This is a genomic window from Flavobacterium resistens (assembly GCF_900182645.1).
Classification (GTDB): Bacteria; Bacteroidota; Bacteroidia; order Flavobacteriales; family Flavobacteriaceae; genus Flavobacterium; species Flavobacterium resistens.
In genome coordinates this window covers 57672-115342 of the sequence record NZ_FXTA01000002.1, presented here as the reverse complement: position 1 = coordinate 115342, position 57671 = coordinate 57672, and the positions used below count along the sequence as shown (strand labels likewise).

Annotated in this window: 56 protein-coding genes (2 of these 56 cut by a window edge); 15 read left to right on the top strand and 41 right to left on the bottom strand. The window is 32.7% G+C overall.

Annotation, left to right across the window (positions count from 1 at the left end; translation table 11 throughout):
• From FN795_RS06605 to dusB, 4 genes are all read left to right on the top strand, one after another.
• Positions 1-1338 carry the 3' portion of a phytoene desaturase family protein gene (locus FN795_RS06605; protein WP_142449920.1) on the top strand. It extends 177 nt beyond the left edge of the window, so 1338 of the gene's 1515 nt are visible here — the last part of the coding sequence; its start codon lies beyond the left edge, outside the window; its stop codon occupies positions 1336-1338.
• A 7-nt stretch (positions 1339-1345) separates the two neighbouring features.
• Positions 1346-3013 carry a C45 family autoproteolytic acyltransferase/hydolase gene (locus FN795_RS06600; RefSeq protein WP_142449919.1) on the top strand — a complete coding sequence of 556 codons (1668 nt, stop codon included), beginning with the start codon at positions 1346-1348 and terminating at the stop codon, positions 3011-3013.
• On the top strand, positions 3010-4299 hold the full coding sequence (locus FN795_RS06595) for a phenylacetate--CoA ligase family protein (RefSeq protein ID WP_142449918.1): 1290 nt from the start codon (positions 3010-3012) through the stop codon (positions 4297-4299). The genes FN795_RS06600 and FN795_RS06595 overlap by 4 nt, the downstream gene beginning before the upstream one ends.
• Before the next feature lie 148 nt (positions 4300-4447).
• A complete protein-coding gene (gene dusB / locus FN795_RS06590) occupies positions 4448-5440 on the top strand; it encodes a tRNA dihydrouridine synthase DusB (RefSeq protein ID WP_035646589.1) in 993 nt (330 codons plus the stop codon).
• 54 nt (positions 5441-5494) lie between these two features.
• On the opposite strand, the gene FN795_RS06585 is transcribed toward dusB, so the two are convergent.
• The 23 genes from FN795_RS06585 to FN795_RS06475 form a co-directional block, all read right to left on the bottom strand.
• Positions 5495-6094 carry an N-acetylmuramoyl-L-alanine amidase family protein gene (locus FN795_RS06585; protein WP_142449917.1) on the bottom strand — a complete coding sequence of 200 codons (600 nt, stop codon included), beginning with the start codon at positions 6092-6094 and terminating at the stop codon, positions 5495-5497.
• Between the two features lie 61 nt (positions 6095-6155).
• Positions 6156-7583, bottom strand: coding sequence for an MATE family efflux transporter (locus tag FN795_RS06580; protein ID WP_142449916.1), 1428 nt, complete (start codon positions 7581-7583; stop codon positions 6156-6158).
• Positions 7584-7750: 167 nt separating this feature from the next.
• Positions 7751-8950, bottom strand: a complete 1200-nt coding sequence (locus tag FN795_RS06575; protein WP_142449915.1) for an ABC transporter permease — start codon at positions 8948-8950, stop codon at positions 7751-7753.
• 1 nt (position 8951) lies between these two features.
• Complete coding sequence (rbfA, locus tag FN795_RS06570) at positions 8952-9344, bottom strand: 30S ribosome-binding factor RbfA (protein ID WP_035646598.1); 393 nt, start codon at positions 9342-9344, stop codon at positions 8952-8954.
• 145 nt (positions 9345-9489) lie between these two features.
• On the bottom strand, positions 9490-10743 hold the full coding sequence (locus FN795_RS06565) for a murein hydrolase activator EnvC family protein (RefSeq protein ID WP_142449914.1): 1254 nt from the start codon (positions 10741-10743) through the stop codon (positions 9490-9492).
• A gap of 23 nt (positions 10744-10766) precedes the next feature.
• Entirely contained in the window at positions 10767-11549 is a 783-nt protein-coding gene (locus FN795_RS06560; protein WP_142449913.1) for a DUF4292 domain-containing protein, read from the bottom strand.
• Between the two features lie 6 nt (positions 11550-11555).
• The gene (locus FN795_RS06555; RefSeq protein WP_142449912.1) at positions 11556-12905 is read right to left on the bottom strand and encodes a tetratricopeptide repeat protein; all 1350 of its coding nucleotides are present in this window, start codon (positions 12903-12905) and stop codon (positions 11556-11558) included.
• A 52-nt stretch (positions 12906-12957) separates the two neighbouring features.
• A complete protein-coding gene (locus FN795_RS06550) occupies positions 12958-13974 on the bottom strand; it encodes a sugar phosphate nucleotidyltransferase (RefSeq protein WP_142449911.1) in 1017 nt (338 codons plus the stop codon).
• Between the two features lie 94 nt (positions 13975-14068).
• On the bottom strand, positions 14069-14503 hold the full coding sequence (dut, locus tag FN795_RS06545) for a dUTP diphosphatase (protein WP_035646609.1): 435 nt from the start codon (positions 14501-14503) through the stop codon (positions 14069-14071).
• A 25-nt stretch (positions 14504-14528) separates the two neighbouring features.
• Positions 14529-15989, bottom strand: a complete 1461-nt coding sequence (locus FN795_RS06540; protein WP_035646884.1) for a lipopolysaccharide biosynthesis protein — start codon at positions 15987-15989, stop codon at positions 14529-14531.
• A gap of 93 nt (positions 15990-16082) precedes the next feature.
• Positions 16083-16529: a GNAT family N-acetyltransferase gene (locus FN795_RS06535; RefSeq protein ID WP_142449910.1), complete on the bottom strand. Its 447-nt coding sequence runs from the start codon at positions 16527-16529 to the stop codon at positions 16083-16085.
• A 537-nt stretch (positions 16530-17066) separates the two neighbouring features.
• The gene (gene atpG / locus FN795_RS06530; protein ID WP_142449909.1) at positions 17067-17927 is read right to left on the bottom strand and encodes an ATP synthase F1 subunit gamma; all 861 of its coding nucleotides are present in this window, start codon (positions 17925-17927) and stop codon (positions 17067-17069) included.
• 83 nt (positions 17928-18010) lie between these two features.
• Complete coding sequence (atpA, locus tag FN795_RS06525; protein WP_142449908.1) at positions 18011-19588, bottom strand: F0F1 ATP synthase subunit alpha; 1578 nt, start codon at positions 19586-19588, stop codon at positions 18011-18013.
• Between the two features lie 38 nt (positions 19589-19626).
• On the bottom strand, positions 19627-20160 hold the full coding sequence (gene atpH, locus FN795_RS06520) for an ATP synthase F1 subunit delta (protein WP_142449907.1): 534 nt from the start codon (positions 20158-20160) through the stop codon (positions 19627-19629).
• 4 nt (positions 20161-20164) lie between these two features.
• Positions 20165-20665 carry a F0F1 ATP synthase subunit B gene (locus FN795_RS06515; RefSeq protein WP_026727280.1) on the bottom strand — a complete coding sequence of 167 codons (501 nt, stop codon included), beginning with the start codon at positions 20663-20665 and terminating at the stop codon, positions 20165-20167.
• A gap of 88 nt (positions 20666-20753) precedes the next feature.
• Complete coding sequence (atpE, locus tag FN795_RS06510; RefSeq protein ID WP_026727281.1) at positions 20754-20954, bottom strand: ATP synthase F0 subunit C; 201 nt, start codon at positions 20952-20954, stop codon at positions 20754-20756.
• A gap of 33 nt (positions 20955-20987) precedes the next feature.
• Entirely contained in the window at positions 20988-22166 is a 1179-nt protein-coding gene (gene atpB / locus FN795_RS06505; protein WP_035646620.1) for a F0F1 ATP synthase subunit A, read from the bottom strand.
• A 118-nt stretch (positions 22167-22284) separates the two neighbouring features.
• Positions 22285-22677 carry a hypothetical protein gene (locus tag FN795_RS06500; protein ID WP_142449906.1) on the bottom strand — a complete coding sequence of 131 codons (393 nt, stop codon included), beginning with the start codon at positions 22675-22677 and terminating at the stop codon, positions 22285-22287.
• A gap of 63 nt (positions 22678-22740) precedes the next feature.
• Positions 22741-22962, bottom strand: a complete 222-nt coding sequence (locus FN795_RS06495; RefSeq protein WP_035646626.1) for an AtpZ/AtpI family protein — start codon at positions 22960-22962, stop codon at positions 22741-22743.
• Positions 22943-23338 carry a bactofilin family protein gene (locus tag FN795_RS06490; RefSeq protein WP_142449905.1) on the bottom strand — a complete coding sequence of 132 codons (396 nt, stop codon included), beginning with the start codon at positions 23336-23338 and terminating at the stop codon, positions 22943-22945. The genes FN795_RS06495 and FN795_RS06490 overlap by 20 nt, the downstream gene beginning before the upstream one ends.
• A 5-nt stretch (positions 23339-23343) precedes the next feature.
• Entirely contained in the window at positions 23344-25953 is a 2610-nt protein-coding gene (porW, locus tag FN795_RS06485; RefSeq protein WP_142449904.1) for a type IX secretion system periplasmic lipoprotein PorW/SprE, read from the bottom strand.
• Between the two features lie 87 nt (positions 25954-26040).
• Complete coding sequence (locus FN795_RS06480; RefSeq protein ID WP_142449903.1) at positions 26041-26736, bottom strand: ABC transporter ATP-binding protein; 696 nt, start codon at positions 26734-26736, stop codon at positions 26041-26043.
• Between the two features lie 81 nt (positions 26737-26817).
• Positions 26818-28278, bottom strand: coding sequence for a DUF5687 family protein (locus FN795_RS06475; RefSeq protein WP_142449902.1), 1461 nt, complete (start codon positions 28276-28278; stop codon positions 26818-26820).
• A 126-nt stretch (positions 28279-28404) separates the two neighbouring features.
• Here FN795_RS06475 and FN795_RS06470 point away from each other — a divergent pair, with 126 nt between their 5' ends.
• Complete coding sequence (locus tag FN795_RS06470) at positions 28405-29457, top strand: 2Fe-2S iron-sulfur cluster-binding protein (RefSeq protein WP_142449901.1); 1053 nt, start codon at positions 28405-28407, stop codon at positions 29455-29457.
• A gap of 291 nt (positions 29458-29748) precedes the next feature.
• Positions 29749-30144, top strand: a complete 396-nt coding sequence (locus tag FN795_RS06465) for a hypothetical protein (protein WP_035646642.1) — start codon at positions 29749-29751, stop codon at positions 30142-30144.
• Positions 30145-30232: 88 nt separating this feature from the next.
• Here FN795_RS06465 and FN795_RS06460 read toward each other — a convergent pair whose 3' ends face one another.
• Both FN795_RS06460 and FN795_RS06455 read right to left on the bottom strand, forming a co-directional pair.
• Positions 30233-31234 carry a glycosyltransferase family 9 protein gene (locus FN795_RS06460; protein ID WP_142449900.1) on the bottom strand — a complete coding sequence of 334 codons (1002 nt, stop codon included), beginning with the start codon at positions 31232-31234 and terminating at the stop codon, positions 30233-30235.
• 40 nt (positions 31235-31274) lie between these two features.
• A complete protein-coding gene (locus FN795_RS06455) occupies positions 31275-31880 on the bottom strand; it encodes a DUF4254 domain-containing protein (protein ID WP_142449899.1) in 606 nt (201 codons plus the stop codon).
• A gap of 111 nt (positions 31881-31991) precedes the next feature.
• Here FN795_RS06455 and upp point away from each other — a divergent pair, with 111 nt between their 5' ends.
• Positions 31992-32645 carry a uracil phosphoribosyltransferase gene (gene upp / locus FN795_RS06450; RefSeq protein ID WP_035646646.1) on the top strand — a complete coding sequence of 218 codons (654 nt, stop codon included), beginning with the start codon at positions 31992-31994 and terminating at the stop codon, positions 32643-32645.
• Here the strand turns inward: upp and FN795_RS06445 are convergent.
• The gene (locus FN795_RS06445) at positions 32640-33569 is read right to left on the bottom strand and encodes a DUF6427 family protein (protein ID WP_142449898.1); all 930 of its coding nucleotides are present in this window, start codon (positions 33567-33569) and stop codon (positions 32640-32642) included. The two genes, upp and FN795_RS06445, sit on opposite strands and share 6 nt — an antisense overlap.
• A gap of 142 nt (positions 33570-33711) precedes the next feature.
• Between FN795_RS06445 and FN795_RS06440 the strand changes: the two genes are divergently transcribed.
• Positions 33712-33942 carry a DUF6341 family protein gene (locus FN795_RS06440; protein ID WP_031453858.1) on the top strand — a complete coding sequence of 77 codons (231 nt, stop codon included), beginning with the start codon at positions 33712-33714 and terminating at the stop codon, positions 33940-33942.
• A gap of 43 nt (positions 33943-33985) precedes the next feature.
• On the opposite strand, the gene purD is transcribed toward FN795_RS06440, so the two are convergent.
• Positions 33986-35260 (bottom strand): phosphoribosylamine--glycine ligase, encoded by a 1275-nt coding sequence (purD, locus tag FN795_RS06435; protein ID WP_142449897.1) that lies wholly within the window; start codon positions 35258-35260, stop codon positions 33986-33988.
• A 135-nt stretch (positions 35261-35395) separates the two neighbouring features.
• Between purD and FN795_RS06430 the strand changes: the two genes are divergently transcribed.
• Positions 35396-36706 (top strand): phenylacetate--CoA ligase family protein, encoded by a 1311-nt coding sequence (locus FN795_RS06430; RefSeq protein ID WP_142449896.1) that lies wholly within the window; start codon positions 35396-35398, stop codon positions 36704-36706.
• 43 nt (positions 36707-36749) lie between these two features.
• Positions 36750-37034, top strand: a complete 285-nt coding sequence (locus tag FN795_RS06425; RefSeq protein ID WP_142449895.1) for an ORF6N domain-containing protein — start codon at positions 36750-36752, stop codon at positions 37032-37034.
• Here FN795_RS06425 and FN795_RS06420 read toward each other — a convergent pair.
• Both FN795_RS06420 and FN795_RS06415 read right to left on the bottom strand, forming a co-directional pair.
• Positions 37031-37798, bottom strand: coding sequence for a glycosyltransferase family 2 protein (locus tag FN795_RS06420; protein WP_142449894.1), 768 nt, complete (start codon positions 37796-37798; stop codon positions 37031-37033). The genes FN795_RS06425 and FN795_RS06420 overlap by 4 nt on opposite strands.
• 71 nt (positions 37799-37869) lie before the next feature.
• Positions 37870-38853, bottom strand: a complete 984-nt coding sequence (locus FN795_RS06415) for a UDP-glucuronic acid decarboxylase family protein (RefSeq protein ID WP_142449893.1) — start codon at positions 38851-38853, stop codon at positions 37870-37872.
• A gap of 184 nt (positions 38854-39037) precedes the next feature.
• Between FN795_RS06415 and FN795_RS06410 the strand changes: the two genes are divergently transcribed.
• Positions 39038-40114 carry a glycosyltransferase gene (locus FN795_RS06410; RefSeq protein ID WP_142449892.1) on the top strand — a complete coding sequence of 359 codons (1077 nt, stop codon included), beginning with the start codon at positions 39038-39040 and terminating at the stop codon, positions 40112-40114.
• Here FN795_RS06410 and FN795_RS06405 read toward each other — a convergent pair.
• The 9 genes from FN795_RS06405 to FN795_RS06365 form a co-directional block, all read right to left on the bottom strand.
• Complete coding sequence (locus FN795_RS06405; RefSeq protein ID WP_244289948.1) at positions 40083-41321, bottom strand: O-antigen ligase family protein; 1239 nt, start codon at positions 41319-41321, stop codon at positions 40083-40085. The genes FN795_RS06410 and FN795_RS06405 overlap by 32 nt on opposite strands.
• A gap of 37 nt (positions 41322-41358) precedes the next feature.
• Positions 41359-42423 carry a hypothetical protein gene (locus FN795_RS06400; RefSeq protein WP_142449890.1) on the bottom strand — a complete coding sequence of 355 codons (1065 nt, stop codon included), beginning with the start codon at positions 42421-42423 and terminating at the stop codon, positions 41359-41361.
• 5 nt (positions 42424-42428) lie between these two features.
• Positions 42429-43448 carry a glycosyltransferase family 2 protein gene (locus FN795_RS06395; RefSeq protein WP_142449889.1) on the bottom strand — a complete coding sequence of 340 codons (1020 nt, stop codon included), beginning with the start codon at positions 43446-43448 and terminating at the stop codon, positions 42429-42431.
• Positions 43449-43460: 12 nt separating this feature from the next.
• Positions 43461-44765: an oligosaccharide flippase family protein gene (locus FN795_RS06390; protein ID WP_244289947.1), complete on the bottom strand. Its 1305-nt coding sequence runs from the start codon at positions 44763-44765 to the stop codon at positions 43461-43463.
• 4 nt (positions 44766-44769) lie between these two features.
• Positions 44770-45744: a hypothetical protein gene (locus FN795_RS06385; RefSeq protein WP_142449887.1), complete on the bottom strand. Its 975-nt coding sequence runs from the start codon at positions 45742-45744 to the stop codon at positions 44770-44772.
• A 7-nt stretch (positions 45745-45751) separates the two neighbouring features.
• Positions 45752-47431, bottom strand: a complete 1680-nt coding sequence (locus tag FN795_RS06380; RefSeq protein WP_142449886.1) for a DUF6909 family protein — start codon at positions 47429-47431, stop codon at positions 45752-45754.
• Between the two features lie 89 nt (positions 47432-47520).
• Positions 47521-48129 (bottom strand): transposase, encoded by a 609-nt coding sequence (locus tag FN795_RS06375; protein WP_142449885.1) that lies wholly within the window; start codon positions 48127-48129, stop codon positions 47521-47523.
• A 68-nt stretch (positions 48130-48197) separates the two neighbouring features.
• Positions 48198-49682 carry a GH3 auxin-responsive promoter family protein gene (locus FN795_RS06370; protein WP_142449884.1) on the bottom strand — a complete coding sequence of 495 codons (1485 nt, stop codon included), beginning with the start codon at positions 49680-49682 and terminating at the stop codon, positions 48198-48200.
• Between the two features lie 11 nt (positions 49683-49693).
• Entirely contained in the window at positions 49694-50194 is a 501-nt protein-coding gene (locus FN795_RS06365; RefSeq protein ID WP_142449883.1) for a peptidase, read from the bottom strand.
• Positions 50195-50404: 210 nt separating this feature from the next.
• Between FN795_RS06365 and FN795_RS06360 the strand changes: the two genes are divergently transcribed.
• On the top strand, positions 50405-50584 hold the full coding sequence (locus tag FN795_RS06360; protein WP_115887783.1) for a Sec-independent protein translocase subunit TatA/TatB: 180 nt from the start codon (positions 50405-50407) through the stop codon (positions 50582-50584).
• Between the two features lie 76 nt (positions 50585-50660).
• Here the strand turns inward: FN795_RS06360 and FN795_RS06355 are convergent, their stop codons facing one another.
• Positions 50661-52784, bottom strand: coding sequence for a Tex family protein (locus tag FN795_RS06355; protein ID WP_142449882.1), 2124 nt, complete (start codon positions 52782-52784; stop codon positions 50661-50663).
• 116 nt (positions 52785-52900) lie between these two features.
• Between FN795_RS06355 and FN795_RS06350 the strand changes: the two genes are divergently transcribed.
• Complete coding sequence (locus FN795_RS06350) at positions 52901-53170, top strand: DUF1294 domain-containing protein (protein ID WP_142449881.1); 270 nt, start codon at positions 52901-52903, stop codon at positions 53168-53170.
• 156 nt (positions 53171-53326) lie between these two features.
• On the opposite strand, the gene rpiB is transcribed toward FN795_RS06350, so the two are convergent.
• A complete protein-coding gene (gene rpiB / locus FN795_RS06345) occupies positions 53327-53758 on the bottom strand; it encodes a ribose 5-phosphate isomerase B (RefSeq protein ID WP_008465784.1) in 432 nt (143 codons plus the stop codon).
• An 816-nt stretch (positions 53759-54574) separates the two neighbouring features.
• Positions 54575-54808 (bottom strand): putative signal transducing protein, encoded by a 234-nt coding sequence (locus tag FN795_RS06340; protein ID WP_026727317.1) that lies wholly within the window; start codon positions 54806-54808, stop codon positions 54575-54577.
• 109 nt (positions 54809-54917) lie between these two features.
• On the opposite strand from FN795_RS06340, the gene rnr reads away from it, so the two are divergent.
• Both rnr and FN795_RS06330 read left to right on the top strand, forming a co-directional pair.
• Complete coding sequence (gene rnr, locus FN795_RS06335) at positions 54918-57098, top strand: ribonuclease R (RefSeq protein WP_142449880.1); 2181 nt, start codon at positions 54918-54920, stop codon at positions 57096-57098.
• A gap of 23 nt (positions 57099-57121) precedes the next feature.
• Positions 57122-57671, top strand: the 5' portion of a protein-coding gene (locus FN795_RS06330) for a head GIN domain-containing protein (RefSeq protein ID WP_035646681.1). The gene runs 119 nt beyond the window's last position; 550 of the gene's 669 nt are visible here — the first part of the coding sequence; its start codon is at positions 57122-57124; the stop codon falls past the right edge of the window.

The following is a 57671-nucleotide window of genomic DNA, read 5'->3' as shown; positions in this document are numbered from 1 at the left end:
ATCGGAGGTTTAGGCGAAGGCCAGAATCTGCATCAGTATTTTAAATATCTGGGAATTATCGATAAATTAAATCTGAAGCAATTAGATCAAAATGCTTTCGATATTATCTCTTTTGAAGATGATAAAACCGAATATCCGCATGCGCAGGGATATGAAAATTTTGTTGCGCAACTGACAAAATATTTCCCGGAAGAAAAAACAAACATTGAGAATTACTGCCAAAATTTACAAACTATTTGCGACTCTTTTCCACTCTATAATTTAGAATGGGAAGGAAAATACGATCCAGAAATTTTAACGCTCAACGCGAAAGAAACCATCGATTCGTTTACTGAAAATGAAAAGCTGAAAGCCGTTTTGGCTGGTTCTAATTTTCTATATGCGGGTATTCCGGACAAATCGCCTTTTTACGTTCATGCCTTAATTGTGAATTCATATATTCAGAGTTCGTGGCGCTGTATCAACGGTGGAAGCCAGATTACAAAACAGCTTTTAAAACAATTAAAAAAATACGGCGGCGAATTTTACAAACACAAAGAAGTTATACGTTTTGATGTAGAAAACCATAAAGTGAATTCAGTTGAAATGAAAGACGGAACTCAAGTTTCCGGAACTTATTTTATTTCGAATATTGAACCCAAAACGACTTTGAAAATGGCTGGTGAAGAAAACTTCAGAAAACCATTCTTCAACCGAATTCAAAGTCTTGAAGGTGTACTTTCGGCTTTTAGTTTGTATCTGGTTTTTAAACCGGAAACTTTCAAATATATCAACCATAATTATTATCATTTTAAAAACAGCAACGAAGTCTGGACGGCGCACGAATACGACGAAAATTCCTGGCCAAAAACTTATATGGCTTCGATGAATGCTTCTAAAGAAGATGAAATCTGGGCAGACGGAATGACTTTTATAACCTACATGAATTTTGACGATGTTTTGCCTTGGGCGAAAACATTCAATACCACTGTAGAAAAAAATGACCGCGGTGAAAGTTATGAAGAATTCAAAGCCAGAAAAGCGGCTAAATTTTTAGATGAAATCGAAATAAAATTTCCCGGAATCAGAGATTGTATTAAATCAATTCATACTTCAAGTCCGCTTTCGTATCGCGATTATATTGGTGGTGATAATGGAAATATGTACGGTTATGTAAAGGATTCAAACAATCCTTTGAAAACATTAATTCCGTCAAAAACTAAAATAGATAATTTATATCTTACTGGTCAAAGCATCAATATGCATGGTGTTTTGGGCGTGACAATTGGCGCTGTTGTTACTTGTTCCGAAATCTTGGGAAAAGAATATTTAATTACCAAAATTAATCAGGCAGAATAAGGAAGTTATGAAAAACCGAATTATATATCTTTTCTACATTGGTTTTTTAGGAATTCTGGTTTCTTGCGGTACGGCAAAATCAAAAAATCATCAGCCTGATATTTCAAAATTTAATGCTACAAAACCAGTTGTTACGAAACTTTCTGACAGCATTTTTATAGCTGGAAATAATTCGCTTTTAAAAAACAAACAAGGAATTTGGGAATTATATGTTGAAGGTGATCCGTTAGAAATTGGTTTAAACACCGGTGCTTTGTCTGATTCACTTTTGCAAAAACAACAGCAAATATTTTTCTCTAAAATAAAAGATTTAGTTCCATCGAAATTCGAACAGAAGATGTTGCGCCATTTCTTAAAATGGTACAATCGGAAATTATATGCCAATGTTCCCGAAGAATATCAAACGGAAATTTTTGGCGTTTCACAATATACTTCGCATGAATTTGACAACATTGCGCCACAATATCAGCGTGGTTTATACTTGCATGCTGCGCACGATATTGGTCACGCTTTGCAGGATTTGGCTTTGGTTGGCTGTTCGTCATTTGCCGCTTGGGGCGAAAAATCGGAAGATGGAAATTTAATTCTTGGGCGCAATTTTGATTTTTATGTTAGTGATGCTTTCGCGGAAAATAAAATCATTGCATTTATAAAACCCGAACAAGGACATAATTTCATGATGGTTTCCTGGCCCGGAATGATTGGCGCTGTTTCTGGCATGAATCAGCAAGGTTTGACGGTTACGATAAATGCCGCAAAATCAGAAATTCCGTTAACTGCAAAAACGCCAATTTCAATTTTGACTCGCGAAATTTTACAGCATGCACAGAATATTGATGAAGCAATTGCCATTGCAAAAAAACGATCGGTATTTATTTCGGAATCAATTATGGTGGGAAGTGCACAGGACAATAAAGCGGTTTTAATTGAAGTTTCTCCAAAAAAATTGGACGTTTATGAAGTTCCAAACAGCAATCAGTTAATTTGTTCAAATCATTTTCAAAGTGACGCTTTTAAAAATGAAAAACGAAATTTGGGGCAAATTGCAGACAGTCATTCTGAATATCGTTTTGAAAGGATGCAGGAACTTCTTTCTGAAAACAAAAAAATAAATCCGGAAATTGCTTCTGAAATTCTCAGAAACAAAAATGGTTTGAATGATATTCCGCTTGGTTTTGGCAACGAAAAAGCGCTGAATCAATTATTGGCGCATCACGGAATTATTTTTAAACCGAAAGAAAAATTGGTTTGGGTTTCGGCAAATCCGTTTCAATTGGGTGAATTTGTTTGTTATAATCTGGATTCGATTTTTAACGGAAAAAAAACAAATACTACGATTTCATTTGAGCAGGAAAAGCTGAATATTGCCAAAGATCCTTTTATAAAAACTGAAGCTTTCCAGAACTTTAAAAAGTTCAAATCCGAAAATCATCAAATGGATTTGGATCTAAAAAATAAAGAAACAATTTCGCCCGAATTTATTCAACAATATCAATCGTTAAACCCTGATTATTGGGTTGTATATTACAAAGTAGGGTTGTACTTTTATCAAAAAAAACAATTCCGCGCCGCTCAGATTAATTTTGAAAAAGCACTCACGAAAGAAATCACTACCGCTCCTGAAAAAGCAAAAATTGAAAAATATTTAAAAAAACTCAAAAGAAAATTACAATGATTCCAGCAATAGAAAAAGATTCTTTAGAAGAAATTAAAGTTTTTCAGGAACAAAAATTAGTCGAACTTTTAGCTTACATCAGCGAGAATTCTCCTTTTTACAAAAGACTTTTTGCCGGACAAAATATTGATATTTCGAAAGTAAAAACGCTGGAAGATTTGCAGCATTTACCTGTTACTACAAAAGAAGATTTACAACAATATAATGATGATTTTTTGTGTGTTCCGCAACATAAAATTATTGATTATGCTTCGACCTCAGGAACTTTGGGCGATCCGGTAACTTTTGGTTTAACCGATTCTGATTTGGATCGATTGGCTTATAACGAAGCGATTTCTTTCGCCTGCGCCGGAATTGCAGAAGGCGATGTGGTACAGTTAATGACCACAATTGACAGAAAATTTATGGCCGGACTGGCTTATTTTCTTGGTTTAAGAAAATTGAAAGTTGGCGTGATTCGAGTTGGTGCGGGAATTCCGGAAATGCAATGGGATTCGATTTTAAAATACAATCCGAGTTACTTAATTACGGTTCCTTCTTTTCTTTTGAAATTAATTGAATACGCCGAAATTCACGGAATCGATTATAATAATTCAAGCATAAAAGGTGCCATCTGTATTGGAGAATCTTTGAGAGAACAAGATTTTTCAATGAACATTCTATCCAAAAAAATCACGGACAAATGGAATATTAAGTTGTTCTCGACTTATGCTTCTACCGAAATGAGCACCGCTTTTACAGAATGTGAACATGGAAAAGGCGGACATCATCATCCGGAATTGATTATTGTTGAAGTTCTCGACGAAAATAATATTCCGGTGAAAAATGGCGAAACCGGCGAACTTACTTTTACTACTTTAGGAATTGAAGCTATGCCATTATTGCGTTTTAAAACTGGAGATATTGTCCAGCTTCATGACGAACCTTGCGCATGCGGGCGAAATACTTTACGTGTTGGTCCGGTTGTTGGCCGTAAAAAACAAATGATAAAATACAAAGGCACAACACTTTATCCGCCAGCGATGAATGATGTTTTGAGCAGTTTTGATAATATCGAAAATCATTTAATCGAAATCTCAACCAACGATTTAGGCACTGATGAAATCCTGATTAAAATTGCCGTAAAAAACCAAACTCCAGAATTTCTACAAGAAATAAAAGATCATTTTAGAGCCAAATTAAGAGTTACTCCAAAAATAGAATTCGCTTCAAAAGAAGTTTTGAATCCTTTGGTTTTTAATCCAATGAGCCGAAAACCAATTCGGTTTTTCGATTATAGGTCTTAATATAGGGACAAAGTAACAAAGGGACAAAGGTTCAAAGTCTGTTAATCAGCACTATAAAAAAACTTTGTCCCTTTCTTACTTTGAGCCTTTGTCCCTTGAATTGTGCCAATTCGATTAAAATGTTGTAATTTTGCAAAAAATTATGAAGATGGTCAAGATTGGCAACATAGAATTACCCGAATTTCCTTTACTACTTGCTCCGATGGAAGATGTTAGTGATCCGCCGTTTCGCAGATTATGCAAAACGCACGGTGCTGACATGATGTATTCTGAATTTATTTCATCGGAAGGATTGATTCGTGATGCTATAAAAAGTCGAATGAAGCTGGATATTTTTGATTACGAACGTCCTGTCGGAATTCAGATTTTTGGTGGTGATGAAGAAGCGATGGAAATGTCATCTAAAATTGTTTCGACTGTAAAACCAGATTTAGTGGATATCAACTTTGGATGTCCGGTAAAAAAAGTTGTATGCAGAGGCGCTGGTGCAGGAGTTTTAAAAGATGTTGATTTGATGGTTCGTTTGACCAAAGCGGTTATCAAAGGAACTGATTTACCTGTTACCGTGAAAACACGTTTAGGTTGGGATGACAATTCTATTAATATTGATGAAGTCGCTGAAAGACTTCAGGATATTGGAGTTCAGGCTTTGACAATTCACGCCAGGACTCGTGCCCAAATGTATAAGGGCCATTCAGATTGGTCGCATATTGCACGTGTGAAAAATAACCCGAGAATTACGATGCCTATTTTTGGAAACGGAGATATTGACAGTCCAGAAAAAGCATTAAAATATAAAAACGAATACGGAATTGACGGTATTATGATTGGTCGCGCCGCGATTGGTTATCCGTGGATTTTTAATGAAATCAAGCATTATTTCAAAACTGGTGAACACTTACCTGCTCCAACGGTTATTGATCGTGTTGAAGCTGCCAGAAATCATTTGCAATGGTCGATGGATTGGAAAGGTGAACGTTTAGGAATTGTAGAAATGCGTCGTCATTATACCAATTATTTCAAAGGAATTCATTCGTTCAAAGAATTCAAACAAAAATTAGTCACAACTGATGCGCCTGAAGATTTATTCGCCATTATGAAAGAAATTGAACAGGTTTATGCAGGATATGAATTTGTTTAAAAAGTAAAAGAAAGGCCTTCAAAATTGAAAGCCTTTTCTTTTATAAAAATGTTTTTATTTAATCGCGTCTAATATTTTAGCAGCAATTTCGTCTTGCCCTTTTTCACTAGTAATGTAATTTCTATCATTTACATTTGATAAATATCCAACTTCTAAAGTCAATGCAGGACAATTAGAATTCTTCAAAATATAAAAAGGCGCTTCTTTTACTTCACTTTTCGAAAAATAATTACCTGCAACTTTATCAACTAGAACTTCAGCATTTGTTTTGGACTGATTGTAAAATGTTTTGTTTGAGGAAATATAAGCTTCCACTCCATTCTTATTAATGTTTGGAGAAGAATTAATGTGCAATGAAATTACTAAGTTCGGATTTAGATTATTGATGATAGAAACTCTTTCGCTTAGTTCCATAAAATGATCCCCTTCACGAAGCAAAACAATTTCTAAATTCTCATTTTTATTCTGAGCTTTAATCTTTTTAGCAATTGTTTCTACGATTGTTTTTTCCTGCAAACCATTCAAAGATGCGCCAAAGTCATCTCCACCATGACCAGCATCAATTAAAACCAATTTTTTATCTAATGGTTTAAAAGCCATAAATCCAAATATGGCCCAACAAAAAACTGCTAAAAATTTAATCTTAGTTTTCATAAAATCTAGTATTTTGGTTAAATAGATTCAACGAAAAATATTAAGAAATATTGTGCAAATTCTAAACTTGAACTCGTTTCCACTTTCCTCTTTTATAGAAAAAGATTCCGGCTAAAGTAATTGCGGTTTCAGCAACAGGAATGGCAATAAAAACTCCTGTTGGTCCCATGTTAAAATGTTTCGCCAATACAAATGCTAGTGGAATCTGAAATAACCAAAATCCAAAAAAATTAATTCCGGTTGGTGTCCAGGTATCTCCTGCTCCGTTAAAAGTATTAATTAAAACCATTCCAATTCCGTAGAAAATAAATCCGATGCTCATGATCTGCAAAGCTTCAATCGCAACGGTTTTTACCTGATTATCATTCGTGAAAAACGAAATAATATATTGTCCAAAAACCAAAGTGATTATCATAATTGTCGCCATGAAAATCACATTATATCTTGCGGTTGTATAAACTGATTTTTCTGCACGTTCGATTTGTTTTGCACCTAAATTCTGTCCAACTAAAGTTGCCGCAGCATTACTTAATCCCCAAGCCGGAAGTATGAAAAACATCATAATTCTTAGCGCCGTTTGATAACCTGCAGAACCGTGATCACCACCAGTTGTTGCAACTAATTGCGCTAGAAAAATCCAACTGCAGGAAGCGATTACAAATTGTAAAATTCCTGGTGCCGCGATTTTTACTAAAGCTTTTATTTGTGTGAAATCAGGAGCAAAATATGGAATCTTGATTTTTAAAATTCCGTTTCCGAAAAACAAATGATAAACCTGATATAAAACGCCAATGCTTCTTCCAAAAGTCGTCGCCAAAGCAGCACCAACTAATCCAAAAGCAGGAATTGGTCCAAAACCGTTAATTAAAATTGGACATAAAATGATATTGCAGATATTGGCAATCCAAAGACTTTTCATTGCAATTGCGGCGTTTCCAGCTCCACGGAAAATTCCGTTTATCAGGAACAAAAGCATAATGCATAAACTCGAACCAATCATGATTTGTGTAAATCGGAAACCGTGTTCGGCTGATTCTATTGAAGAACCCATTAAAATCAAAATATCTTTTGCATAAATAATTCCCAAAACACTCATTAAAGCGTTTACGGCAATTGCAACAATAATAGCTTGCATTCCGGCTTTGGCAGCTGCAACTGGATCTTTTTCTCCAATTCGTCTTGCTACAACTGCGGTTGCTGCCATACTCATTCCTATTGCTAGCGAATAAATAATCGTTAAAACTGATTCGGTTAAACCAACTGTTTGAATCGCAAAACTGCTATGTTTCAAATGCCCGACGAAATATAAGTTGACCAAAGCAAAAACTGATTCCATCATCATTTCCAAAACCATTGGAATGGCTAATAGAATTACAGCTTTTTTTATACTTCCTGAAGTATAATCAAATGATTCGTCGCCTTTTAGAGCTTGTTTTAAAGTGGTAAAAATTTTAGAAAATAGACTTTTCTGTATTGTAGTTTCTGTCATGATAAGTTAGGATAAATGAAAAAATTGGTTCAGATGTACTAATCTGAACTCGAAAAAACGTAAGTATCCTAATTATTTAAAAAAATAAATCAGGATTAGGCAGAAACTATCATATGCGGTAATTTTTTGAGACGATAAATATAGGAAATATTTTTTAGCCCGAAATATTAATCTAAAAGCTTTTTACTTACACGGCTGCAAGCAATTAAAGAAGCCAGAAAACCTAAAGAAATAATGGTTCCTAAAACAATCAGGATGTTTTCAATTGTAAAAACAACCGGAAATGCCAAAGTTGGCGTAATCATAATCAACTCATATTTCTGTTGAAATAACACTAAAATGACACCTAATATAAGTCCTATTATTCCACCAAAAACACTCAGTAAAGTTCCCTGAAGAAGGAATATTTTGCGCAGATGGCTAATTTCTGTTCCTAGATTAAAAAGGGTTTTAAGATTTCCTTTTTTCTCTAAAATCATCATAATCAAAGCACCAATCAAGTTAAAAAGTGCTACAATAATAACCAACGTAAAAATCAGATATACTGCTATGTTCTCGGTATTTAGCATTCTATACAAAGATTCATTTAGCTGCGCTCGATTTCTAAGCGTGACTTTATTTTTGAAAATACTTTCCAGCTGTGATCTGATGGCGCTTTCATTTGCGTTTTCTTGCAGATTAAACTCAAGTCCCGAAATTTGATTGGTTTTGTATTCCAGTAATTCCTGTACTAAACCTAAATCGGCAAAAACATATTTTGAATCTAAATCTTCGCTGATGGAGTAAATCCCAACCGGAAGAACATCTGTTTTTGTAAATGCATCGTCCGGATTTTCAATTGCGCCTTTTCCTGGTTTTGGCGCAAAAATCTGCAACGGATTTTCGAAATCCAAAACTCCCAACGAAAAGTCACGCGAAATACCGTAACCTATTACAACCTGATACGTATCTGGTTTTAACCATTGTCCGGTGAAAAGCTTTTTTTTGATATCGTTGACCACTGGATAATTACGGTCAACTCCTTTTAAATAAGTAACTTTCTGTTTGTCTTTAAACAAAAACAAAACACGCTCTTCAATAATTTTGGTGTATGAAACTACTCCATCAATTTTCTTGATTTGACTTTCCTGATCTGGTGTAATCAAAAATGATTTTCCATAAGTACTTGTCATTTTTAAATCGGGATCAATTTCGTTTGTAAACGATAAACTAAAAACTTTTAATCCGCTAAAAACAGATAAAACCACAAACAAAGCCATCGTGCCGGCAACAATTCCTAAGCTCGCAATACGATTAATGATATTGATAGCGTTATTTTTGCTTCGGCTAAAAATGTAACGTTTGGCTATGTAAAGGGGGAAATTCAATTTATGATTTTCTTCTTTTTTCTAAAAGATCACGGTTTTCAATTGGGTTTTCTTTTCCTGCTAAAGCATTGTCGATTTTTTCGATATAATCTAATGAGTCATCGATAAAAAACACCAAGTTTGGTACACGGCGCAATTGCAAACGCACACGCTGTGATAAATCGTGTTTAATTAAAGTTGTATTTGATTTAATTCCTTCTAAAGTTTCTTTGGCTTTTTCCTGAGGAAAAATGCTTAAATATACCGTTGCCACAGATAAATCTGTCGTAACACTAACTTTGGATACCGAAATTACTAAATTGGTAATTCCGTTTTTTCGCACTTCACCTTGCAAAATATCAACCAAATCTTTCTGGATGACACCGCCTATTTTTTTCTGTCTATTTGTTTCCATACTGCAAAAATACTATTTTTAAATTCAATCGGTTAACTTCAGCTCAAGATATAGATTGATTTTTCAAATGAAACCTTATTTTATTCTTTCTTGTGTATCTAAAACTTAAACTTAATAAAAAAGGGAGCTCAATAGCTCCCTTTTTTTATCTGTTTTGCAACCATCCTTCCGGATTCATATTTGTTGTATTTTGAAGTATCAAAAACTTAATGGTTGTTTTTCCTGTATCTCCACTGGTTCTTACTTTTCCAATACTTTGCTTAGTATTTACTTTATCACCTTTTGCAACTGATACCGAACTTAAATTTTGATACACCGTAAAATAATCTCCATGCTGAATCATAACTGCTCTGTTGATTGGTGATAAAACAATTACGCTCGAAACTTCTCCTTCAAATACTGCGCGGGCTGTTGCACCTTGTTCGGTTGTAATCTCAACTCCCGAATTATGAACTGTAATCGATGGATGCAGCGGGTGTGGCTGATCTCCATAACCTAATGAAACAAATCCTTTTTCAACCGGCCATGGCAATTTTCCTCTGTTTGCTTTAAAATCAGCAGCTAATATTTTTCCTTCTGGTGTCAAAGCAATTTTTGAAGAAGAAACTGGCGCTGTTGAAGCTGTAGATCCTGGATTATCTTTAGCTCGTTCCAGAGCTGCTTTTCTATTTGCTTCAGCAATTGCTTCACGAATCAAACGATCAATTTGTCTGTCGATTCTTTTTGCTTCTGCTTGTTTATTTCTAGTATCTGCAATGATTTTATTTTTATCCTTTTTAAGAGCGTTTACTAGTTTTTGCTGTTCTTTCTTTTCAACTTCTAAGCTTACTTTTTCCTTTTGGTTTTCAGCAATAATCTTTTTCTTAACCTTTCTCTGACCATCCAGTTTTGCATTAAAATCAACTAACTGTGCCGTTTTAGATTCAATTTCTAATCCTTGATTTTTTCTGTAATTCGTATATTGTTTTAAATATTGTGCTCTTTTATAAGCCTGCAAAAAGCTTTCTGAAGATAAAATAAACATTGCCCTACTTTGCTCAGATCTACTTTTGTATGATTTTAAAATCATTTTTGAATAGTCTGCTTTCAAAACTGTCAATTCTTTTTTCAATTTATTAACCTGAACCTGATTAATATACATATCATTACTCAAAACCCTTTCCTGTTTTGCAGTAGTGTTGATCAGTTTTTCTTTCAGCTTAATTTTATTCGCCTGAATTAAATATATATTTACTGCCGATTTTTCTTGTTTCTTTACAGACTGCAGCATTTTTTCATTATCTCTAATTTCCTGCTGAATTTGTGCTTTGCGCTGTTCAAGTTTTTCTTGCTGCGAATCCTGTGCCCACATAAAAGTCGTGGCACAAATAAAAATTAGGCTTAGGAGAAATTTTGGCATGTTTCTGTTTTCTTTTTGCAAATTTACTTAATTATAACTTTTTTATACCCACTTGGAACACTATATGGAAAAGAAAGTTCTTCATTAAATGAAATATTATTATAATTTAAATTAATATTTGTTTTCCCTTTTGGTTGAACTGCATTAATTTCAATGGTTGTTGGAAGCGTTCCTTGATTAAAGGTTTTACTGTCAGAATAAATAATTTCAAGCTGTACGTTTTCTGAAGCTTGTGAAATTTCTTCTTTCTGAATCAAATATTTTTCTGAATCTAAATAAAATATCTTTTTTACTTTTTCTTCTTTTTCATCTTCTAAACGAAAAAGGTTTTCTACGATTGTCTGTGTATATTTCCCTTTTCTTAAATCGTCTAAGGCTTCTCCAACCAATAAATTCTGAACTTTACTATAATCTAGATCCGTTCCCAACCATTTGCTTAAACTCGTAAAATCACCTTCGTAATAAGTACCTTTTATTTTTTCGTAATAGCTAACTGTGGTTGGCGTAATCAATGCTTTTGCCATTGTGATTCCAAGAAAACGAACACTTATTAAAATCTGTTTGTCTTTTTCAATTTTTATATCAGCAGTAACATTTTGGCTTTGTTTCTCATCTTCATATCTCGCACTTGCTTTTATACTTAAAGTTGAGAAATCTAACTTATTGTTATAATGTTTTTCAATTGCTTTTTTATCTTCTTTTGGTGCTTCTTCTGTTTTAGTAGTATTGTTTTGTACTGCCACGGCTTTTGATTTACATGAAATCACAAATACCGACAGCAACACAATTGCTATATATTTTTTCATCTTTTCCTATTTCTTTTGTTTTAATAACTCATTGGCCTTCAAAAAGTATTCCTCTTTTTTCTTGGCATCTCCCAAACCATTATAAGCCTCTCCTAGCTGAATATTAAAATTTGATTCCAATTTTTTATCGTCAACAACATAATCAAGCCCCATTTCTAAAACGGTTTTTGCGTTCTTAAATTGTTTTAACTGATTGCTTCCCAGTCCGGCATAATAATAAAATTGTGGCTGGCTCGGATAAACTTCAATCATATTCATTGCTCTTTTGGTCATCGGTTCAAATTGTTTTGCCTGTGTATAAGCTTCAAGCAAAAGCAAATTGGTTTCACGATCTGTTTCTGAATTTGCCTTTAAATCTTTTTCATAATACTTAATTGCATTTTCAAACTGACCCTTGCTGTGATAAAATTTCCCAATTTCTTTGGCAACATCCACATTTGGATCATTATCAAAATAAGAAATCGCTTTCTCTAAATCTGGTGCGTATTGCGGATTTTTATTGGTATAAATCAAAAATTCATTCAAAGTTCTGTGCTTGATTTTCGAATCAATTTTTGAACTTGCCAAAATAACATTCATTGCCTTAATTGCTTTATCAGCCTGGTTTGCATCTAAATATGTTTTGAATAAACTTACCTGCGCCCATTCCGAATTTGGAACTTCTTTTGCCAATTTTGTCGCAACTTCTAAAGCCTTGTCATTATCATCTGATTTTGAATATAAGATGATAAGATTAAGATAATTCGATTCTTCTTTCGGATTCTTTTTTATCTGATCGATCAAATTCGAAATTTCAGCATTTTGATATTTTCCCTGCGATAAAATCTGCATTTTATAACGATCACGATCTTCAGATTTTCCGAATTTATCATTCATTTCGTTTATCGCTATAAGTGCTTTATCAAATTGATTTGTAATCATATATAATGAAATCAAATCATCTTTGTATTCTTCATCAAAAACAATAATTTTCTGAATCGTTTCTATCGCCAGTGGATAATTCTTGGTTTCATAACTTACATCATAAATTCCAAGCCAATACCATTTGTTTTTAGGATTTAACTGCGTTGCTTTCTCAAAAGCCGTATTTGCATTTTGATAGTCTTTTAAAGCAAAGTAATTTTTTCCTAATTCAAAATAAGCAACAGCATCATTAGGTTTTAGTTTTATACATTTTTCTAATGATACTATGGCTTTATCATAATTTTCAATTCCTTTTTGTTTTAAAGATTCATAAAAAGCATCTTGATATTCGTCTGGAGCCATAGCAATATCTTCCGGTTCAGTCTGAGCCAAAACCGAGTTTGAATTGCCAAGCAAAACGAAAAATAAAATTATCCAAACGCCTTTTTTCATTCTTTTTATAATTTATTTTAAACCAAAAAGAACCCTCTAAAAAACTCTTTTTTTATTCTAAAACGGAGTAATCTCCAATACTAATACTAGTAAACTTACCATCATAACTAACGTGATTTCCAATCATCGCATTGTCTAAGTTAGCGTTTTTTATTTGAGAATAAGTTTGTATTAAGCTATTTTTAATAGAACTGTCTGTAATTCGGCATCCTTTTCCAACTGAAACATTTGGTCCTACTGTTGTGTTTTTCAGTACTACATTTTCGCCAATATAACATGGCGGAATAATTGTTGCGTTTTCTAACGTCACATTATAATCAACTAAATGCTCGCCATCGTTGTGCAAAAATCCTAACATTCTGCTGTTTGTTTCAACCGTTACATCTTTGTTTCCGCAGTCCATCCATTCATCAACACTTCCGGTTTTGAAAACTTTTCCGTTAGCCATCATGGCTTTAATTCCGTCGTTGATTTGGTACTCGCCACCATTTTGAATATTATTATCCAAAACGCCTTGAAGTTCTTTTTTCAAATCTCCAACTTCTTTGAAATAGTAAATTCCGATAACGGCTAAATCACTTACAAACTCTTTTGGTTTTTCTACCAATTCGATAATTTCATTGTTCTGATTTAGTTTTACAACCCCAAAAGCTTCTGGTTGATCAACTTGCTTTACCCAGATTACAGCATCGGCCTGAGGATCTAATTCAAAATCAGCTCTAATCAAAGTATCCGCGTAAGCGATAACAGCTGGACCAGATAAAGATTCTTTGGCGCACATAATTGCATGACCAGTTCCTAAAGGTAAATCCTGACGATAAATTGACGCTTTGGCTCCAAGTCCCTTTGCCAAATCTTGTAAGCTTGTTACAACATCTTCACCAAAAAAAGCTTCATCACCCAAAATAAAAGCTACTTCTTCAATTGGTTCTTTTAATATTTTGGCAATATCTTCAACTAAACGGTGAACTATAGATTTTCCTGCAACAGGAATTAATGGTTTTGGAACTGTTAAGGTATGCGGTCTAAGTCTTGAGCCACGGCCCGCCATTGGAACAATTATCTTCATTTTTATATTTATTTTTTAGGGAAGATTTAAAAATCTTCTTGAGTTGGTTCTTATTTTTTTTGGATATTGCAAACTTAAAGCTGAGATTGAAAACTTATTTCACTCCAGTACTTCCAAAACCGCCAGCTCCTCTTGAAGTTTCTGAAAGTTCTTCTACTTCAATCCACTCTGCTCTTTCGTGTTTTGCAATTATCAATTGTGCAATTCGTTCTCCATTTTCAACTACGAATTCTTCATTTGATAAGTTTACTAAAATCACTCCTATCTCACCTCTGTAATCTGCATCTACAGTTCCTGGAGAATTCAAAACTGTTACACCTTTTTTTGCTGCAAGTCCACTTCTTGGTCGAACTTGCGCTTCGTACCCAATTGGTAATTCAATGAAAAGTCCTGTTTTAACAATGGTTCTTTCTAAAGGTTTTAACGTAATTGATTCTGTTAAATTGGCACGCAAATCCATTCCTGCCGAAGCAATTGTTTCGTAGTTTGGCAAGTCGTGCTGTGATTTATTTATGATTTGTATTTTCATTTGTAATTTAAAATTTTAAACGGGCCTATTTTTTCTTTAGTATTCCTTTTATGGTATCTTTTTCGTAATGATAAACCATATACATAAAAATTAAAAGAAGCGGAATCCCAACATAATATTTCTCTCTGAATCCATAAAATGAAATTATTGAGAATACTATTGAAACGCCTAAATAAGCACCAATTTTGTTCATATCATAAGGAATTGGGTAATATTTATTTCCAAGGATATAGGAAATAAGCATCATGCTTCCGTAAGCAGAAATGGTCGCAATTGCAGAACCATAATAGCTGTATTTCGGAATTAAAAGATAATTTAAAACCAAAGTTACAATTGCGCCAACAATAGAAATATAAGCGCCAATTTTTGTTTTGTCTGTCAGTTTGTACCAAACCGATAAGTTATTGTAAATTCCTAAAAAGAAGTTGGCCAAAATAATCAACGGCACCACTTTCATGGCTTCCCAATAGGATTTGTTATCTAATAATAAAAATTTTAAAACGTCTGCAAAAACAATAACACCTAATAAAATCAATGATCCTAAAATCACAAAATACTTCGTGATTACAGCATAAGTCTGCGGAGCATTTTCATTTTTTGCATGACTAAAAAAGAAAGGTTCAATTCCTAATCTGAAAGCCGTTGCAAATAAAACCATAAACAAACCAAGTTTATAACAAGCTGAATAAGCACCAACTTCAGATTTTGCTAGATTTTCTGGAAGCAAATATCCTAATAAGATTTTATCGAAATGTTCATTTACAGCAAATGCTAATCCGGCAACCAAAATAGGAAGTCCGTATTTCATCATTCTTTTCCAAAGTTCCGGATCGAATTTTCGTCCAAGCGAAAGATAATTTGGCGAAAGCACAATAAAAGTAGCTAAACTTGCCAAAAGATTTGCAATGAAAATATATGCAATCTGGAAATTCTCAATATATAAATTATCCCAAACCGAATTAGGATTTGAAGCTGCAAGTTTTGGCAAATACATCAAAAAGAAAATATTCAGCAATAAATTAATTATAACATTTCCAATCTTAATTGCGGCATAAACCATTGGACGTTGGTTAGCCCTAAGCTTAGAAAAAGGCACTAAAACCAAAGCATCCAAAACTAAAATCCAAACTGAATAAGTAACATATTGAGCATCAACTTCGGCCCAACTTGCAAGTGTATTTCTAAAAATTAAGGCGGCGAATAAAAACCCAATTGACGACCAGAAAATTGAAATTGTAGAAGTTGCGATTACATTTTTTTTATCTTCTTCGGCACTGTAGAATCTAAAAAATGCAGTTTCCATTCCATAAGAAAGAACAACATTAAAGAAAACCATCCAAGACAAAACAATCGAAACTTCGCCATATTCTGCTGTTGGTAAAATACCTGTATATAATCTGACCAATAAGAAACTAAGCATCCTTGGTAAAACCGTTGCTAGTCCATAAATCGCAGTTTGTTTGAATAGATTTTTATATAATCCCAAAATAATTTTTAATAAAGTTCGTAAAACAAAAATAACCAATTCTTTGGTTTATTAATGATTTTGCAGGCTCAATAAAAGAAGTTGTATGTTTTTTTATTGAGTCAGTTTGTTCTCATCCAAAACTTTCACAAAATGAAATCCTTTTGGTCCATAACCTTGATTGTAGTAAAAACGATGAGCGCCAAAATTTCCGGTAAATGCGTCTAAAACAATACTGCTACATCCTAAATCTAAAGCTTTCTGATCAATATAATCTGTCAATAATTTGCCAATTCCTTTTGACCTGTGCTCTGGATTGACAACAAAATTATCAATCTCAAGATATTTTCCTGTCCAAAGTTTAGTTGCCGACCAACATCCCGTAATTCCTAAACAAACATCATTCTCGAAAACTCCAATCTGTATGTAATTGTGAGGCACCATTTCTAAAAGAAACGATTCATATTTCTCTATTGAAATTTTAGGATAAAGAAATCGCATGGTATCAATTTGTGCCAGCATTTCGTCAATTGTAGTAAGTTCTCGTATTTGAAATTCCATTGTAATAAAAGATAAACCTCAAAATTACTCAATTTTTCTTACGCCTTATATATAATTCTGAAACAACTGTATATGTGAAATCTGTAAGATTGAAAAAAAATTATATAAATTTTTACAATTGCTTCTGTATTAACTTTGTAACATAGGGAATGAGGAAAGCTAAAATACAACCCTTTAAAAAAGCGAAGCATCGGGACGGATAAAGCTAGTTTGTTCCCACAAAAGACAAAGCACAAGGGATTGATTCTGCTGAAATGTAACCCTCAAAAAAACAGAGCATTGGGATTGATAAAGCTAGTTTGTTCCCATAAAAGACAAAGCAAAACAGAGGTGATAAATCTGTGCAATAATTTTATAAAATGGTATTGATTCTCAATTTTTGGGTAAATTGAGAATCACCATTTTATAACAGACAAAAAAATTCAATTTCTATATAAAAGAAATAAAGCCGATACTTGGGGGGTGTCGGCTTATTTTTTACACAAAAAAAGAGCCTACAAAATATTGCAGGCTCTTTTTATATTTTTAGATGTCTTATTATCCGTTCAAAGCTTCTGCTCCACCAACGATCTCTAAGATTTCATTAGTAATTGCAGCTTGACGTGCTTTGTTGTAAGTCAATTTTAATTGGTTTCTTAATTCCGTTGCGTTGTCAGTTGCTTTATGCATAGCTGTCATACGTGCTCCGTGTTCTGAAGCAAATGAATCGCGAATACCTTTATATAATTGTGTTTTTAACGATTTTGGGATCAAAGTCAACACGATTTCTTCTTTTGAAGGCTCGAAAATATAATCTCCAGTTGAAGCCGCTCCATCAGATTTAATTGGTGCTAACGGTAAAAATTGCTCTGTCTGAACAATTTGTGTTGCAGCATTTTTAAACTGATTGTAGATTAATTCGATTCTGTCATATTCTCCAGATAAGAATTTTTGAGTCAAATTATCTGCAATTCCAGCAACGTTTTCAAAAGTTAAGTGATCAAAAATTGCATTATGATGACCGTGAACTTTAAATGTTTTAGACAAAACATCGTTTCCTTTTTTCCCAATAGGAAAAACATCAACTTGTTTTCCTGCATAAAATTCAGAACGGTTTTTAACCTCTTTAATAATATTCGAATTGAATGCACCACATAAACCTCTGTTTGAAGTTATAGCTACAAGCAATACTTTTTTTACTTCACGCTGTGTTGTGTAATCTCCTCCAACTTCACCATCAAGTGTAGCAGAAAGATTTTGCAACAACTCTGTTAATTTCTCGGCATAAGGGCGCATTGCAGTGATTGCATCTTGTGCTTTCTTAAGCTTTGCAGCAGAAACCATTTTCATAGCCGATGTAATCTGCATCGTCGATGAAACGGAAGTAATTCTATTACGGATTTCCTTTAAATTTGCCATTTTTTCTAATTAGAAAATTTGATAATTAGTCAATTAGATAATTGAAAAGTTCATTTCAATTATCTAATTTTCTAATTGTCTTATTAGTTATATTTTGCTGAAACTTCTTTTGCTGCTTTTTCAATAACATCTGTAATGTTATCGTCAAATTTACCAGCTTTCAACGCGTTAAGCGTATCTTTATGTTTACTGTTTAAGTAAGCTAAGAAATCAGCTTCAAATTCTTTTACTTTATTTACAGGAACACTTTTCAATAAGTTTTTAGAACCAGCGTAAATAATTGCAACTTGGTTTTCAACAGGATAAGGATCATTTAAACCTTGTTTCAAGATTTCAACGTTTCTTTTTCCTTTTTCAATTACATTTAAAGTAACAGAATCCAAGTCAGAACCAAATTTAGCGAAAGCTTCTAATTCACGGAATTGAGCTTGGTCTAATTTTAAAGTTCCAGAAACTTTTTTCATTGATTTAATCTGAGCATTACCTCCAACACGAGATACAGAAATACCTACGTTGATCGCAGGACGAACTCCAGAGTTGAACAAATCTCCATCAAGGAAAATCTGACCATCTGTAATCGAGATTACGTTTGTTGGGATATATGCAGAAACGTCACCAGCCTGAGTTTCGATAATTGGTAAAGCAGTTAATGAACCACCACCTTTTACGATAGACTTGATAGAATCTGGTAAATCATTCATGTTTTTAGCGATACCATCGTCAGCGATTACTTTACAAGCACGCTCTAATAAACGAGAGTGTAAGTAGAAAACGTCTCCAGGGTAAGCCTCACGTCCCGGTGGTCTTCTTAATAAAAGAGAAACCTCACGGTAAGCAACAGCTTGTTTAGATAAATCATCATAAACGATAAGAGCTGGACGACCAGAATCTCTGAAATATTCTCCAATTGCAGCACCAGCGAATGGAGCATAAACTTGCATTGGAGCTGGGTCAGAAGCATTAGCAGCAACGATAACTGTATAAGCCATTGCTCCTTTTTCTTCTAACATTTTAGCGATTCCTGCTACAGTTGAAGCTTTTTGTCCAATTGCAACATATATACAGAATACAGGTTTTCCTGCATCATAAAATTCTTTTTGGTTCAAGATTGTATCGATACAAACAGTTGATTTACCTGTTTGACGGTCACCGATAACAAGCTCACGCTGACCACGTCCAACTGGAATCATAGCATCAACTGCTTTTACTCCTGTTTGTAATGGTTCAGTTACTGGCTGACGGAAAATTACTCCTGGTGCTTTTCTTTCTAAAGGCATTTCGTATAAATCTCCACCAATTGGTCCTTTTCCATCAATTGGAAAACCAAGAGTGTTAACAACACGTCCTACCATTTGCTCACCTACTTTAAGAGAAGCAATACGTTGAGTTCTTTTTGCAGTAGATCCTTCTTTTAGTCCAGTTGATGGTCCTAAAAGTACCACACCAACATTGTCCTCTTCAAGGTTCAATACGATACCTTCCATACCGTTATCAAATTCTACTAACTCACCATATTGTACATTCGACAGCCCGTAAATACGAGCAATACCGTCTCCAACTTGAAGTACTGTTCCTACTTCCTCTAGCGTAGCACCAGATTCAAAACCTTCTACTTGCTTTCTTAATATTGCTGAAATTTCAGCAGGTTTGATTTCCGCCATCTTAATTTATAATTTAGACACTTTTATGTGTAATAAAACTAATTACTTAACTCTCTTTTTAATACTTGTAATCTGTTTGCAACAGAGGCATTGTATTGATTATCGCCTATTCTCAAAATAAATCCACCAATGATTGAAGGATCTACTATATTTTCAATTGTAATTTTTTTATCTGATAAAGTTGCAACTTTAGCTAAAACTTTAGCTTCTAAATCAGCATCCATAGGAATTGCTGTAGTAACTTTTGCTACTTCAACACCATTACTCTCATCAAATAATTTATTGTATTCTGATGCAATTGCACCTAGAATTTCAAATCTTTTGTTTTCAAATAATAAATGGAATAAACCTTTAGTTACACCGTTTACATTTGCAAAAACTTCTAAAAGAGCACTTTCTTTAACTTCAACTTTTGTAGTTGGGTTTAGAATAAACGTACTCAATTCTGTATTTGTCTCAATTGCATTTGCAATTGATTTCATATCGTTATTTACAGCTTCGGCAACACCTTTAGAGTTTGCTAAGTCCAGAATTGCTTTTGCATAACGAATTGCTGCTCTTGTACCTGCCATAATCTTAGTTTAACTTTACGTCACCTAACATTTTCTCAACTAATTTAGTTTGAGATTCTTTGTTAGATAATTCCTCTTTCAATAATTTTTCAGCGATGCTTAATGATAAAGTTGAAACTTGAGATTTCAATTCAGCCATTGCAGCATTTTTTTCACTTTCGATAGCAGCTTTAGCTTGCTCGATCATTTTTTGACCTGCTTCTTGTGCTTCGTTTTTAGAATCAGCTATCATTTTCTCTTTCATTTCGCGAGCTTCTTTCAACATCGCGTCACGTTCTGCACGAGCTTCATTCAAAATTCTTTGATTGTCAGCTTGTAAGTTTTCCATTTCTCTCTTTGCGTTTTCAGCAGAAAGCAATGCATTTTTAATACCTTCTTCTCTTGCAGTAATAGATTCCATAATTGGTTTCCATGCAAATTTCACTAAAAGTAAAATCAATACTAACAAGATTAAAGCTTGCCAGAAGAATAATCCGAATGAAAAATCGTTAATTAACTTATCCATTTTATAACTATATTAAATATTTAATTTCTTTTTTAAAGTAACAACACCTTTAACCAACCGTTAAAGATGTTGTTAGTTTTTTTCTTTATTAGTTTTTTCCTAAGATCAAAGCAGCAAATGCTAAACCTTCTAATAAAGCCGCGATAATAATCATCGCAGTTTGAATTTTACCAGCAGCTTCTGGCTGACGAGCAATAGCGTCCATAGCAGATCCACCGATTTTACCTAAACCTAAACCTGCACCGATTACTACTAAACCAGCACCTACTAAAGTTGGAATTGTTCCCATAACTATTTATATATATAAAATTAAACTTCTAAATTAAATAATTGCTGTTTCATCTTCGTGGTGGTGAGCGTGGTCATGATCCTGAACCGCCATACCAATAAACAATGATGATAACATTGTAAAAATGAAAGCCTGTAAAAATGCAACTAAAATTTCAATAACAGAGATAAACAATGTCAATCCTAATGAGATTGGCAAATCTGCTGCTAAATTTTTTCCAACGAAAATCATTCCGATCAAACTCATGATTACTACGTGACCTGCAGTAATGTTTGCGTACAAACGAATTAATAATGCGAATGGTTTTGTCAATGTTCCTAAAACCTCAATTGGTGCTAAAATGATTTTCATTGGAACTGGTACTCCTGGCATCCAGAAGATGTGTCCCCAATAATCTTTGTTTGCACTAAATTGTGTAATGATGAAAGTGAAAGCTGCTAAACAAACTGTGATAGCAATATTTCCTGTAACGTTAATTCCTAGTGGAGTCATTCCTAATAAGTTTAAAACCCAAACAAAGAAAAATACAGTTAATAGGTAACCCATATATTTACGGTATTTTTTCTCTCCAATGTTAGGAACTGCGATTTCATCTCTAATGAAAATTATAAGAGGTTCTAAAACTCTTCCAAATCCAGTTGGGATTGGTCCTTTTTTATATGATTTTGCTAAACCAGTAAACATTAAGAATAATAGCACTGCAACAAAAAGCATTGAAACAACATTTTTTGTCATAGAAAAATCTAAAGGCTTTTCGTTTTCTGGATGACCGTGCTCATTAAAAGTAATTGTTCCCGCTGCATCTGTTTTGTAAATTTTACCGTGTACTAATTTGTAGAAGTTTCCGTCAACTTCTGCAACTGTTTCACCAAAGTGAAATTTTGAAGAAGAGAAAACTTTTAAACCTCCGTCAATAAGTATAACTGGTAATGGAAAACCAAAGTGTTTGTTTTCTTTTTCATCTTGAAAGAAAACAAAATCGTGAGAATCTTGTAAGTGGTGATCAATGAAAGCATCTACTTTTGCTTTTGGGTCAAGAGCAACTGCGTGCTCTCCTTCCGCTGGAGCATCATGTGAAATTACTTTCTCTTCGTGAGCCGTTTCAGTTTGTACATGCGTTGAATCATTCTCTGAGTTTGCAAAACCCATAATTGGTAGAGAAGCTACAAAAGCTGCTAGAATAAAGCTGAGTGGTTTGTTTGAAATCACCATATCGTGGAAAATCTTATTTTTTTACGTTTCTAAAATTTGGTGCAAAGGTACATTTTTTATTAATATTCAAAAGGATATGAAAAATTATTTTTGAACCTTGTTTTACATATTCGCGATTTTAACGCTTTTCATTTAATAATCGGACAGTTAAAAGCGTCTGAAATAACAAAAACAAAATAAATGTTATAAAAAAACTGACTTTTTCAACATTGACCGTTTCAGTTTTGTTTTCTAAAATTGGCTGCAAAATTAAATATCCCAACAACATTTGAGTAAAAGTTCCGAATAAGAAAACCATTCCTACGATTTCAAAATTCTTATTTTTTACCTTTAATAATATAAGGTACAACAAAGCTGACAATCCGAAGAAAATTAAATACAGTAATTCTATACTGTAATGAAACTTTTGAAAATTAATTTCCAGCAAAAAGAAAGCGGCTATATGCACTATACAGGCAACAACAGCAAAACAAAATAAATGAAAAACAGGTTTGTAATTTTTTAATGACATTTCAGGTAATTTTTTGCAAAGATGCAACTTTTATCTAAAGCTGCTATAAATGAAAAAATTACTTTATTTATTAATGTCGTTAACTTGGCGGATAACGTTATATAATGCAAGGCCTACACCGGCCATGACAAAAATCGTATTGTAATAAACTTTTGGGCTCGGATGGTTTTCATCAAGCCAGGTTCCGAAATAAGAGAACAAAAAAATAATGACTCCCATTTGAAATGGAATATTAATTAATGCAAGCCATTTATTTCTCCTGTTATTATTCGGTTCCTTTTCCATCTTCTAATAGTATTACCGAATTGGAATTTAACATAGTACAAGAAGCTGTAAAGTCTGCTCCTGGTTCAATCGATAATTTTCCAACGGCGATTTCTCCATGAATTCGCGCGGTTCCTTTAATATTAAGGACTTCTAAAACTTTTAATTTTCCTTGAAATTCTCCTTCAATATCAGCATTGTGACAGATAATTTCTCCTTTCACAATTCCTGATGCGCCAATAACAAGTTTTCCTTGCGAAGTAAAATTTCCAATAAGTTCGCCGTCCAGTCTAAAATCAGCTTTTGAAACAATATCACCAACAATGGACGTTCCTTCTACAATTCTGTTGGTTTTTCCTAAATTCTCTGTACTGCTTTTTTTGACTTTTTCAAACATGGCTTTTATGGGGTTTTTGGGGCTAAATAGACGTCAAGATTTTTTTTGATTTGAATTACCTTATAATTATCACTTGAAATAATAATTGGCATATTCGAGATTTTATATTTTTTATCCTCTCTCAAAACTCCTGAAACATCTTTGGCATATGCCTCTGATTTTAAACCATGAATAACTACAAAACTTTCGGTTTTATTGTATTTGTCAAATGAAGTTGTTAGTCGTTCGTAATTTTCAACCAACATGTATACTTTAATTGCTTCCTCAATTTTTTTAACCGTTTTAGCATCATTATTCGAAACTGGATATAAAATTTTCCAATTTTTTCCGTCAACTGCCGTGAAATCAAGTTTTTCTAAATCCGGAATTTGTTTTTCCAAAATTTCTCTGGCGCTTTTTCCTTCTTCGCTGTTTGGATAATTATCTGCAACCGTTTCCAACCCTTTTTTATACGCGGCCAACCCTTCTACTTTTCCTAAAGTATTTGCTTTCAGCAATTCAAATTTAGAAACAATATCTTCACCAGCATATTGATTGATCAGATTATCGATATTATTTAAAACTTCATCAAATTTCTCCTCTTCATATAACTTAAACCATTTTTTATATTCCTTGTCGGCAGAAACTAAATCATCTGAATTTGCATTATTTAAAATCTGTGCATATCTTGAAGTTGGATAATTACCTATTATATCAGACTTTATTCTTTCAGCTCTTGCCGGATTTGTAATTTGATAAATTTTATACAAATTATACATCGATGGCAAAATCAATTTTTCTTCAGGTTTATTTTGTAATAATTGCTCAAGCTTATCGCTGGCTAATTTATATTCTTTGAACTTTTCTTTATAAATAAGTCCCAATTGATAATAAGCAAAGTTTCGTTCTTTTCCGATACTGTCCATAACTGTCGGACTTGTCGGAATCTTATTTTCATAAAATGCCGTCGTATATTTTTCCGGAATTTCTGGTTGCAATGCATTTATAGAATCCTGATTGATATTTAATGAATCCTTTAAAGCAGTATTGATAATTGATTTTGATGAAGCTAATCTCCAATTTCCTCCTATAACACGATTTCCCCATTGTTTTCTAAATTGTAGTTTTCCATAGGCAACCGTTGTGGGGTTGTAAAAATAAAAAGTGCTTGCAACATCATTTCCAGATGGCGGATTAAATGCTCCCGAAACCAAATCTGTTTTATTAGGTTGTTGCGGATTAATAGCCGAAGAAATATTATTTGCATCCGTATTACGTTGAACGTTTGCCAATTTTTCTTTTTCTTTTTCTTCAGCCAATTTTTTAGCATCGTCATTCTTTTTAAGTTCTGCGATGTAAATTTCAAAGTATGTTTTTCGTTCTTCTGCTGGTAAATTGTAAACCTTTATAATACTATCGTTGCGTTTTGCAATTCCTTCGTATTTAATTACATTATCGAGATTTTTTCTGTTTTTTTCAATTAAGGCAAACTCTCTCGTTTTTGGGTTTAATTTTACCAAAGTACTGTCATAGTATTTTGCCGCCATTGTATAATCTGTATTTCTAAAATACATATTTCCAATGTTTCGATAGGTAGAAGCAACTAAATAAGGATCTTTAGATTTTCTTGCCAATGAATGGTTATAAAATTCCAATGCATCTTTTTGCTCATTATTTTTATCGAAAAAAACACCCATTTCATAAAAAAGGATATCATAGTATGGTCTGTTTTCTCGATCTTCTACTAATTTATTGTATGCTTCGATAAACAAATTATGATCGTCTTTTTCATAATCGAACATCTGTGCTTTCTTCGCATAAGCATGCATCATGTATTTACGATCTGCTTTTCGGTTCATGTCGATTACGCCGTTATAAAAGTAAATAGCACTATCTCTTTTTCCGGCTTCCTGATATAATTGTCCAAGAATAAAACGGTAACGTGCTCTGTCTTCGTTTATTCGGGTAAAATTTTCTGCAATTTTCAATTTGGCAACAGCGCTGTCTTTTTCTTCTGTATTTAAAAAGGCTTCGGCCAATAATGCATTTGCATCAGAAAAAGTCTGTTTGTCTAAATCTGTTTTCTTTAATAAAAGATTGATATTTTTAATAACAATCGCATCGTTTCCGAGACGCATATTGGTTTTTTCACGCCAGATTTTTGCGGTATAAATATTACTGCTGTTTGGATATTTATAAAGAATATAATTGAAAGCTTCTAATGCAGGAATAAAACGCTGATCATAATATCTTGCTTTCCCCAGCATTAGATACGCTTCATCAATCTGATAATTTTTTTCTCTTCCTCCAATATTCATGGAGTGTTTCTGAATGGCTTTTGTCGCTTTCGTTTCTGCTAGTTCAAAATCGGGATTTTTTGTTTTTTCTCCTTCCGAAAAATTTTCATCAAACTGCATTTTTTCAATTGGCAGTATTTTCCAAAAATTATCCTGATTATTGTTCTGAATTGATTTTAGTCCTTTATCAAGGCCAATTCCACCATTATACAAAATGTTATATTTTGTACTTAAAGCGTGCGAATTTCTGTTCACGAAGGTATTATTCTTGGTAGAACAGGCTATCAAAAAGAATAAAAAACCGAGAAAAAAACAATATTTAAGAGTATTCTTTTTCAATAGAACTAATTTTTAAAGCATAAACTTATAAAAAGCACTTTTAGTATATGACTTGTAAAAATACGCTTCTTTTTGAAATATAGAAACTTAAACTGCAAAAAACGATTCGAGTTCTTGTAAGGTTTCTTCTGAGGTTTGAATATCTTTTACAATTTCACCTTTATTAAGTGCAACAATTCGGTCACAAACTTCAACCGTGTGTTGCAAATCATGACTTGAAACCAAAACGGTAACATTCGGATCTTCAGCTAATTCTTTAATAATTTTCTTCAAACGACTCACAGTTGTAGGATCTAAATTTGCAAAAGGTTCATCTAAAATTATCACTTCCGGATTACCAATAAGTGTTGCAATAATGCCTACTTTTTTCTGATTTCCTTTTGATAAATCGCGAAGGTATTTTTTGTTGTTTAAAATTTCACCATTAAAAAATTCTTCATGTTTTTTCAAAAGTGCATCAATATCTGCTTTATTCTGATGACGCAAATCTCCAATAAAATAAAAATATTCTTCAGGAGTCAAATAACCAATAAGGAAACTTTCATCTAAAAATGAACCCGTAAAAGATTTCCAGTTTTCACTAGTATTTACCTGAATATCATTTGTTTTTATATTTCCAGTCGAAGGCTGAATAAGATCCAAAAGCAAACTGAAAAAAGTGGTTTTTCCTGCACCATTATTTCCGACAAGTCCAAAACTTTGTCCTTTCGGAATTTCAAGATTATTAATATTTAAAACTGTTGTGTTATTATATTTTTTTGAAAGTTGATTTACTTGTATCATCGTAATGTTAGATTTTAGATTGTTGATTTTAAATTTTAATGGAATAAAATTATCTCATTATCAAATTGGCAAATTCACTAATTAACTCTTTTGTTTATAGGCACTTATTGTACTGTATTTTTCGACTTTGTATCTTTTTTCAATTATTGAAAAAACTTTATTTCTAAATACAAATCCTAAAACTCCTGCTCCTGCAACCAGCATTAACCCAAGTGTTTTATCTCCGAGATAAAGTCCGATTCCATAAAGTCCCAAAGGCAATAATAATTTTGGCAAAGTCAATAACATTGCATTTACATTGAATGCTTTTTTATCTCCAAAAGCACCGCCGGCGTTACTCAAATCAATTGGAGTTTTTGTAAATGCTCCTCCCAAAAGAACCAAATGAGAATTTACTCCGATATTATAAATGGCGCCAACCACAATGGTCAAATAAACCTGCCATCCATAAAAAAGATAAAATGAAGCCAAAATTGTCGATATAAAAGTGGCTATAACAATTAACCACCATTTTGAAGTAATATAACCGCGATACGGAATATTTTGTGTCATCATCAATTGATAATATGAACTGTCCCAGCTTGGTACGAATTGCCCAAAGACAAATAAAAATCCGCCTGAAACAAATATTCCCGCAAAAATATACATAACCGCTGGCTGGTGTGTATTGCCAAAAAAGATCAATCCGTAAAACAAAAAGAAGAAACTCATGATAATAGTCGTTTTTGACCTCTTGTTTCTTTTAATCAACTTAATGTCATTTTTCAAAAAAGTTCCCAATGTTCCAAATTGATTTAGCCAGGAAAGATTTTCAGTCGTCGCTACGTCTTCTTTCTTAGAAAGCCCAGCATCTAAATATAAATTGTTTTTAAAATATTTAAATGTAAATGCGTACAATCCTGCCAATAACAAAATTGGAATTAAAAACAATCCTTTAATGGTATAAAGTCCCTGGAAAAAAGGAGTTGTGAAAATGGTAATATCAAAAAGCTTATAATATTGTGCACCTCCAAAAGCTAAAGCAAGTCCAATAAAAACAACAAATAATTTGTCGATATTGCTTAAAATAATATTCAAAAAATTGTTGATATAGATTAATGAGAAAATCGCCAAAAGCCAAAATAAAATTCCCAAAATATCATATCCTTCAATAATAAGTACAACTGAAAAAGGCACAAAGAAAAGCGCATGAACCCAGTTAAAAAAGGACAATGCCGTTTTGCCTAAAGAGAAATGAACAATGGTTGGTTTTTTAAAAGGCAAAACCAATAATGGTTTGATATTAAGAACCGGAATCGCCTGCATTAACAAACGAACCACAAGATCAAGCAAAAAATAATAAATCAAGAATTTGTTGATGGTTACCAATGGTTCAAGGTTCATTTTTTTGAGTACGTAAAATGCGCCTACTCCCATTGCAATAAAAATTACCGAAAAGTAAACCATCAAAAACCCAATTAAAATTTTCATGGCCAGATTCGCTCCAAATGAAGCTGATCTTACAAAGGCTTTCCATTCGAGATAAATAAACTTTTTAATCATGGTTATTCAGTTTTAGTTTTTCAGTAAGAGACCAAATGTAGGAAAACGTTACAAAAAAAGTTAAAAAAATTATTTTAGTAAGCGTCAATTACTTAGTGTTTGCTACTTTTGCAAAAAAAATAAATCATGCCTTCATTCTTAAAACTTATAATTAAAGAGGTAAAACGTGAGACTGCAGAAGCTGTTTCAGTACTTTTTAATGTTCCTGAAGAACTAAAATCAGACTATAAATTTATAGCCGGACAATACATAAATTTAAAATTAACACTTGATAATCAAGAAATAAGACGTGCTTATTCTATTTGCTCTGCGCCAGAAAGCGGTGAATTGCGAATTGCAGTTAAAGCAGTAAAAAATGGTCTTTTTTCTCAGTTTGCCAACACGAAGCTTAAAGCTGGCGATGTTCTTGAAGTAGGACATCCTGAAGGTAAATTTACTTTTGAACCAGAAGCTGACAGACAAAAAAATTATGCTGCGTTTGCTGCAGGAAGCGGAATTACTCCAGTTCTTTCTATCATAAAATCAGTTTTAAAAAGCGAGCCAAAAAGTTCATTTGTATTAGTTTACGGAAATAAAACTCCGGAACAAACTATTTTTCATCAAGAACTGCATGATTTACAATTGCAATATGTAGGACGTTTTTTCGTACATTATGTATTTAGTCAGGCTAAAGCAGAAAATGCTTTATTTGGAAGAATTGAAAAATCTGCTGTAAATTTTGTTTTGAACAACAAACATAAAGAACTTCAGTTTGATAAATTTTTCTTGTGCGGACCAGAAGAAATGATCAATACTGTTTCAGATATTTTAAAAGAGAAAAATGTAAAAGATTCGGCAATTAAGTTTGAACTTTTTACATCTTCTTCTGAAGAGCATGCAATTCAGGGTTCTCAAGAAGGTCATACAAAAATCACCGTTTTAGTCGACGATGAAGAAGTTACATTCGAAATGTCTAAAAAACAAACCATTCTTGACGCTGCTTTAAAACAAGGTATTGACGCTCCTTATTCTTGCCAAGGCGGAATTTGTAGCAGCTGTTTAGGACGTGTTACAGCTGGTACTGCTGAAATGACAAAAAATTCAATTTTAACAGATGGTGAAATCGCAGAAGGTTTAATTTTAACTTGCCAGGCGCACCCAACATCAGATACAATTTATGTTGATTACGACGACGTATAAACATTTAAAATTTCAATAAATAAAAAATCCAAATTCCAATTTAACCCTGGAATTTGGATTTTTTTATGCCGTTCTTTCTTTTATCAGAGTGTAAAATATCGATTCCTTTTAAAAAGCGTTTTTAAACAATACATAAAAAAGACTATACGTATTTAAATATTTTTTATAAAATGTCCTGAAAATTTACTATATTAGTAGTGCGCTTGAACCTGATAAATCCTTCTTTACCATAAAGATAGATTCTATAAGGCTATATTTAATTGTCAACACGTTTTTAAAACACTACATATTATGGCAATGCATCACTACCTCCGTTTGACTTTTATATTACTTTTTGTAATATCATCTTTTGTCGTGGTCTACTTTGTAATTAAAAAAAGAAGAAACAGAAAAGCTCCTAAACTTCTTTCAAAAGAAAACTATCCTTCAACGCTTGAAGAAATGAAAGAAATATCAGTCGAAAATGATAACTTTTTTAATATTTGGCCGTATGTAAGTGAACTAAAAGCTGCCAAGATTTTATCAAATAAAATTAAAGAATCAGAATTAATTCATAAAGTTTATAGAAATTCAACTAACAATTTGGAACACGTTTTACTTGTTACTGAACAAGAAAACCGTTTTGTTGAAATTGTAGTTGACAGAAAGAAAAAGAAAGCAATGGGTTATCTTTTTCTGAATTTATAAGAAATTATTGTCTTCAAAATAAAAAATCCAAATTCCAACTTTACAACTTGGAATTTGGATTTTTTATTTATTGAAATTTTTATTCTAACTAAAATTGAATACTCTTAACTATTTTCTTTGGAGAAATCGTTCGCATCGCATCTTCATAACCTTCAACAATTTTATTTCCATAAACAGATGTTGGTAGTTTTGGATATTTATTTCTATCAGAAGTTAAAGCGTTTTCCAAACTCTGATTAAAAGGCAAAAATCCAGCATATGGATGTGTTGCGCCCCAAAGTGTTACAACTTTTACGCCCAACATTGCAGCAATATGCGCATTACCAGAATCCATTGAAAGCATTACATCCAGATTGCTAATCAATTTTAATTCCTGCTGAAATTTAATTTTCCCGGCAACATTTATTACATTTTTAAAAGGCTCAGAAAGCGAATCTAAAATTTCGATTTCTTTTTTTCCACCCCCAAAAAGCAAAATGGTCTGGTCTTTATTTTCGGCTAATTTTTCAATTACTTCCTTCATTAAATCTAAAGGATAAACCTTTGAATCATATTGTGCGAAAGGTGCAATTCCGATTAATTTTTGATAATTCTCACCAATTAAATCTGTGATTTCAGCACTTAAAACTGCTTTTTTAGGAAATTCGGAATTTGATAAATCTATCGGAAAACCCAATTCTTCAAACACTTTGGCGTGTCTTTCAAACATCGTTGGCAATTGCTTGAAAATCTTATTTTCAGCACGAGTCAATTCTTTTTTTCCTTCTCGGCCTTTATCGACAGTTGCTCTTTTTTTTCCGCTTAAAGCGAAAAGCAAACTCACAACTTTAGATCGCAAAACATTATGAAGATCTGCAAAAGCATCAATTTCAAGCTTTTTTAAATCTTTAAATAATCGCAAAAGCCCCGGAAATCCTTTATGTCTTTCTTTTTCATCAAAAGCAAAAAATTCAAGATTCGGAATTCCGTCAAAAAAAGGTTTGAAAAATGGACGCGAAACAACCGTCAATTTTACCTCTGGATATTGTTTTACAAAAGCTCGTAAAACAGGAACCGTCATGGCGACATCTCCCATTGCGGATAGTCTCATGACGGCTATGTGTTTAATTTTGGTAGACAAGTCGGCCAAATTATTTTTTATTTTGATATAAAACTGGGTTCAAATCATCATCATTGTACATTTTCATTTGTTTGTACACTTTCATGAATTTTTCACCACTTTCAATATCTGTCAATAATTCTTCAATTGCTGTAGATAAATCTGTTCTTTGTTCTAAAAGAATGTTTAATTTTTCCTGACATTTATCTCTGTGTTCTTGCGAAGCCTCTGCACGATTAGCTTCTTCATGCATGTGATAAATTTTCAAAGCCAAAATAGACAATCTGTCAAATGCCCAAGCCGGACTTTCAGAATTGATTTTTGCACCGTCTTTAGCTTTTACAGAACTGTATTTTTGCAAAAAGTAACTGTCGATATATTCAACCATGTCAGTTCTTTCCTGGTTTGAAGCATCGATTCTTCTTTTCAAAGTTAATGCTGCAACCGGATCAATTTGCGGATCACGAATGATATCCTCAAAATGCCATTGAACAGTGTCAATCCAATTTTTTAAATATAATAAATGCTCAAATTTATCCTTTGGATAAGGATTGTTAATGGGCTGATCAACATTATCAAATTGGTGATAATCTTTGATACTTTGTTCGAAAACAGAATATGCTAATTTTGAAAACATGTCTTTAATTATTAGAGACACAAAGATACTTTTTATACTTTTATGGTGTGAAAAAAACTATTATTTTTTCATTTTTGCGTTAAAAACAATCAATAATTTTAAAAATTACATATGAAAATTCATTATATATCTGAAAATAACAGCGTACTGAATCATTTTTTAGGCCAGATCAGAAATGTAAATGTTCAGAACGACAGCATGCGTTTTCGAAGAAATATTGAGCGAATTGGCGAAATTATGGCGTATGAACTGAGCAAAACTTTACCCTACAAAAACGTTGATATTCAAACACCGTTAGGCATTAAAAAAACAACCGAAATTGCATCTGATATTGTTTTATGCCCTATTTTAAGAGCTGGATTACCGCTACATAATGGCTTTTTGAATTATTTTGATCATGCTGAAAACAGCTTCGTTTCGGCCTGCAGATTTCATCCAAATAATGATGATGAATTTGAAATTTTAGTTGAATATCAAGCGATTTCAAATCTCAACAATAAAACGGTATTACTGCTTGATCCAATGCTCGCAACTGGACAATCAATAGTCGCAGTTCACGAAAAATTAATGCAGAATGCCACTCCGGCTGAGTTTCATATTGTTGTTGTTATCGCTGCTCCCGAAGGTGTTGCACACTTAGAGAAAAATCTTCCTGACAATTGCCATTTATGGGTTGCCGCTCTTGACGAAAAACTAAACGAGAAAAACTACATTGTTCCCGGACTTGGTGATGCCGGAGATCTTGCTTATGGAAGCAAATTATAATTGAGAGAAAAAAGTAAATAAACTGCAGCAAATAAGAACATAAAATACAATTTCGTTGTTTAATTTTTGCTGCATATATTCTACATGGCTCGATGCCATAAGAGTTAATGGCGTAATACTAAACAACAGTAAATCATTGCTTTTATTTGGTGAAAGAATAAAAACAAAAGCGGCAATAAAAAAACAAGCCACAATTTTTTTATACGAAGTATGCACAATCTGAGGTCTGTTTGATAAAGTCATTAACATTGAAACCACAAAAAACAAAGCTACCGCAACATAAATTGACAATGCTCCATTTTCGTAATTGTTTTTAAAATAGTCGATATTTAAATCGATTACTGCTCTTTTTTCAACAAACGCAACGGCATCAAAATGAAATAAAAGTGATACCATTAAAAAGATTAATGAAACTGCTAAAAGTGCTACAAAAGGCAAAACCCAGTTTCTATAATCGCGTGAAACGTGAAAAATAATGGATATAAAAACCAAAATCAAGAAAAGAATACACCAAAATTGAAACAAAGATGCTATTAAAATCCAAAAAGAAGCATCAAATATTTTTTCTTTTGAAGATTTTAAAGACTGTAACGAAATCAATCTGCGAAGTGCCAGAAGCAGAAAAAAATTCGCATAAATAACATTTGAATCGTTAAATATGGTCGGGAAAAATAAGATAAACAGCAAGTAGAAAAAAATCGTGTATCCATTGTCTTTGCTGAGCCCGTTCTTCTTTGCAATGAAATTAATCAGGAAAAAAGAAGCCAAAACAAAGCACAGCAAACTTACTTTTTGGAATCCCAAAAAATAATTAGTAATCCAGGACGGATCCTGAATTTGAAACAGAAAAAAGAAAACCAGTATTAAAATTACGACCAAAGAATAATTTAATGGTGTAGATTTTTTAAAAACACTTGTTATCATAAGGATATTTTATACTTTTGTGATTGTAAAGATAATACTTGTTTAAAATGAAAAACCGAACAAGTTGAAAAAAGATTTGATTAATCAAATTTTATCTTCAAAGCATTACACAACAATAAATAACATATAATTTTAAAAAATTATGACAGCTTTTTTTGAAGGAATACAATACTTATTCGTTAACATTTTGTTTGCTCCTCTTGACTTTTTACGTCGTTTGGAATTAATTACATGGTTTGGTGCAAACACTATTAACTGGATTTTCATGATCATCTGTTCATGTGCAATCGTTTATTGGATTAAACAATTACGCATTTTTGATGACGCTGGTACAGAAAACCAAGATACAACAGCTCATTCATTTTTAAAATAATAAACCAAACCCTTTAATTAAAAAGGGCTGGTGAATTTATTTTTTAAATTAAATCGAAGCCGATATCTTTTCTAAAATACATCTTATCAAAGCTTAGTTTATCTATGTTTTGGTAAGATTTTTTTATGGCCTCTTGGAAATTATCTCCGTAAGAAGTCACAGCAATTACACGTCCTCCATTAGTAACGACATTTTCGCCATCTAATTTTGTTCCTGCATGAAAAACTATCGAATCTGTAACCTTTTCTAATCCAGAAATTACTTTTCCTTTTTCGAAATCTTCAGGATATCCACCAGAAACTACCATTACAGTTGTTGCACTTCTTGGATCAACTTCTAAATTGAAATCTCCTAATTTCTGATCTGCTACAGATAAAAACAATTCTACTAAATCTGATTTTAATCTTGGAACCACAACTTCAGTTTCAGGATCTCCCATTCTCACGTTGTATTCAATAACGATTGGCTCATTTTTCACATTGATTAAACCAATGAATACAAAACCTTTATATTCGATTCCGTCTTTTTGGAAACCTTCGATTGTTGGTTTTACGATACGCGTTTCAATTTTTTCCATCAAAACAGCATCTACGTAAGGAACCGGAGAAACTGCTCCCATTCCACCTGTGTTCAAACCTGTATCGCCTTCTCCAATTCGTTTATAATCTTTTGCTGTTGGAAGAATTTTATAGTTTTTCCCGTCAGTCAAAACGAAACAGCTTAATTCGATTCCGTCCAAAAATTCTTCAATAACAACTTTTGCACTTGCTGTTCCAAATTTAGCGTGAACCAGCATGTTTCTTAATTCTGTCTTTGCTTCTTCAAGATCCTGAATAATCAAAACTCCTTTTCCAGCTGCTAAACCATCTGCCTTTAAAACGTATGGTGGCTGTAAAGTTTCTAAAAACTCACATCCTTTTTCAACTGTTTCAGCAGTAAAACTGTCATAAGCTGCAGTCGGAATGTTGTGTTTCATCAAGAATTCTTTTGCAAATTCTTTACTTCCCTCTAATTGTGCACCTAATTTAGATGGCCCAATAACCGGGATATTTTTTAAACTTTCGTCGTTTTTAAAATAATCATAAATACCTTTTACCAACGGATCTTCTGGTCCTACGACTACTAAACTTATATTTTCTTTAAGTACTAATGCTTTTACAGCTTCAAAATCAGTTGCAGATATTGCAACGTTTTCAGCGATTGCAGCAGTTCCTGCATTTCCAGGTACTACAAAAAGTTTTTCGCAAAGCGGACTCTGAGTCATTTTCCACGCAAAAGCATGCTCTCTTCCGCCTGATCCCAATAATAAAATTGTCATGGTGTTGTTGTATTTAGTTGTGGTGCAAAAATACTTGCTTTTGCACGTAAAAAATAATTAAATCTTCAAAAAATTGTTGGTTCTGCCCTGTTAGTAATTCCTAAACATTATTTTTGACGAAAATTATTCTGAAAAATGATTCGCCTTTTTGATATTTCGCTTCAATTAAATGGTTTTCCTATAAAGGAAGCCAAAGCCGAATTGGATCAAATTATTCATTTTTCTGAAGAAGAATTTATGGTTTTTCTAGAAAACAAAAAGAAAGAAATTGTTGATTTTCATTTAAAAAACAACTCTTTTTACAGAGAATTGGCCGGAAATACAACTGCTGAAAATTGGGAAAATCTTCCGATTTTAAACAAACAAAATCTTCAAAAACCGCTTGAAGAGAGACTTTCAAAAGGCTATTCAAAAAAAAATATTTACCTCAACAAAACATCCGGATCAAGTGGAACTCCTTTTGTTTTTGCAAAAGATAAATATTCGCATGCCTTAACCTGGGCATCAAATATTATGCGTTTTGGCTGGTTCGGGATTGATTTTAATCATTCGTATCAAGCGCGTTTTTACGGCATTCCGATGGATTTTATTGGATATCAAAAAGAACGTTTCAAAGATTTTTTAACGCATCGTTTTCGTTTTCCTGTTTTTGATTTATCTGATGAAATTCTCGAAAAATTTCTGAAGAAATTCAGAACCAAAAAATTCGATTACATCAACGGTTATACGAGTTCGATTGTGTTATTTGCCAAATTTTTAGAACAGAAAAATATCGTTCTAAAAGAAATTTGCCCGACTTTAAAAGCTTGTTTTGTTACTTCGGAAATGCTTTTTGAAACAGATAAAAAACTGTTAGAAAAACAATTCGGAATTCCGATTATAAGTGAATACGGTGCTTCAGAATTGGATTTAATTGCTTTTGAAAATCCGCAAGGCGAATGGCAGGTAAATGCAGAAACGCTTTTTGTGGAGATTTTAGATGAAAATAATAATCCTGTTCCACATGGAACAGAAGGAAAAATTGTGATTACTTCTTTATTCAACAAAGCAAATCCTTTTATTCGATATGAAATTGGCGACATTGGAATTTTAGATGAAAAAAGCACGCCACAAAAACCAATTCTAAAAAAATTAATTGGTAGAACCAATGATGTTGCAATTCTTCCAAGCGGAAAAAAATCGCCAGGTTTGACGTTCTATTATGTAACCAAAAGCATCATTGAAGACGATGGAAACGTAAAAGAATTTATCATCAAACAAATCAAATTAGATACTTTTGAAATTGAATATGTTGCTGAAAAAGAATTAGTTTCAGAACAAATTCTAAAAATAAAAGAAGCAATTGATTTGTATTTAGAACCCAATTTAAACTTCACTTTTGCTCGAAAAACAGTTTTAGAAAGAACCAATCGCGGGAAATTAAAACAGTTTAAATCGTATTTATAAATATAAATAAAATCTTGCATTTGTTTTTTCTAACTCAAAACTTATGGAAGATTACTCTTTACTTTCTGAAGAAACAATTTCAAATAAAATATATTTTATCCGCGGTCAAAAAGTGATGCTTGATACTGATTTAGCAATGCTTTATGACGTTGAAACTAAAAGGTTAAATGAACAAGTTAAAAGAAATCTATCTAGATTTCCTGAAGATTTTATGTTTGAACTAGATAAATCAGAATTTGAGAATTGGAGGTCACAATTTGTGACCTCCAATCCTAAACTAAATTCTTCAAGATCGCAAATTGCGACCTTGAAACAAGTTAAGTCTTAAGATTTCTTAATATATTTTGGTTTGATTATCAATTGAGTAAATAAAAATCTTATCATCAATAAAATAGAAAAAACGAGATTATATCCATGGAATTCTCTATAAACACCAAAATTGTGTTTAATCAATTTGAATTTGGAAGAAGAAACAGAATCTTTTCTGATTCTGTAAAATGCCAAAGGTTCTGGAACTGGTTTGGCTATTTTAATTTGTTTTACAATTGTAAGCCATATTCTCCAATCTTGACGTTTTTGTGTAGTTTCAAGAATGATTTTTCCAAAATAATCGGCATCATAAACTGCCGTCAAATTACCTACATAATTGCAGAAAAATAATTCTTTATACGTTAACGGATTTGGCGATTCAACTCTTCTATTTAAATTATTTCCTTCTTCATCAATTGAATCATAAAAACTAAAAGTAAAATGCAGGTTATTTGTTTTTAAAAATTCAATTTGTTTTTCTAATTTCTCAGGAAACCATAAATCATCGGCATCTAAATAAGCAATATATTTTCCAGTAGCTTTTTCTAAAGCGTTGTTTCGGGCAAAACCGTTTCCGCGATTTTCTAGTGATTTAAAAAGCTTTATTCGACTGTCTTTTTGTGCAAATTCTTCAATAATTGCAACCGTCTTATCCGTTGATGCATCATCTGCCAAAATCATTTCCCAGTTTGTATAGGTTTGATTTTGAACTGATTCAATTGTTAATCGAATGAACTTTTCAGTATTATATGTTGGTACAATAATAGAAACTAATTCGCTCATTGATGATGGTTGTTTTTGGAATTTAATTAAAAAACAGCTCAGATTTTATTGAATCCGAGCTGTTTGAAGTTTTATTTTATATAGCTTGAAAAATCTTTGTGCTCTTCTTTAGCAAGTTCTTCAGGAGATAATGATTTGAAATATTCATAGGTAATTTTCATTCCTTCTGCTCTATTTACTTTTGCTTCCCAGCCAAGTAATTCTTTTGCTTTTGTGGTATCTGGCTGGCGCTGTAAAGGGTCGTTTATCGGCAATGGATGATAAACCACTTTCTGGTTTGTTCCTGTCAGTTTTATGATTTCTTCTGCAAAATCTTTGATTGTAATTTCGTCAGGATTTCCAATGTTTACTGGATATACATAATCAGAATGCAATAATCTGTAAATACCTTCAACCTGATCATCAACGTAACAGAAAGAACGTGTCTGCATTCCGTCACCAAAAATTGTTAAATCTTCTCCCCGCAAAGCTTGGCCAATAAAAGCCGGAATTACGCGTCCATCATTTAATCGCATTCTTGGGCCGTAAGTATTAAAAATACGCACGATTCTGGTTTCTACACCATGAAATGTATGATACGCCATTGTAATTGATTCCTGAAAACGTTTTGCTTCATCATAAACACCACGCGGGCCAATTGTATTTACGTTTCCGTAATATTCTTCTGTCTGCGGATGAACTAATGGATCTCCATAAACTTCAGAAGTCGATGCAATCAAAATTCTGGCTTTTTTAACTCTCGCTAAACCCAATAAATTGTGCGTTCCCAAAGATCCAACTTTCAAAGTCTGAATCGGGATTTTTAAATAATCTATTGGACTTGCAGGCGATGCAAAATGCAAAATATAATCTAACTCACCCGGAATGTGAACAAACTTGGTGATATCATGATGATAAAATTCGAAGTTTTCCAGCTTGAATAAATGCTCAATATTTTTAAGATCTCCTGTAATCAGATTATCCATTCCAATAACAAAATAGCCTTCTTTAATGAATCGATCACACAAATGCGATCCTAAAAATCCTGCTGCTCCAGTAATAAGTATTCTTTTCATAATTGATTTAATTGAACATTTTTGAATTTCATTTTACAACAAAATCCAAGATAGACGCACAAATGTACTAAAATATCTCTCCTTTCAAATTACAGTTGAATCTATAACTTAAAAAGAAGTTTTGCGATTTCAGATAATTATTAAACTCATTTATCTATTTTTACCCGCAAATAAAACCACTATTTTGAAAGTTGTACATGTAATTGAGGCGCTGGGCGGCGGCGTTTATACCTATTTTAGAGATTTATCGACTTTCTTTGGAGATGATGAAATAAACCAAAACATAGAAACCACTATTATTTATAGCGGTAATCGAAAAGAAATTGATGCTCAAAAAATTAAATCTGAGTTCTCAGATGGCGTTAAACTGATCCAGGTCAATATGGTTCGGGAGCTTTCTCCATTTCAGGATTTAAAATCGGCTTACAACTTAACTAAAGAACTAAAAAAAATCGATCCGGATATCATCCATCTTCATTCATCAAAAGCGGGTGTTTTGGGTCGCGTTGCCTATTTTTTCTTATTTAAAAAAAAGAAACTCTATTATACGCCTCACGGATATTCGTTTTTAAGAACTGATATTTCGAGCACTTTCCGAACGATTTATTGGACAATTGAAAAGAATTTTCAGCGTTTCTTTGGCGGAACAATTGTAGCTTGCGGCGATACAGAACAGAAAATCGCTCAAAAATTAGGACCTGCAAAATTAGTCCGAAACGGAATTGATATTGCAAGTGTGCAAGAACATTATAAACCTCATCAAAACGAGAAATTGACAATTGGAATTATGGCCCGAATTACAGCGGCCAGAAATCCCGAAATGTTCAACCAAATTGCTTTAAAATTCCCTGATTTTAATTTTGTATGGATTGGCGACGGCGAATTAAGACATTTAATTACAGCTCCAAACATCAGAATAACGGGCTGGATTTTAAACCGAAAAACGGTTTTGAAGGAACTGAATAATATTGATATTTATATGCAGACTTCTCTTTGGGAAGGATTGCCAATTGCGGTTCTTGAAGCCATGGCGTTACAAAAACCTGTAATTGCCACTAATATAATTGGCAACAAAGATGCTATTCTGCACAACAAAACCGGATTTCTTTTTACTGATATTTCAGAATTGGATGGCTTTTTTGAAACTTTAAAAAATCCTGAAACCAGAGCAGAATTTGGTGAAAATGCTTTGGCAAGATGTCACGATTTATTCGACAAAAATCAAAATTTTAAACAGCTACTGGCACTTTATCAAGAATAATTTTCTGCTGAACCCAATAACTAGCAAAAATTGATGACCAAAGTCCACTGAAGGCAATTCCGTCAAAGCGAAGCAAAAAATCATCGGTTAGATTTGAGGTGAAAAAAATCAGAAAAAACGAAAGTATCATGCCGTTTTTCAAATCAAATCCTAAATAACCAATCGCAAAAATATAAAGCGCTACGACCAAAGGTCCGAGAATTCCGAATTTTAATAAAAAATCCAAAAACTGATTGTGCGTCGGAAATTCATATTTGGCCAAAAAATGTTGATTCGTTGCTTTATAATATTTATTTAATTCGGGTTTTCCATCTGATGCTCCAACTCCAAAAGGAAGATTCTTTACAGACAATTCCCAAGCCGATTTCCATATCGAAATCCTTGTAACCAATGAATTAAAAACCTTAATTTCGGGATGATCTATTTCGTCCAATTTCCCCACTTTATCCATATAGGCAAAAGTTACTGATGAATATTTTTCTTTCATGTAAGGATTCTTCTGAACGAATAAAAACAGGATTCCGCCCAATAAAACAACAATTACAGATCCTGTTAAAAGTATCTTTTTCAAATTGAATTTTGATCGGATTTCGTAAAAGAAAACAATCAAAAATCCGAGTAAAACATTTATCAACGCCATTCTCGTATTTACCAAAAGCACGAAGAAAAAGGAAGATAAAAAAACGAATAGCGTACTGATTTTAAATACCAATTTCTCCTGATTTTTAAAACTTTCAAAAACAAAATACAACGCACAAACCGATACAAAAGCCAAGTGCATATTCAAAGCCGGAGCATGAATCCCAATACTGTTTGCAAATTGATAACCCATTTCCCATAAATCAATTCGGTTAAGATATTTCTCCACCAAATCTGGAAACAGAATCACAAAACGGATTAAGAAAAAAAACATAATTACCGTTGTTCCAATAACATAAGTCCTAACTATTTTAAGAAAATTGACGCGCTGATAATTTCCAATAATAAACAAAGGAAAAATCAATAACGATGTTCTTTTTTCAATCGCCTTTAATCCTTGGGTAAAAGAGTCATTGTTCCAAAAAAGTAGCAATTCCAATAAAATTGGCGAAGCAATACAGGCCATTAAAATGAGCTGTTTTTTAGAGTATTTCAGCTTTTTGAAAAACATCAAATTAAACGCCGCAAACAAAATAATCAGCAATGAACACGGTTTTCTGAAAATCATCGCAATGGCGATTACACACAAAAAAATGTGAAATATTTTATTGAAGTTCTTTTCGGAAATGTTCATAGTATAATGCAAAATAAATTAAAGGAAAAATCCCAATTTTATGTCTCACAGCCGAGCCTAAATCGGGTTCGAAAACGCCTTGAAGAATAAAAAAAGAAAACAAAATGAACATAGTCAAAAGCTCATAACCATATTTTTTTCTTTCTTTTAAACATTTAGAAAAACGAACTAATAAAATGTAAAACACCAAAAGTTGCCAAATTACAAAAACAATAATTTGAGGCGAAAGAATGTGTTTTAAACCATTTACAGGAAGATTTACAGTAAAAAAACCATAAAAAATTCCGATCGCTTCTCCGTACCAGGTATCTGTTTTTACCGGCGAAGTAATCATCGAATTGGCATCTCCGGAAACCATACGGGTACTGTTGACCACTTCCCTGCTGATTTCAGAAAAATACTTTCCTTTTAAAATTCCATAACTCAAAGACAGAAAAACGGCAATCAGCAATCCATAGAAAATGGTACTTACGGTTTTGTTTTTAAAATTGATAAAGCTTACCAAATACATTCCGCCCCCAACAACTGGAATTAAAGCAAAATAAGGTCGATATAAAGCTCCAAAAACAATTAAGAGTACTGATGCTGTAAAAATGGTTTTTGGGAACGAAAACCGCTCATTTTGGCACAACAAAACAATTCCCGCAATAAACAAATAGGTAATAAATTCTTTTGATGGCATCGATATGAAAATCGCTATCATAAAAATGCCTAAATAGACTAAAATGTTTTTGACATTCAGTTTTTCAAAATTATCCGGAATCCCGATTTTGTATAAAATATAAATCAATATCGGAAACTGAATTAAGGCAATTACTGGAAAAGGCAGATGCCTAAAACCAATAATTTTATAAAACAAAATCGTAAGCGGATAACTCCCAAAATACCCAATTTCGTTGTACTTATCATAAATAATAATGGCTGTATCAAAGAAGAATTTTGGAGGCAAAACAAAATAAGCCAGAAATGCCACAACTAAATTAGCTGAAGCAATCAGCAAAAATGCCGCTGTACTTTTTTTGATTAATAATTGCATATTTCTTATTTTGATGCTCTACGTTTTTTATTCAGGCTTCTTTTTAATCGGTACCCATTCAAAAAGAAAATCAATGTTTTAAAGGACAAAAATTTATAAAATTTCATCACTTTGTCTACTTTTATATTTCTGCCTTTTTTAAGAAGATATTTCCACGAAATTAAATCGTGCCAAATCTTTTTTTGTGTTTCAGCCGATAAAACATAAAAATCTTTTAGAATTACAACATAATTGCACGCCCAATAATTTTCGATTGCTTTATTTAATGTTTCTGCTTCCATTTTCTGCGAATGCAAACCCGCTTTTACCATTTCATAAACATCTTCGATATGTTTCGCACTAACTGTTGTTGTAATTGAACCTTCGCGCGCCTGGCGGTACACATAAAATGATTTCGGATAAATGCTAAAAGTATTCAAATAATACATCAATTTGCTGCACCATTCTATATCTTCTGATTTTCTTCCGACAGGAAAAAACAATTTATTGTTAACCAAAATTTCTCTCTTTATCACTTTATCCCAAGCCGAAGCAACGTATAAATCGTGATAAACTAAGTTTACAATTTCGTCTTCAAATTTCCCGTTTTTATTTTTTATAAATCGCTGATTGTATTTGCAGTGCACATCATTTTTCGAGAAAAAACGGCTTTCTTCATGAATGATTATATCTGGATTTGTTTTAGAAATTAAATTACTTAAATCTTCCAAAACCTGTTTTCCCTGCCAATAATCATCACTGTCGGTAAAAATAATATAATCGCCTTTTGCTAATAATAATCCTGTATTTCTCGCATCAGACAATCCGCCATTTTCTTTGTCAATCAGGATTATCTGTGGAAATTTTTCCTTGTATTTCCGGCAAATTTCGAGCGAAGAGTCAGTCGATCCGTCATTAATTAAAATAAGTTCAAAATCAGAAAACGTTTGGCACAAGATGCTGTCTAAACATTGTAGCAAATAAGCCTCAACGTTATAAACCGGCACAATTATGCTAAAAAGAATGCTTTCTTTTTGAATATTCATGGTTCGAATTTTTTAATGCAGAAACACTTTTATTTTATCTTTTCGATAAATAACGATTGCCGAAACAAGATTCCAGAAAAAAGAACTTGAGACAAAAGCAATCGCGGCGCCAGTCATTCCGTAAATCGGAATTAAAAATCGGTTCAAAAGAAAATTAATTGCAACCGCAATCATTAAAATAACCTGAAAAATATGCTGTCTTCCAGTCATATTCAAATAAACAGAAGCTGTTCCAAATGCCGAACAAATTCCCTGACCAATAATCAAAATTAAAAAAGCCTGCTGAGCCACAACATATTGATCTCCAAAAATGGATAATATATGTTCTGAAAAATAACTAATCAGGATGATAACCGGAAGCGTAATTCCGAAAATTATACGGGAGCTATGTCTAGAAACTGCTTTTAATTCTATCATTTTATGGCCCGAAAAATATTCTGCAATTTTGGCCGAAACCGTAATATTTATAGAAACGATTATAATAGAAATTATCGTCATTATTTTTACCCCAACCGAATAAAAAGCAACGGTTTCATCGTTTCTATATTTCTTCAAAAACATAATATCAAAACACATTAATAAAAACATCGCCATTGCACTGATTGCAATTGGATATGATTTTAAAAACACTTCTTTATGCGATATTTTTTCGGCACTTTTTAGATATTCTGTTTTTCTAAAATACACCAAAACAAAAAGTGAGCTCAACACTGCTAGAAAAACAAATCCAATTAGAAAAACATCAACCAAATACTCTTCTTCGTGCCAATAAAACAAAATCACAGAACCAATAATCAATGGAACATATTTGATAATATTCCGAAATAATTCGGCCACATATAATTTATCCAAAGCTCTGAAAACCTCAGTATTTAATGTCGAAATTCCGGAGAAAAACAACGTTGCGGCCGCTTTTAAAAGTATCGAATATACATCAGAATCAGCAAAATAATTGTTAATCGTTTCTTTGCTGATAATTGCAATAATCAGCAAAACCAGCAACGAGGTGCAAAAAAGCATTAGAACCATTTTTGCATATATCTTTTTTAATTCTTCGAGCGCATTTTGGCTTGCTAATTTTCCTTTAAAATACAAAATCGACTGATCAAAGCCGAGCAAGCAAATACTTCCAATCGATAATAGAAATGAACGCACAAAATCGTACTGTCCAACTAATTTTGGGCTATAGGTTTTGGTAAGAAAAACGGTAAATCCAAATAACAATAATGCTCCAAAAACACGAAGTGATAAAGTGCTGAAAATTTGTTTTAAAAACAGATTTTTCGAAATCCTTTCTAATATGCCGTTGCTTTTCAATTTTTTAGAGTTGGTTTTCCTTTGAAAGTGCAAGCTGTTTGCGATAAAAATTCAAAAACAGACTTACAAGAACAAAAACAAAAATAAAAACAAATGGAAGAATCATTTTTAGATTTCCGTTCACTATTTTATTTTCATTTATATTCAGCGTTGAGTTGATTTCTTTAATTGTTTTATCAAAAGTGATTAATCTGAATCTGTTTTTTCCTTGGTCAAGAATCAATTTCTGTTTGGTTTTAAGAATGTCGTTCAGCTGTAAATTTTCATTATAATAAACCACTTTGTCACTTTTTGATTTGCTCGAAAGTCCTTTTAAAACCTCATCTATTTGCGCAATTATAGTATCATTTTGCGCAATTTCTTTTTCAAGGTTTTTATATCCAATTTTTTGTATCGCATCAAAATATGTAGAATTGTTCAAATATTTCAACAATGGTTCAATCACTTGTTTTTCGCTTATTTCTTCATTTGAAACAAAAGTAATTGTATGATACGTATAATTTTTGCTGGTTACATTGTCTTCTAAAACCTTTTTTACATCGCCAACCTCAGCCATTAATTTAATCAGTTCCAGATTTTGTTCCTTGTCTTCAATAAATTTGTAAACATCGGCAACAGGTTTAATTTCAATTTTTTTGATTGCATTTCGATCAGAAATTCCCATCTGTAATAAAAAATCAACGTCGCCTGCTGCAATTTTAGCCTGAATCAAATCAATTTTGGCATACAAATAATCGACACTTTCAAAATTTGGTGCAACAACGACCTCATTCTTAAATGTTTTTTTATTAGAATCTAAATAAAATCCAAGAGCAACCCCAAGCACAAACAAAATCAGAACTGTAATCCAGTTTCGGATAAAAAACTGAATAGTTCTAAAAATTGATCTGCTAACACGATCAAAAAAACCTCCAATGCTTTTTGAAAGCTGAAAAATATCAATTTCCTGATCTGTATTTTGGGGTACTTTTGTACTCATTTATTAATTATTTTACGTTGAAAATTTGTTCCAAAATTTTAATGGTAATCAAATAAGTTGGTTTTACTCCAGTTGTTCCCAATCCACCTGAAGCCAATGTACTTCCAGTTTCCAAAGGATTATCTGATGCATAATATGCGTAACGAACTTTAATGTCGTGCGGCACGCTTTTTCTGATTTTAGATGCCGACTGAATTGCTTTTTGGTAATACGATCCTTCCATTTCAAGACCAATTACACCCCAAGTCGATTCGTGGAAAAATTTCAGTAAATCTCTGTTTTGCAAAGAAGTTCCAAGAACGGTTACCATTGCACCTTCAAAAACTGCAATATCATTTCCTCTGAACATATCGCCTGTTAATTCATTTTCGAAGAAATAATTATCCGCCGTTCCTTCGTTGATATGTGCTGTCGGAATCATGATATCGCCTTTTCCGCCTTCCAGAATTCCGGCTTTACCCATAATCGAAACCGATTTTACATTCAGCAACGTTTCTTTTTTAAATGGTTTTAAAAGTTCATCGATGGTTTCATAAGCCTGCTCGCCGAATGCATAATCCATTACGATAATTACTGGTTTTTCTTCACCTACATTTGCATTTGAAAATGCTGTTTTTGACCAATCAATTTTGGCTGTATCAAAAATTTGAACATCGATATTTGTTCCTGAACAATCTGGTAAAGATATCATTCCGTTTTTAAGAGCCAATTCTTCAACCTGGCCTCTAATTTCTTTTGAGCCAGAACTGCTCAATTCTTCATAAATAAAGAAATCGGCTTTGCCTTTGTATTTTGAAGTTAATAGTGGCGTCGCAAAAATTGAGTTCATCACACTGTGCATGTTGGCACTGATAACGTGAATTGGTCGTTTTAAAAGATCGTTTGCCTTTAAAACTTCTTTGATGTTTGTTGCCCAGATTTCTCCGTGAATATGATGTCCTAAACGCTCACGTAAAACGGGACTGAACGTAATTGTTCGTTTATTGTTTTCAACAATTTCTTCAATAGCTAATTTTCCTAACCAATAAATTACATGCAAGAAACGATCTGGCGCATTTTCTGAACCGAAAGCATCGTAAATATCCAAAACTTCTTCAAAAGTTCTGGCTAAAATATTCGCAACGTGCGAAATTGCTTTTTCTTTTTCAATCTGCGAAAGCTTTTTTGTCTGCGTAACGGCTTGCTCTAATTTTAGCCAATCGCGAGAAACTTCTCCTCCATCATCAATTAAAACTCTGTTTTTAATTTTATGAGATTCTATGAAAATAAAAGTCAAATGCGTCAGAATATCATAAATGTCTGAACGTCCGCGCGTGATTTCGACATTCATTTGTTCTTCGTCGATTCGGTAGCAATTTCTTCTTCTTTTTGGAGGAACAATCGGCTGAAAATGTGATTTTGAATAGCCTTCATCTGAAGTTAAATTGATGAATCGACATTGCTCTATTCCTATCGGAAGACGTTCTATAACGTACAAAAGTCCGTTTAATTCTACTTTTTCCTCAGCAATATTTCCGTAAATTTCTGGACGTAAAGCCAATAATGATTCTCTTAAACTGTCGCCAGAAACTCCCATTGGTTTATAAAAACCTCGGTTGAATAAATGACGCATTGTAATGTACATTTTTTCAATAGCCGCAGATGATTCTTGCGCTCTTGATCTTGATATATGTTTGGTTTCTTTCATGCTATTCTATATTTATAAACTCAAATGTAAATTCAAATGTAAACAAATACAAGGCATGCCTTGTATCTACAATATCATTTTTTAAAAAATTATTTTGATTTATCTTCTGTTTTAAATTTATCCTTTGTCCAATTTTCCGGATTTGAAACAATGTAATCGGAAATTCTTTGATAATCATTATTGCTTCTAATGATATTGTCGTAAAATAATTTTTGCCATTGATGCTGATATCCTAATCTGTTGGCATGTTTGGTTACGGCAGATTTATAGGATCCAACAATTGACGAAATGGTGTTTTTTCCAATATTTTGAAAACGTTGTGATCCTGGATTTTGTACAGACAGGGCGTGTTGAGACAGGGCATGCCCTGTCTGTACAATATTGGCGTCATTTGCGAAATCCAAATCAATATTGGTCGATTGTTTATCAATAATCAAAATCCCGTGAATATGATTTGGCATGACCACAAAATCACCTAATTCAACGTTTTTATGGTGTATGGGAATTTGATGCCACAATAGATCAGCAATAATACCAACCTCTGACAAAACCATTTTATTATTTTGAATTTCTCCAAAATAATGTTCTCTGTCTTGTGTACAAATTGTTATGAAATAGGCTCCGTTCCAACCATAATCCCACCATTGCGCTCTTATTGAAGAAATGCGATATTTATTTTGAAATTTTTCTTTATTCATAATAACTTAATGCTTCTATCTTTTTTATTCACTAAAAAAAGCATTAACTTACAAATATAAATATTTTCCTACTTTAAATTGTCCGCAATCTTTCTATCATTTGACAATCTCGGAATTTTATTTTGACCTCCTAGTTTTCCTTGCGATTTCATGTATTCCTGAAATCCGTTTTTTGAAACTTTGGTTATAACTACTTTTTGCAAAACGTTTCCGGTAATTAAATCGTCGTAATATATGTTTTGTTTTCGCATCGAGTCGTCGATCGCTTCCGCGAAAATTTCGATGCTATCCGGTTCTCTTTCAAACTCTATTAACCATTCATGATACGGCAATCCGCTTGACGGCGTAATTTGAGGAGCAACGGTAAATTCATTAATTACGATATTTGTTCCGGCAGTGGCTTCTTTCATTGCGTTTTCGACTTCATTGGCAATAACATGTTCTCCAAAAGCCGAAATGTAATGTTTAATACGCCCTGAAACTATGACACGATATGGAGCTAATGATGTAAACTGAACAGTATCGCCAATATTATACCCCCAAAGTCCTGCATTTGTAGAAACAATTAAAGCATAATTTACGCCCAACTCTACTTCACCGATGGTATAACGTTTTGGATTTTCGGTAAAAAATTCATCGGCTTTAATGAATTCGTAGAAAATTCCCGAATTTAAAAGCAAAAGCATTCCTTTTTCTTTTTGAGAATCCTGATACGCAAAAAATCCTTCCGAAGCCGGAAACAATTCAATACTGTCTACTTTTTTGCCAATCATTTGTTCAAATTTGGCGCGATACGGTTCGTAATTAACACCTCCGTAAATAAACAAATTAAAGTTTTTGAAGATTTCGCTTATCTTTTTTCCACCGCTTTTTTGTTGTAATCGCTCAAAATACATTTGTACCCAAGACGGAATTCCTGAAATAACCGACATATCTTCTTTGATTGTTTCGTCAACAATAGCATTTACTTTGGTTTCCCAATCATCAATACAATTGGTTTCCCAAGAAGGCATTCGGTTTTTCTGCAAATATTTCGGAACAAAATGTGCGACGATTCCTGAAAGTCTTCCAAATTTAATTCCATGTTTTTCAGTTAAAATTGGGCTTCCTTGCAGAAAAATCATTTTTCCGTCAACAAAATTGGCATTTCCGGTTTCGTGAATATAATGTAGAATCGCATTTCGCGCAGCTTCAACATGATAAGGCATTGACTCTTTTGTAAGCGGAATATATTTTGCGCCAGAAGTCGTTCCAGAGGTTTTAGCAAAATAAATTGGTTTTCCTTTCCAAAGAATATCTGCATCTCCGATTTTGACTTTTTCAATATAGACTTTCAAGTCTTCGTAATCCCGAATCGGAACGTTTTTTTGAAAATCTTCAATCGTTTTTATGTTTCCAAAATCATGATCTTTTCCAAATTCAGTTTCTTTGGCATTTTGAATCAAAGTTTTAAAAACTTCCAATTGTGTTGCAACTGGTTTATTTGACCAAGCTTGTGTTTGATTGTATATTTTGCGCGCAAAAATTTTTGCTGCTATCGATTTAATTGACATTTGATATGGTATTATTTTTTGTCGCTTTTCTTTTTCTTGGTTTTGTTCTCGCTTGATTCTTTTTCTATTTTAGCAACATCTTCTCTAAGTTTTATTTCTTCTTCAGAAGCTTTCATATTGAGTTCACCTGGTTCGTCAACTTCTGCCAAAATGGAATCTTTATTAAATTTTGCATAATCCAGTTCGCCTCTCAAAACTTTCTGAACGCCTTGTAAATAGGCTTCATTTTTCTTTAAAGCTGTTTCTAATGAATCAGATTTTATGGCCAATTTAGTAGCATTTCGTTTCAATTCAGTCGAAGAATAACCCGGAATAAATTCGCGCAATGGTGTAAATGCAATAATAAAAGTGGTTACTAAAATTAAAAATATTCCACCTAAAGTAAACGTTACAAAAACATTCATTAACGTTAACCGAAATGAAAAAATCTCTTCAAATGTGTTTTCATTCAAAATTACCAATCGGTTTTTGATGAATAATTTTTTTCTGAAATCAAATTTTTTCTTCGTCATTTTAGATGATTATATGAGCAAATATAGCAATTAATAGTATTGATGGCGGTGAAGAAAAAACGACAAATAATGTAATTTTATTATTTTATAAAATATTTAACGCGGTAAGAAACAAATATTTTAATCCAAAATCTCTTGTTGTTCGTATATTCTATATACCTTTGCGGTGAAAAACGAAAATCAATTTGCTCCGGCATTAAATATAAAACGATGGGAAGATTAGGTCTTACAGAAATCCTTGTTATAGTAGGTATTGTGATATTACTTTTTGGAGGTAAAAAAATTCCAGAATTAATGAAAGGTTTAGGAAGCGGAATCAAAGAATTCAAAAACGCTGCTAAAGACGATCAACCTGCGGCTTCTAAAAAAGAAGAAGACGAAACGAAATAAGAAATTCGAACGTATTAAAAATCCCAGATTACAAATTGTAGTCTGGGATTTATTTTTTTATTTTCTGTTGGAATTTTTATAAAACCATCGTCAATTGAATTCTCTTTCTATCCTCATCAACCTCAGTCACTTTCACATCAACATGCTGATGTAATTTCACTACTTCGTTTACATCGCTTACAAAACCAGCTTTCAATTGGGAAATATGAACCAATCCACTTTCTTTGATTCCGATATCAACAAAACAGCCAAAGTTGGTAATGTTATTAACAATTCCTGGTAAAATCATTCCGATTTTTACATCTTTAATCGATTTTACGTTTGCATCAAATTCAAAAACCTTAGCCGACTTTCTTGGGTCTAATCCCGGTTTTTCAAGCTCTTTTATGATGTCTTTCAGCGTAAGTAAGCCAATTTCAGGTGTAATGTACTTTTCGGGCTTAATAAGGGCTGTTTTCTCTTTGTTTGCAATTAAATCATTTAGAGAAATGTTCAAATCTTTCGCCATTTTCTCCACAACCGGATAAGCCTCTGGATGCACCGCCGAATTATCCAACGGATTTTTAGCATTTGTAATTCTGATAAACGCTGCTCCCTGCTGATATGCTTTATCACCTAAACGTGGCACTTTTTTCAGTTGTTTTCTATCTTCAAATGGACCGTTTTCAGAACGATATTGTACAATGTTTTCAGCCAGCTTCTCTCCTATTCCACTCACATAACTTAGTAAATGTTTACTTGCCGTGTTGATATTAATTCCAACTGAGTTTACGCAACGAATAACCGTACTGTCCAATTCTTCTTTTAGTTTCGTTTGGTCAACATCATGCTGATACTGACCTACTCCAATCGCTTTTGGGTCGATTTTTACCAATTCTGCCAAAGGATCTGAAAGTCGTCTTCCGATAGAAACCGAACCACGAACCGTTACATCATAATTTGGAAATTCTTCTCTCGCAATTTTTGAAGCCGAATAAACCGAAGCTCCAGCCTCAGAAACGATAAAAACCTGCACCGGTTTGTCAAACGCGATTTTTTTGATGAAGAATTCGGTTTCACGGGAAGCTGTTCCGTTTCCAATAGAAATGGCATCAATTTGATACGCATTTACCATCGAACGGATTTTCTTGATTGCTATTGATTCCTCGTTTTGAGGCGCATGCGGATAAATGGTTTCGTTGTATAATAAGTCTCCCTTTTCGTCCAAACATACTACTTTACAACCACTTCTAAATCCTGGATCGATTGCCAAAATTCGTTTTTCTCCCAACGGCGGAGCCAATAATAACTGTCCTAAATTGTTGGCAAAAACCTGAATTGAATTCGCATCAGCTTTTGCTTTTGCTTCTTGCAAAGTTTCGTTTCCAATTGCCGGATTCAGTAAACGTTTATAACTGTCCTCAATTGCTAATTGCAAATGAGCTGTCGTATTATTTTGTTTTTTAATAATAATTTCATCAATAACATCGTAAGCATCATCGATATCAACATCAATTTTCATTTTGATAAAACCTTCATTTTCTGCACGAAGCATTGCCAGTAAGCGGTGCGCTGGCGCTTTTGTCAACGATTCTTCCCAATCAAAATACTGACTGAATTTTTGTGCTCCTTCTTCTTCGGCTTTCTTTTTAACCACTTTTGTCGCAATAGTTGCTTTTCGCTGATATAATCTACGAAGCTGTTTACGAACATAAATATTTTCATTAATCCATTCCGCTACAATATCTCTTGCGCCCTGAATTGCCGCTTCTTCATTAATTACATTTTCATTAATGTATTGTGTAGAAAGGAAATCAATATCAACATCACTTTCTGAGATAATCAATTTTGCTAAAGGCTCTAAACCAAATTCGCGCGCAACATCGGCTTTTGTTTTTTTCTTCTTTTTGTACGGAAGATAGAAATCTTCAATTTCTTGCAAATCAAAACTATCTTCAATTTTTTTCTTCAATTCCGGCGTAAGCGCTTTTTGTTCTTCTATAGATTTTAGAACGGCTTCTTTACGTTTTACAAGTGTATCATAATCTTTTTGCAATTTTGCAATCAGCTCAATTACAGTTTCATCAAGGTTTCCTGTACTGTCTTTTCGGTAACGCGAAATAAACGGAATTGTACAATCTTCCTCTAATAATTTTACTGTGTTTTGAATACTTACTGCCGGCGCCTGAACAGACTTGGCAATGAATTGAATATTAGTCATACTTTTAATGAAATAAATTCTTAATTATAAATTAGTATAATTTACTTGTTAAAACATACAAGGAAAATTACTAACCATTCGGCTAAAATAATATCTTTGTTTTTAATATTACACCAATGGAAATTTTTTTACTCTATTTTTTATTTATAAATATCATCGTTTTTATTCTTGCTGGTTACGATAAATATCAAGCTCGAAAAAATAAACGAAGAATTCCTGAAAACACGCTATTCTTTCTACAATTAATAGGAGGAACTCCAGGTTTATTAACATCGATGTTAATCTTCAGACATAAAACGAGTAAAACTTCATTTATTGTCAAATTTTCTTTTATATTTTTAATTCAGACTGTTTTTGTTTACCTCTATTTAACTGGCAAAATATAGATATTAACATTGTTGATAACTCAAAAAAAGAATTTTTAAATCAATTTAAAACACTGAATTATAAATACTTAAATAAAAAACCGGACGAATTATAAAAATCCGCCCGGTGTGTTTTATTTGTATATGGTGCGAAGCACCGAATTTTTTTTTGACTTTTTACGCACAAGCGATTTTATTCACTCTATTTTGGTGTCTTCCGCCTTCAAAAGCTGTATCTAAGAAAGTTTCAACAATTTCAACAGCCTGATGAATAGAAGTAAATCTCGCTGGAATACTCACTATATTAGCATCGTTGTGTAAACGTGTTAAATAAGCGATTTCTTTCGTCCAGCATAAGCCAGCTCTTACTTTCGGGTGTTTATTAACAGTCATTGCAATTCCGTTTCCGCTTCCGCAGATTACGATTCCAAAATCAGCTTTTCCTTCAGATACATCATTCGCAACAGGATGCCCAAAATCTGGATAATCTACAGAAGCATCTGTATCTGTACCATAATTAGTTACTTCATATCCTCTTGCTTTCAGCATTTCAACAATTGCTTTTTTATATTCTGGACCTGCGTGATCGTTTCCTATCGAAATTTTCATTTTTCTATCTATTTAGTTGTGTCTTGCAAATTTAATTAAAGAATATCGAAGTAACCGTTTTTAAAAACATAAAATATATCTTTCCGCCACGAATTCACGAATCTTTAATAATTTCAAAATTTCATAACTGTTTTAAATAAAATTCGTGATCCCGATAGCTATCGGGAGTGCCCAAACTCAACTATTTCACGGTCAAAACCTTATCAGTTATTAACAATTTTGATAACTCTATAACTATCTCACTATCAATGAAAAATAAACATAATATTTGTTAAAATTTTGAGGTGTTAATAGGACTTTGTAATTGCTTGATATTCAATTAACTTTAAGTTAACAGAAAATGTTAATAAGTTCGAAAAGAAAATTAGAAGTTTTTTTTGGTTGTGTCGAAAAAAAACCTAATCCAAAACCGGAATGAAATATGCAAGAAAAGTTTCATGAATTTTTGGAAAAGTTATCAATATCAAAAATGACATTTTCAACAGAAATCAACATATCAACTTATCTACAAAATGAATTGATTTTTGGTTGTCAACCGTTGTTAATTAAAATTCAAAAAGTCTTAAAAATTAAACTTTTAACTCAAAATAACTATGTTAATAACTGCCAATAACTAAGAGAAACTTCATTTCAATACTTTTAAAAATAAATTTATTCGACATATTAACAAGCTATAATAACCATAAATTTTTTTTAAATTTTTAAAAATCTTTTTTGTTGTATTTAATATATGTTGAAAACTAAAAAAGTTGAAAAGGAAAAAAAAATTTAGAATTTGAATTTTATTCTGTTTTCAGTTTGTTTTGAATTTTTGTTTCAGACGATTTTTAGAGGATTGTTGAGATTGTCCAGAATTTCCTGAACTTGTTCGAAATCGTCTGGATGAACTTTCAGACGGATGCCTCCCAGCGCTGCAGAGTACATTGGCGCAACTGAAAGTGTCATTTCGTTTTCAAAGAAATACGGAATTTCTTCCTGTTCAAGTAAGTGTTTCAGGACAACAGTTTCGTGCTGATAATTGAATATGGCGATGGTTTTAAAGCTTTCCATAAAGGTCTTTTTGTAAATGTACGAAAAGTTATATTTTTAATAATTCTAATTGTTAAAATCTATATTCTGATATCTTATTTGTAATTTTAAACCTTATAAGAAAAGATATATGAGTAAGAAAATTAGAAAGCCGATAAAAAAAGAGAAAGATTTCTCTAGTAAGATAGTAAAAATTTTATCGCAAAGTGCTAATAAACCATTCAATTATAAACAAATAGCTGCAAAGCTTGAACTTGATGATACAAATAGCAGAAATCAGATTATTAAAGATTTGAAAATTCTTGCAGCTCAAAAGAAGATTATTGAAACAGAACCTGGAAAGTATTTGATCAAAGCAATAAGTCAGGATTATTACGAAGGAACGATAGATATGACGAGCAGAAAAACGGCGTATTTTATTTGCCCTGATTTTGCAGAAGATGTTTTTATTCCGACCAATAATTTGAATCGGGCATTAGATAAAGACAAAGTAAAAGTTTATGTTTATAATCGAAGAAAAGGAAAAAGACCTGAAGGTGAAGTAATTGAAGTTCTGGAAAGAGATAAAACAGAGTTTGTTGGAGTTATTGATATTCAGGCAAATTTTGCTTTTGTTTCGACTGCAAATCCTAAAATGTATACCGATATTTTTATTCCAAAGGATAAAATGGGTGAAGCAGAAAACGGTGATGTTGTTCTAGTTAAGATTGAAGATTGGCCAAAAAGAGCAGATAGTCCGTTTGGATCTGTAATCAGAGTTTTAGGAAAACCAGGAGAACATAATACAGAGATTCATGCTATTTTAGCAGAATACGGTTTACCAGCCGATTTTCCGGTAGAAGTAGAGGTTTTTGCACAAAAGCTAGATACTTCAATTCAGGAATCTGAAATTGCAAAACGTCGTGATATGCGTGATACGCTTACGTTTACGATTGATCCAAAAGATGCAAAAGATTTTGATGATGCGTTGTCTTTCAAAAAGTTAGAAAATGGAAACTTTGAAATTGGAATTCATATTGCCGATGTTTCGTATTATTTGGAAGAAGGAACAATTTTAGATGATGAAGCATATCAACGGGCAACTTCAGTTTATTTGGTTGATAGAGTAGTGCCAATGCTTCCAGAAGTTTTGTCTAATTTTGCGTGTTCGCTTCGTCCGAATGAAGAGAAATATACATTCTCTGCAGTATTTGAAGTTTCGCCAACTTCGCAAGTTATTAACCAATGGTTTGGAAGAACAGTTATTTATTCCGATCAGCGTTTTGCTTATGAAGAAGCGCAATATATCATTGAAACAAAAGACAATACGATTCCGGTTGATATTTCAATAACTGGAGAATCTTATGTTGTTTCTGATGAAATTGTTGAAGCAACTTTAAAATTAGATGAATTAGCGAAGATTTTAAGAAAGAAAAGAATGCAGAATGGTGCTATTTCTTTTGATAAAGTAGAAGTAAAATTCAATTTAGATGCTGAAGGAGAACCAGAAGGAGTATATTTCAAAATATCAAAAGATGCGAATCATTTGATTGAAGAATTTATGCTTTTGGCCAATAGAAAAGTAGCAGAATACATTGGTAAACAAAAGAAAACATTTGTTTACCGTATTCACGACGAACCAAATGAAGACAAATTAATTGCAATGGCAACAGTAATTGCTAAATTTGGTTATAAAATTGATTTCCGTAACAAAGGCGATATTTCTAAGTCTTTGAATGCATTAATGGAAGAAGTAAACGGTAAAAAAGAGCAAAACTTAATTGATACTCTTGCGATTAGAAGTATGAGTAAAGCCAAATATTCGACAGATAATATTGGTCATTATGGTTTAGCTTTTGATTATTACAGCCATTTTACATCGCCAATTCGTCGTTATCCAGACGTTATGGTACACAGATTGCTGCAATATTATTTGGATGGAGGAGCTTCTGTAGACGAAGAAACCTACGAAACCAAATGTCTGCATTGTTCAAATATGGAAAGTTTAGCAACAAATGCTGAGCGTGATAGTATTAAATATATGCAGGTTAAATACATGCAGGATCATCAGGATGAAGAATTCCTTGGTGTTATTTCTGGTGTTACCGAATGGGGAATTTATGTTGAAATCGTTTCTAATAAATGCGAAGGAATGGTAAGAATCAGAGAAATAAAAGATGATTATTATACTTTCGATGAAAAACAATATGCTTTGGTTGGAGCTACTTCAAACAGCATTTTGCAGTTAGGAGACGAAATTTATGTTAAAGTAAAAAATGCCGATTTAGTTAAAAAACAACTGGATTTTCATTTTTTAAGAAGAGCCGAATAAGTATTAATTAAAAAAATAAAAGTATGAAAAAGCTAATTATTGGAGCAGTAATTTTATTTGTTCAAATGTCTTTTGGTCAGGTTACTAAAGACTTAGGTGATTTTGATACCGTAAAAGTATTTGATAAGTTAAGTGTAAAATTAGTTCAGTCATCTGAAAATAAAATTGTTATAAAAGGGGCAAGAGAATCTGAAGTAGAAGCCGTAAATAAAAACGGAACTTTGAAATTAAGAATGCCTTTTCCAAAGCTTTTATCAGGAAATGATCTTGATATTACGCTATATTACAAACATATAGAACTTATAGATGTAAACGAAGGAGCAGAGGTAAAAAGCAGTGAAGCTATCAAAGCAACTTCTTTTAAAGTAAGTGCTCAGGAAGGCGGAATAATCGATGCAGCATTAGATGTTGATAAACTAAAAGTAAGTTCAGTTTCTGGAGGTAAAATTACTTTAACTGGAAAAGCTGCAAATCAAGATGCAAGTTTAGGAGCCGGAGGTTATTTATTAGCAAGTAAATTAGAAACGTCTCAGACTACTGTAAGCGTTTCTGCGGGAGGAAAAGCCGATGTGA

What these genes read in the sequence shown, in the direction of transcription:
- FN795_RS06600 (WP_142449919.1), top strand. Translation starts at nt 1,346, where the DNA reads ATGAAAAACCGAATTATATATCTTTTCTACATTGGTTTTTTAGGAATT.
- FN795_RS06595 (WP_142449918.1), top strand. Translation starts at nt 3,010, where the DNA reads ATGATTCCAGCAATAGAAAAAGATTCTTTAGAAGAAATTAAAGTTTTT.
- dusB (WP_035646589.1), top strand. Translation starts at nt 4,448, where the DNA reads ATGGTCAAGATTGGCAACATAGAATTACCCGAATTTCCTTTACTACTT.
- FN795_RS06585 (WP_142449917.1), bottom strand. Translation starts at nt 6,094, where the DNA reads ATGAAAACTAAGATTAAATTTTTAGCAGTTTTTTGTTGGGCCATATTT.
- FN795_RS06580 (WP_142449916.1), bottom strand. Translation starts at nt 7,583, where the DNA reads ATGACAGAAACTACAATACAGAAAAGTCTATTTTCTAAAATTTTTACC.
- rbfA (WP_035646598.1), bottom strand. Translation starts at nt 9,344, where the DNA reads ATGGAAACAAATAGACAGAAAAAAATAGGCGGTGTCATCCAGAAAGAT.
- FN795_RS06565 (WP_142449914.1), bottom strand. Translation starts at nt 10,743, where the DNA reads ATGCCAAAATTTCTCCTAAGCCTAATTTTTATTTGTGCCACGACTTTT.
- FN795_RS06560 (WP_142449913.1), bottom strand. Translation starts at nt 11,549, where the DNA reads ATGAAAAAATATATAGCAATTGTGTTGCTGTCGGTATTTGTGATTTCA.
- FN795_RS06555 (WP_142449912.1), bottom strand. Translation starts at nt 12,905, where the DNA reads ATGAAAAAAGGCGTTTGGATAATTTTATTTTTCGTTTTGCTTGGCAAT.
- FN795_RS06550 (WP_142449911.1), bottom strand. Translation starts at nt 13,974, where the DNA reads ATGAAGATAATTGTTCCAATGGCGGGCCGTGGCTCAAGACTTAGACCG.
- dut (WP_035646609.1), bottom strand. Translation starts at nt 14,503, where the DNA reads ATGAAAATACAAATCATAAATAAATCACAGCACGACTTGCCAAACTAC.
- FN795_RS06535 (WP_142449910.1), bottom strand. Translation starts at nt 16,529, where the DNA reads ATGGAATTTCAAATACGAGAACTTACTACAATTGACGAAATGCTGGCA.
- atpG (WP_142449909.1), bottom strand. Translation starts at nt 17,927, where the DNA reads ATGGCAAATTTAAAGGAAATCCGTAATAGAATTACTTCCGTTTCATCG.
- atpA (WP_142449908.1), bottom strand. Translation starts at nt 19,588, where the DNA reads ATGGCGGAAATCAAACCTGCTGAAATTTCAGCAATATTAAGAAAGCAA.
- atpH (WP_142449907.1), bottom strand. Translation starts at nt 20,160, where the DNA reads ATGGCAGGTACAAGAGCAGCAATTCGTTATGCAAAAGCAATTCTGGAC.
- FN795_RS06515 (WP_026727280.1), bottom strand. Translation starts at nt 20,665, where the DNA reads ATGGATAAGTTAATTAACGATTTTTCATTCGGATTATTCTTCTGGCAA.
- atpE (WP_026727281.1), bottom strand. Translation starts at nt 20,954, where the DNA reads ATGGGAACAATTCCAACTTTAGTAGGTGCTGGTTTAGTAGTAATCGGT.
- atpB (WP_035646620.1), bottom strand. Translation starts at nt 22,166, where the DNA reads ATGGTGATTTCAAACAAACCACTCAGCTTTATTCTAGCAGCTTTTGTA.
- FN795_RS06500 (WP_142449906.1), bottom strand. Translation starts at nt 22,677, where the DNA reads ATGTCATTAAAAAATTACAAACCTGTTTTTCATTTATTTTGTTTTGCT.
- FN795_RS06495 (WP_035646626.1), bottom strand. Translation starts at nt 22,962, where the DNA reads ATGGAAAAGGAACCGAATAATAACAGGAGAAATAAATGGCTTGCATTA.
- FN795_RS06490 (WP_142449905.1), bottom strand. Translation starts at nt 23,338, where the DNA reads ATGTTTGAAAAAGTCAAAAAAAGCAGTACAGAGAATTTAGGAAAAACC.
- FN795_RS06480 (WP_142449903.1), bottom strand. Translation starts at nt 26,736, where the DNA reads ATGATACAAGTAAATCAACTTTCAAAAAAATATAATAACACAACAGTT.
- FN795_RS06475 (WP_142449902.1), bottom strand. Translation starts at nt 28,278, where the DNA reads ATGATTAAAAAGTTTATTTATCTCGAATGGAAAGCCTTTGTAAGATCA.
- FN795_RS06470 (WP_142449901.1), top strand. Translation starts at nt 28,405, where the DNA reads ATGCCTTCATTCTTAAAACTTATAATTAAAGAGGTAAAACGTGAGACT.
- FN795_RS06465 (WP_035646642.1), top strand. Translation starts at nt 29,749, where the DNA reads ATGGCAATGCATCACTACCTCCGTTTGACTTTTATATTACTTTTTGTA.
- FN795_RS06460 (WP_142449900.1), bottom strand. Translation starts at nt 31,234, where the DNA reads ATGAGACTATCCGCAATGGGAGATGTCGCCATGACGGTTCCTGTTTTA.
- FN795_RS06455 (WP_142449899.1), bottom strand. Translation starts at nt 31,880, where the DNA reads ATGTTTTCAAAATTAGCATATTCTGTTTTCGAACAAAGTATCAAAGAT.
- upp (WP_035646646.1), top strand. Translation starts at nt 31,992, where the DNA reads ATGAAAATTCATTATATATCTGAAAATAACAGCGTACTGAATCATTTT.
- FN795_RS06445 (WP_142449898.1), bottom strand. Translation starts at nt 33,569, where the DNA reads ATGATAACAAGTGTTTTTAAAAAATCTACACCATTAAATTATTCTTTG.
- FN795_RS06440 (WP_031453858.1), top strand. Translation starts at nt 33,712, where the DNA reads ATGACAGCTTTTTTTGAAGGAATACAATACTTATTCGTTAACATTTTG.
- purD (WP_142449897.1), bottom strand. Translation starts at nt 35,260, where the DNA reads ATGACAATTTTATTATTGGGATCAGGCGGAAGAGAGCATGCTTTTGCG.
- FN795_RS06430 (WP_142449896.1), top strand. Translation starts at nt 35,396, where the DNA reads ATGATTCGCCTTTTTGATATTTCGCTTCAATTAAATGGTTTTCCTATA.
- FN795_RS06425 (WP_142449895.1), top strand. Translation starts at nt 36,750, where the DNA reads ATGGAAGATTACTCTTTACTTTCTGAAGAAACAATTTCAAATAAAATA.
- FN795_RS06420 (WP_142449894.1), bottom strand. Translation starts at nt 37,798, where the DNA reads ATGAGCGAATTAGTTTCTATTATTGTACCAACATATAATACTGAAAAG.
- FN795_RS06415 (WP_142449893.1), bottom strand. Translation starts at nt 38,853, where the DNA reads ATGAAAAGAATACTTATTACTGGAGCAGCAGGATTTTTAGGATCGCAT.
- FN795_RS06405 (WP_244289948.1), bottom strand. Translation starts at nt 41,321, where the DNA reads ATGATTTTCAGAAAACCGTGTTCATTGCTGATTATTTTGTTTGCGGCG.
- FN795_RS06400 (WP_142449890.1), bottom strand. Translation starts at nt 42,423, where the DNA reads ATGCAATTATTAATCAAAAAAAGTACAGCGGCATTTTTGCTGATTGCT.
- FN795_RS06395 (WP_142449889.1), bottom strand. Translation starts at nt 43,448, where the DNA reads ATGAATATTCAAAAAGAAAGCATTCTTTTTAGCATAATTGTGCCGGTT.
- FN795_RS06385 (WP_142449887.1), bottom strand. Translation starts at nt 45,744, where the DNA reads ATGAGTACAAAAGTACCCCAAAATACAGATCAGGAAATTGATATTTTT.
- FN795_RS06380 (WP_142449886.1), bottom strand. Translation starts at nt 47,431, where the DNA reads ATGAAAGAAACCAAACATATATCAAGATCAAGAGCGCAAGAATCATCT.
- FN795_RS06375 (WP_142449885.1), bottom strand. Translation starts at nt 48,129, where the DNA reads ATGAATAAAGAAAAATTTCAAAATAAATATCGCATTTCTTCAATAAGA.
- FN795_RS06370 (WP_142449884.1), bottom strand. Translation starts at nt 49,682, where the DNA reads ATGTCAATTAAATCGATAGCAGCAAAAATTTTTGCGCGCAAAATATAC.
- FN795_RS06365 (WP_142449883.1), bottom strand. Translation starts at nt 50,194, where the DNA reads ATGACGAAGAAAAAATTTGATTTCAGAAAAAAATTATTCATCAAAAAC.
- FN795_RS06360 (WP_115887783.1), top strand. Translation starts at nt 50,405, where the DNA reads ATGGGAAGATTAGGTCTTACAGAAATCCTTGTTATAGTAGGTATTGTG.
- FN795_RS06355 (WP_142449882.1), bottom strand. Translation starts at nt 52,784, where the DNA reads ATGACTAATATTCAATTCATTGCCAAGTCTGTTCAGGCGCCGGCAGTA.
- FN795_RS06350 (WP_142449881.1), top strand. Translation starts at nt 52,901, where the DNA reads ATGGAAATTTTTTTACTCTATTTTTTATTTATAAATATCATCGTTTTT.
- rpiB (WP_008465784.1), bottom strand. Translation starts at nt 53,758, where the DNA reads ATGAAAATTTCGATAGGAAACGATCACGCAGGTCCAGAATATAAAAAA.
- FN795_RS06340 (WP_026727317.1), bottom strand. Translation starts at nt 54,808, where the DNA reads ATGGAAAGCTTTAAAACCATCGCCATATTCAATTATCAGCACGAAACT.
- rnr (WP_142449880.1), top strand. Translation starts at nt 54,918, where the DNA reads ATGAGTAAGAAAATTAGAAAGCCGATAAAAAAAGAGAAAGATTTCTCT.